The organism is Burkholderia cepacia (genome assembly GCF_029962485.1).
Taxonomy (GTDB): Bacteria; Pseudomonadota; Gammaproteobacteria; order Burkholderiales; family Burkholderiaceae; genus Burkholderia.
On sequence record NZ_CP073637.1, the window covers coordinates 2,273,981 to 2,329,282 of the forward strand.

Here is a 55,302-nt window from a genome sequence, read left to right on the forward strand (position 1 = left end):
TACCAGCCCGGCTTCCTGCACCAGAAAGTCGTGCTGATCGACGGCATCGCCGCGGCGATCGGCAGCGCGAATCTCGACAACCGCTCGTTCCGGCTCAATTTCGAGATCATGGTACTGACCGTGGACCGCGCGTTCGCCAGCGAAGTCGAGACGATGCTCGATGCCGACTTCGCGCAGGCGTACGAGGTCGATGCGAACGAATACCGCCAATCGCCCGCGTGGCGGCGCATCGCGATGCACGTCGCGCGGCTGTTCGCGCCGATTCTGTAACGGCCAGGGCGGCTTGTGCGCCGCCCACCGCCCTCACAGCAGCTTGTCGATATCGGCGGCGATTTCGTCGGGCTTGGTCGACGGCGCGTAGCGCTTGACGATGCGGCCGTCGCGATCGACCAGGAATTTCGTGAAATTCCACTTGATCGCCTTGAGGCCGAGAATGCCGGGCGCCTCGTCGGTCAGGTAGCGGTACAGCGGATGCGCATGATCGCCCTTCACGTCGATCTTCGCGAACATCGGGAACGTGACGCCGTAGTTGCGCTCGCAGAACGCGCCGATCTGCGCGGCGTCGCCGGGCTCCTGCTTGCCGAACTGGTTGCACGGGAAACCGAGCACGAAGAAGCCGCGCGCCGCGTACTGGTCGTACAGCTTCTGCAGGCCCGCGTACTGCGGCGTGAAGCCACACTCGCTCGCGGTGTTGACGATCAGCAGCACCTTGCCGCGATACGCGTCGAGCGGGGCCGGCGCGCCGGCGAGCGTCTCTGCGCTGAACGAATACAGGGTGGACATCGGGCACTCCTTTTACGAAACCGGATCGACGTGGAGTCTAGGCGAAATTGCGCCGTTGCGGCATCCGTCGAGCGGCCAATGCCCGGCGCAACCTGCTCGCAGTCTAGAATAGCGGTTTTGGCCAGTCATTTCCGCCGTGATCCGCTTCAATCAGTTCAGCCTTGCGCGCGGCACCAAGCCGCTGTTCGAGTCGACCTCGTTCGTACTCAATCCCGCCGAGAAAGCCGGCCTGATCGGCGCGAACGGCGCCGGCAAGTCGACGCTGTTCTCGGTCCTGCGTGGCGAGCTGCACTCGGACGCCGGCGATTTCTCGATGCCGCCGTCGTGGCGGATCGCCCATGTGTCGCAGGAAACGCCCGCCGTCGACCGCTCGGCGCTCGACTACACGCTCGACGGCGACGCCGCGCTGCGCGAGATCGAGGCGCGCATCGCCGCCGCTTCCGCCACGCATGACGGCGCCGCCGAAGCAGACGCGCACGCCGCGTTCGCCGACGCCGACGGCTACACCGCGCCGGCCCGCGCCGAAGCGCTGCTGCTCGGCCTCGGCTTCACGCTTGCGCAGACGCGCGAATCCGTCTCGAGCTTCTCCGGCGGCTGGCGCATGCGCCTGAACCTCGCGCAGGCGCTGATGTGCCGTTCCGACCTGCTGCTGCTCGACGAACCGACGAACCACCTCGACCTCGACGCGATCGTCTGGCTCGAGGATTGGCTGCACCGCTACCCCGGCACCCTCGTCGTGATTTCGCACGACCGCGAATTCCTCGATTCGATCTGTAACGTCACGCTGCACCTGGAAAACCGCCAGGTGAAGCGCTACGGCGGCAACTACTCGCAGTTCGAAGTGCTGCGCGCGCAGCAACTGGCGCTGCAGCAAAACGCATACGAAAAGCAGCAGAAGACGATCGAGCACCTGCAGAGCTTCGTCGACCGCTTCAAGGCCAAGGCGACCAAGGCCAAGCAGGCGCAGAGCCGGATGAAGGCGCTCGAGAAGATGGAGCTGATCGCGCCCGCGCACATCGCGTCGCCGTTCACGTTCGAATTCCGCACGCCCGACGCCGCGCCGAACCCGATGATGGTGATGGAAGACGTCCGCTGCGGCTACCACGCCGACGGCGGCGCGGAAATCCCGATCGTCGAGCGCGTCGCGCTGTCGATCCAGAACGGCCAGCGCATCGGCCTGCTCGGCGCGAACGGCCAGGGCAAGTCGACGCTGATCAAGACGCTGGCCGGCACGCTCGCGCCGCTGTCGGGCCACGTCCGCGACGGCAAGGGTTTGACGATCGGCTATTTCGCGCAGCACCAGCTCGAAACGCTGCGTGAAGACGATTCGCCGCTCGCGCATCTGGCGCGGCTCGCACCCGATACACGCGAGCAGGAACTGCGCGACTTCCTCGGCGGCTTCAATTTCTCGGGCGACATGGCGACGAGCCCGGTCGGCCCGTTCTCGGGCGGCGAAAAAGCGCGCCTCGCGCTTGCGCTGATCATCTGGCAGAAGCCGAACCTGCTCCTGCTCGACGAACCGACGAACCACCTCGACCTCGAAACGCGCCACGCGCTGACGATGGCGCTCGCGCAGTTCGAAGGCACGCTGATCCTCGTGTCGCACGACCGCCACCTGCTGCGTGCGACGACCGATCAGTTCATGCTGGTCGCGAAGCACCGGCTGCAACCGTTCGACGGCGACCTCGACGACTACCGCGACTGGCTGCTGCAGCACGCGGCCGAGCAGCGCGCGGCCGCGAAGGCCGACAGCGCGGCTTCGCCGGGCGCCGGCGCCGCGGCCAACCGCAAGGATCAGAAGCGGCAGGCCGCCGAGGAACGGCAACGTCTGTCGGTGCTGAAAAAGCCGCTGCAGACGCGCATCACGAAGCTCGAAAAGGAAATGGAGACGCTGCACACGGAGAAGGCGCGTCTCGACGCGTTCGTCGCCGATCCGGCGAGCTACGAAGCCGAGCGCAAGACCGAGCTGACCGACGCGATCCGCAAGCTCGGCGACATCAACACGCGCCTCGAGACGGTCGAGGCCGACTGGCTCGCCGCGCAGGAAGAACTCGAGCAGATCGGCTGAGGCTGAACGCGGCGGCCGATACGCGCGCACGGCGCGCCGGCTGCCGCGGGTGATCGACACCCCACCGGGCCTTGTCCGGGCCCGGATACGACAAGGCCGGGCACACTGGCCCGGCCTGTTGATTGAATTGCCGCTGCTCGGCCAATCGCCGCACCACCGGCTCAGCGCCGCGGCAGCGTATCGCGCGGCATCTGCTCGTCGTCGCCCATCAGGTGCCGGCGCCCTTCGGTCGGCTGCCGGATCGCGTCAGCGACTTCCGCTTCCGTCACGTCCTCGGACACGACCTTGCGCGCGAGGCGCCCGTCGTCGTCGATCCATTCGACGATCCGGCATCCGCCGCCCCACGGCTGGCGAATCGGCTCCGACACGCGGCAGCCGCGCAGGTTGTAAAGGCGTCCGCCCGGCGCTTCCCCATACGATTTCAACATAGGTTCCCTTCGCATTGCGCGGTTCGACAATCCGGCAAAGGATAGGGAAAAGCAATGTCCGGCGGGTTACAGAAGCCTACATATTCTTTACAGGGAATTACGCGCCAGATCGCCGGCAGGCCCGGCCCGCGTGCCTGTACGGCCGATCACTCGAGATCGCGCACACGGTCGATCGCCTGCTCGAGCCGATCGACGGCCATCACGTTCAGTCCTTCGATCGGCTGCTTCGGCGCATTCGCCTTCGGAATCAGCGCGGACGTGAAACCGAGCTTCGCGGCCTCGCGCAGCCGCTCCTGCCCGCGCGGCGACGGCCGGATCTCGCCTGCCAGCCCCACTTCGCCGAACACGATCAGCCCCTTCGGCAGCGCCTTGTTGCGCATCGACGAATGGATCGCGAGCAGCACCGCGAGGTCGGCGGCCGGCTCGGTGATCTTCACGCCGCCCACGGCGTTGAGGAACACGTCCTGGTCGAAGCACGCGATGCCCGCATGACGGTGCAGCACCGCGAGCAGCATCGCGAGCCGGTTCTGTTCGAGGCCGACTGCGAGCCGGCGCGGGTTCGGCACGTGCGCGGTGTCGACGAGCGCCTGGACTTCGACGAGCAGCGGCCGCGTGCCCTCCTGTGTAACGAGCACGCATGAGCCGGGCACGACCTGCTCGTGCTGCGACAGGAACAGTGCGGACGGATTCGCGACGCCGCGCAGCCCGCGCTCCGTCATTGCGAACACGCCGAGTTCGTTGACCGCGCCGAAGCGGTTCTTGAACGCGCGCACGAGCCGGAACGACGAATGCGTGTCGCCTTCGAAGTACAGCACGGTGTCGACGATGTGCTCGAGCACGCGCGGGCCGGCCAGATTGCCTTCCTTCGTCACGTGCCCGACCATGATGATCGCGGTGCCCGACTGTTTCGCGATCCGCGTGAGCTGCGCCGCGCATTCGCGCACCTGCGCGACCGAGCCCGGCGCCGATGTGAGCGCTTCCGAATAGACGGTCTGGATCGAGTCGATCACGGCCACATCCGGCCGTTCCGTATCGATCGCGGCCTGGATCTTCTCGAGCTGGATCTCGGCGAGCAGCTTCAGTTCGTCCGCCGGCGCACCGCTGTCGAGCAGCGCAAGCCGTTGCGCGCGCAACGCGATCTGCGCGGCCGATTCCTCGCCGCTGATATAGAGCGCGCGCCGCTCGCTCGCGATGTCTGCAAGCGACTGCAGCAGCAGCGTCGACTTGCCGATGCCCGGATCGCCGCCGATCAGCACGACGCCGCCCGGGACCAGCCCGCCGCCCAGCACGCGGTCGAATTCACCGATGCCGGTCGAGAAGCGCGGCACGTCGGCCGCCTCGATGTCGACGAGACGCTGCACGGGCGCACGCTTCGCGAGCGACTGGAAACGATGGGCAGCCGGCGCTTCGGCGACCGATTCGACCAGCGTGTTCCACGCCTGGCACGACGGGCACTGGCCCTGCCACTTCGGGGTCTGTCCGCCGCACTCGCTGCAGACATAAACGGTTTTCTGTTTGGCCACGCGCGACGCCCTTATTCCGCTCGCACGGGCACGCGGCCGGCGACCGCGCACATCAGCTCGTAACCGATCGTCCCGCAATGGCGCGCGACGTCGTCGATCGGCAGCGCGTTGCCCCACAGCTCGACGCGCGCACCGACACCGGCCTGCGGGCACGGGGTCAGGTCGACGGTAATCATGTCCATCGACACGCGGCCGACAATCCGCGTACGGATGCCGTCGACGATCACCGGCGTGCCTTCGGGCGCGACGCGCGGATAGCCGTCCGCGTAGCCGCACGCGACGACGCCGATCCGCATCTGCGCCTGCGCGGAGAACGTCGAGCCATAGCCGATCGCCTGGCCCTTCGCGATCGTCTGCACGGCGATCAGCTCGGACGCAAGCGTCATCGCGGGCTTCAGCCCGGTGTCGGCGATATCGGCCGACAGCCCGGACGGCGACGCGCCGTACAGCACGATGCCCGGCCGCACCCAGTCGAAGTGCGTATCCGGATGCCACAGTACGGCCGCCGAATTCGCAAGGCTGCGCGCGCCGGCGATGCTTTCCGCGCCGCGCTCGAAGGTCGCGAGCTGCTCGGCGACGCCACGCTCGTTGTCTGCATCCGAAAAATGGGTCATCAACGTGATCTGGCCGATGCCGGGGCACGCGCGGGCGCGCTCCCACGCCGCACGGTATTTTTCCGGCACGTAGCCGAGCCGGTTCATCCCGCTGTTCATCTTGAGCTGCACGTTGACGGGCTTCGACAGCCGCGCCGTTTCCAGCATCCGCATCTGCTCGTCGTTGTGGACCGTCGTCGTCAGGCTGTAACGGTCGATGACGTCGATGTCGGTCGAACGGAAGAAGCCTTCGAGCAGCAGGATCGGGCCGGCCCAGCCGAGCTCGCGCAGCTTCACGGCCTCGTCGAGGTCGAGCAGGCCGAAGCCGTCGGTGCCGCGCAGGCCCGGAAACGCCCGGGCGAGACCGTGGCCGTACGCGTTGGCCTTGACGACCGCCCAGACCTTGGACGGGCCGGCAAATCGGCGGACGACGGAGAGATTGTTCGCGAGAGCGGCGGTGTGGATGGTGGCGGAGATCGGGCGCGGCATGGGAAATTTTCGTAAAGACGCTTGCGAATCATCAGCTTACCGCGCCTTTTGAGCACCGAAGCCGACAATTTGCGGAACGATCGGGGAATCTTGCTAGTCCGAATTGGCGTATTTTCATGTTATAAAGCCGTGCGCACAACCCATTTCGAACGGAATAAGCCGATCGCATACCAGGCGGCCTACGCGGCCCTGCCGCAGCGACGAAAGCATCGCATCAGATGAAAAAAGGTTTTTACACCATCATGGCCGCGCAGTTTTTCTCGTCGCTGGCCGACAATGCGCTCCTCATCGCCGCCATCGCCCTGCTGAAAGATCTCCACGCCCCCAACTGGATGACACCGCTGCTGAAGCTGTTCTTCGTGTTGTCGTACGTGGTGCTGGCGGCGTATGTCGGTGCGTTCGCGGATTCGCGCCCGAAGGGCCGCGTGATGTTCATCACCAACTCGATCAAGGTGGTCGGTTGCATGATCATGCTGTTCGGCGCCCATCCGCTGATCGCGTACGGGATCGTCGGCTTCGGTGCCGCGGCCTACTCGCCCGCCAAATACGGAATTCTCACCGAGCTGCTGCCGGCTGACCGGCTGGTCGCCGCGAACGGCTGGATCGAAGGCACGACCGTCAGCTCGATCATCCTCGGCACCGTGCTCGGCGGCGCGCTGATCAGCCCGCACATCGCATCGCACGTGATCGCGCACACGCCCAGCTGGATCAGCACGCCCGCCGAAGCGGCGATGGCGATCATCATGGCGATCTACGTAATTGCCGCGCTGTTCAACCTGCGCATTCCCGATACGGGCGCCCGCTACCCGAAGCAGGAGCGCGGCCCGGTCAAGCTCCTCACGGATTTCGCCGACTGCTTCATGGTGCTGTGGCGTGACAAGCTCGGCCAGATCTCGCTGGCCGTCACGACGCTGTTCTGGGGCGCCGGCGCGACGCTGCAGTTCATCGTGCTGAAGTGGGCCGAGGTGTCGCTCGGCATGTCGCTGTCGGAAGGCGCGATCCTGCAGGCCGTGGTCGCGGTCGGCGTCGCGGCCGGTGCGATCGCCGCCGCCGCACGCATCCCGCTGAAGAAGTCGCTGTCCGTGCTGCCCGTCGGCATCATCATGGGTATCGCGGTGATGCTGATGGCGTTCTACACGCGCGACCTGTTCCCGCCGCACTGGGCCGTGCACTTCGGCCACCTGCGCATGCCTGTCTACCTGATCATCGCGTACATCTTCCTGATGTGCGTCGGCGCGCTGTCAGGCTACTTCGTCGTGCCGATGAACGCGCTGCTGCAGCATCGCGGCCACGTGCTGCTGTCGGCCGGCCACTCGATCGCGGTGCAGAACTTCAACGAGAACCTGTCGGTGCTCGTGATGCTGTGCCTGTACGCGGTGCTCGTGTGGCTCGACGTGCCGGTCGGCGTCGTGATCGTGCTGTTCGGCACGTTCGTCTGCCTGACGATGTGGCTCGTGATGCGCCGCCACCAGGCGAACCAGCGTAAGTTCGACTCGGTCGCACTGATCGGCGAATCGCGGCACTGACGCTACACTCTCCGTTTCCGTCCGCCGGCGCCGGTCTTCGAACCGGCGCGTTGCCCTCATGACGCACCCGATACCCAACATCCTGACGATCGCCGGCTCCGATTCGGGCGGCGGCGCAGGCATCCAGGCCGACCTGAAGACCTTTTCCGCGCTCGGCGCGTACGGCGCCAGCGTGATCACCGCGCTGACCGCGCAGAACACGCGCGGCGTGACGGGCGTGCATGCGCCGGACGCCGCGTTCGTTACCGCGCAGCTCGACGCGGTGTTCGACGACATCCGCATCGATGCGGTCAAGATCGGCATGCTCGCGAACGCGGCGATCGTCCACGCGGTGGCCGACGCGCTGCGGCGTTACACGCCGCGCTTCGTCGTGCTCGACACGGTGATGATCTCGAAGAGCTCGCACGCACTGCTCGCGCCCGACGCGGTCGAGGCGCTGCGCGACGCGCTGCTGCCGCTCGCGACGGTCGTCACGCCGAACCTGCCCGAAGCGGCCGCGCTGCTGGACGATGCACCCGCCAACACCGAGGACGACATGGTCCGGCAAGGCCAGGCGTTGCTACGGACGGGCGCGCGCGCGGTGCTGATGAAAGGCGGCCACTTGCCCGACGCGTCCGCCAGCCCCGACTGGCTCGTCGAAGCGGCACGCACCGTGCGGCTCGACGGTGCGCGCGTGCCGGTCAGCAACACGCACGGCACCGGCTGCACGCTGTCGTCGGCGATCGCCGCCCTGCTGCCGCAGCAGCCCGACCTCGAAAGCGCAGTGCGCGAAGCCAAGACCTACCTGACCGGCGCGATCGCCGCGAGCGGCCACCTCGACGTCGGACACGGCGTCGGCCCCGTCCATCACTTCCATCGCTGGTGGTAAGCACCCACCCGCTGACGCGGCGTCAGTGATCCTGCGCGGCGAACGCCTGCGCGCGCGCCGGCCAATCGTCGGGCACGACGAAGCCGCGCGCCCTTTCGCGCCACGTGCCGTCGCTGCCCTGTTCATGGATGCCGATCAGCGCAGGCGCCTCGCGCGTCGTCAACACGGGCGGCAGTTCCAGCGCAGCCGCCAGCGGTTCGGGTTCGAAGCCTGCGTCGGCGGCAACCCGCCGCGGCGCGAGCCACGCCAGCCGCGGCAACACGCTCCACGCAACACCGGCACGCTGCGCGGCCGCCCACGCCGGCCACTGCGCGTGCGTCAGCCAGAATCCATGGGGATGATCCGACGTGATTTCGACTGACACCGGCGGCAACGGCGCGCCGTGCGGATAGAACAGCCAGCCCTTGATGAACATCTGCGCGTCGGCAGGCGCGCCATAGCCGAGCCGCGCAAAGCCGTCGTGTTCACCGAGCCGCAACTGGTGATCGAGCAGCCGGCTGCGCTTGCGGTCGAACCGGTCGACGAGATTGGGGCCGACGAAGTCGGCAAGCGTCGCGCCGTCGTGCACCGGTGCGCATAGATAGCACTTCACCGCGAGCTCCCAGTGCAGGCGCTGCCCGTCCGGCGCATCGACGAGGAAATCGACTTCGCCGAGCGTCCTGCCGTTGCTGCGCAGCGGGAGATTGGCCGCGACGAGCCGCAGCGACGGGCCGTGCGTGAGGAAATATTCGAGCAGGCATTCCGCGTAACGGCCAAGCCGGGTCGGCCGGAACCCGTCGAGCGCGCGATGCAGCGGCTCGGGCTGCGCATCGAGCGCGGCGAGCCACGCCTCGACGGCCGACCGTCCGGCCGCATCCGGCCACGGTCGCGCAAGCGGCGCGCCCGGCACCGCGGTCAGCAGGCTCGGGCTGGCCAGCAGCCAGCCCAGATCGCGCACCGCGGTGTCGCGCAGCGTATCGACGAATGCGTACGCCGCGCCGGTCGTCATTGCCCGGCCGGCCCGCTCGTGTCGGCGCCCTCTGCGCGCTGGAACGTGTCGCGCGCCAGGCACAGGTCGGCCCACGCCTTCGACTTGTCCTGCAGGCTGCGCAACAGGTACGCCGGATGATAGGTGACGATCACCGGCACGCCTTCGTACGCATGCACGCGCCCGCGCAGCGACGCGATGCTCGCGTCCGTCTTCAGCAGCGTCTGCGCGGCGAAACGGCCGAGCGCGACGATCAGCTTCGGCTTCACGAGCGCGACCTGGCGCTGCAGATAAGGCTCACAGCTCGCGACCTCGTCCGGCTCCGGGTTGCGGTTACCGGGCGGGCGGCACTTGATCACGTTCGCGATGTACACGTTGTCGCCGCGCTTGAGCGACAGCGACTGCAGCATGTTGTCGAGCAGCTTGCCGGCCTGGCCGACGAACGGCTCGCCCTGCTTGTCCTCGTTTTCGCCCGGCGCTTCACCGATCAGCATCCAGTCGGCTTCGCGGTCGCCGACGCCGAACACGGTGTTGGTCCGCTTCTCGCACAGCCGGCACAACGTGCAGTCGGACACGCGCGCGGCCAGCGCATCCCAGTCGAGCGCGGCAACCGGTGTGCCGGCGGGGCGCGATTCGGCGGCCGGCACGGGCACGGGATCGCCCGGCGGCGCCGCGTCGAACCACGCGAAATCGTCGGCGCCGGCAGGCGGCGCATCGTCCATCGGCGGCATCGTGTCGGCCGAGGCAACCGGCGCGGGCGCGCGATCGCTCTCGACAACCCGGCGCGCCGGCGCAGCATCGGCGGCACGCACATCCGCCGCCGGCCTGTCGTCCTGCACCGGCTTACGTGCCGGGCGCACCTGTCGATCGTCCACGCCGGCAGCGGCGCTGTCCGCCGCGCCGGCTTGCGCCACGACGGGCGCTTCGGCTGCCGCGCCTTCATCCGCGCGCTGCCCGCGCCGTACCCAGATCTGCGCGAGGCCCAGTTCCTCGAGCGCCGCTTCAGCCCACGCCATGCGCGTCCCCCTCGTCCTTGTTCAGCGTCAGACGCATCACGATCGCGTCCTCCCGGCTGCGATGCTTCGCCGGATAGTAGTTCTTGCGGCGGCCAATCGTCACGAAGCCGAACCGCTCATACAGCTGGATCGCGCGCGGATTGGACGGCCGTACCTCGAGCAGCATGCCGTCGAGCCGCTCCGCGCGCGAAATGCGCACGGCCTCGCGCAGCAGCGCAAGGCCCGCGCCAGCATGCTGCGCAGGCGGCGCGACGCACAGGTTCAGCAGGTGCATCTCGTCGACCACGGGCATCAGCACGCAATAGCCGACGAGCGACCCCGTCACGTGCCGCAGGCACACGCCCAGGTAGCCGTTGCGCAACGAATCCTCGAAGTTGCCGCGGCTCCACGGAAATTCGTACGCGACGTGCTCGATCGCGACGACCTCGTCGAGATCGGCGTCCGTCATCGGCGCCAGATAGCGGTCGCTCAGCAAGACACCCGTCATCCCTTCGCTCCGCCCGTCTGCGCAGCCCGTGCAGCGACGCGCTCGGCGGTCGTTTGCGCGACCTTGTCGCGCACGTATTCAGGCGCGGCCTGATCGGCCGGCACCGTCCGCCCGGCGCGGAACGCGCGCAGCGCGGCATGCGCGACGGCCAGCGCATGCGGCATTGCGTCGCTGTCGATCACGGCCGCACGCGACGCGGCCGGCAACTGCGCGCCGAACGCGGCGGCCGCATTGCCCGCGAGTGTGAACGGCACATCGGGCACGCCGACGGCGCCCGGCGCATCGAGCGAAGCCGGATGCAGCGTGCGCCAGTCGCCGGCATCGACGTCCCATTCGAAATCGGCCCAGTAGGCTTCGTCCATCCGCGCGTCCAGCGCGGCCAGCACGCGGGTCGTGCCGGGCGCGCGCAGCCGCGCGTGCTCGGCGCAGGCGAGCAGCGTGCCGATCGGCACGACCGGCAACCCGCCGCCGAATGCGAGGCCCTGCGTAATGCCCGTCGCGGTGCGCAGGCCCGTGAACGAGCCAGGGCCCGCGCCGAACGCGATCGCGTCGCAATCGGCGAGCGTCAGCCCGGATTCGGCGAAGAGTTCCTGGATCGCCGGCAGCACGCGCGTGCTCGACACGGCGCCCGTCGGTTCGTGGCGGACCCAGGTTTGGGGGGAGGAAACGGCGTCATCGGCATGGGCCGAGCGCAGCAGCGCGACCGAGCAGTATTCGGTCGACGTATCGATGGCGAGGAGCACTGTTTGCGTCATGGCCGACATTGTAATGCGGCGCCCCGCTCCCACGGGCGATCGGGACCGATCCGTGCGCTTGCGCGGCACCGACGGCGGTTTGGAAGGATCGCTCGACCCCGCGCGGCGGTCCGCTTGTTAAGATCGCCCGACCTGAAACCCTTACGGAGACACCCGATGAGCGAACTCACCGCCCAATTCGACCAGGCCCAGATCGACGTCAAGCAACTGACCGAACGCCCGGGCAACCTGACCCTGCTGCGCCTGTACGCGCTCTTCAAGCAGGCAACCGACGGCGATGCACACGGCGACAAGCCGGGCTTTACCGACATCGTCGGCAAATACAAGTACGACGCGTGGGACGCGCTGAAGGGCACGTCCTCGGATGCGGCAAAGCAACAGTACGTCGAACTCGTCGAATCGTTGAAAAACGGCACGGCTTCCTGACCGGATCGACCGCCGCCGCAATAGGCAATCAAATCAGTGGCGCAGCGCAGCAAATTTCTTTATAATGCTGCCTGCGTCACCTCCCGCGCTCGGCTCGCATGCCGTTCCGGCCAGACGCCTCGTAGCGTTAAGCTCCAATCCGGTTTAGAACCTGTCCCCTCCTGCTTCGACCCTCGCGGTCGTCACTTATCAGGCTGGCGGCCCCGCTCCTGAAGCGCGCCGCACCCAAAACAGCTTCTAATGCCTCATCCGCCGACGGTTCGGCGGATTGCACCCGTTTCCCGATTTGCTCGCTGAATCCGACGACTTGGGTATGCGCGATTGGCGCCGACGTTTCACCCACTGTGTTTCAAGGATTGTTATGACTTCGAGCATCAACTCCAGCCCGCTCAACGCGATCGCCGACCAGGCGCTCGGTCTCGACGACGCCGCCGTACCGGCCGCGGTCGAACCGGCGTCGGACGAGCCGAGCTTCGCGTCGCTCGGGTTGTCGCCGGAGATCGTCTCCGCGCTGGAGGCCGCCGGCTATGTGAAGCCGACGCCGGTCCAGCAGCGCGCGATTCCGGCCGGCATCGCCGGCCGCGACCTGCTGGTGTCGAGCCCGACCGGTTCGGGCAAGACCGCCGCATTCATGCTGCCCGCGATCGAACGTTTCGCGCAGCTCCAGAAGACGCTGGCGCAGCAACCGCGCGCGCCGCGTGAACCGAACCAGGGCGACCGCCGTGCGCGCCGCCCGCAACCCGTCGCGCGCCCGGGCCTGCTCGTGCTGACGCCGACCCGTGAACTCGCGATGCAGGTCACCACGGCCGCATCGACGTACGGCAAGCACCTGAAGCGCCTGCGCACGGTCAGCATCCTCGGCGGCGTCGCCTACGGACAGCAGCTGATGCTGCTCGCGAAGAACCCGGAAATCCTGGTCGCCACGCCGGGCCGTCTGCTCGATCACCTCGAGCGCGGCCGTATCGACCTGTCCGAACTGAAGATGCTCGTGCTCGACGAAGCCGACCGCATGCTGGACATGGGCTTCATCGAAGACATCGAAACGATCGTCGCCGCCACGCCCGAGTCGCGCCAGACGATGCTGTTCTCGGCCACGCTCGACGGCAAGATCGGTTCGCTGACGGGCCGCCTGCTGAAGGATCCGGAACGCATCGAGATCCAGCAGCGCCTCGAGTCGCGCGCCAACATCGCGCAGACCGTGCACTACGTCGACGACCGCGACCACAAGGATCGCCTGCTCGATCACCTGCTGCGCGACGACGCGCTCGACCAGGCGATCATCTTCACGGCGACCAAGATCGACGCCGACCAGCTCGCCGGCCGTCTCGCCGACGCAGGCTTCGAATCGGCTGCGCTGCACGGCGACCTGCCGCAAGGCGCGCGTAACCGCACGATCCGTGCGCTGCGCGAGCGCCGCGTGCGCGTGCTGGTGGCCACCGACGTCGCGGCACGCGGCATCGACATCCCGGGCATCACGCACGTGTTCAACTACGACCTGCCGAAGTTCGCGGAAGACTACGTCCACCGTATCGGCCGTACCGGCCGTGCAGGCCGTTCGGGCACGGCGGTGAGCCTCGTGCACCACGCCGAGCAAGGCGCGCTCAAGCGCATCGAGCGCTTCGTGCGCTCGCCGCTGCCGGTCAACGTGGTCGAAGGTTTCGAGCCGCGCAAGGCGCCCCCGCGTAACGGCGGCAACGGCGGCCGCGGCCGTCCGGGCGGCGGTAACGGCGGTGGTCGACGTTTCGGCGGCAAGCCGGGCGGCGGTTATGGCGGCAACGGCAACGGTAACGGCCGCAGCTACGGCGGCGGCAATGGCGGCGGCTGGAGCGGCAAGCCGAGTGGCAGCCGTGACGGCGGCCCGCGTCGCGACGGTCAGCGCAGCGGCGGCCCGCGTCGCAGCAACTCCGCGTCGTAAGCACGCACGGGCGGCGCTTCGCCGCCGCCCCACGGATGGGCCCACCCATCCAGCCAACCGGCGCACCTGCGCCGGTTTTTTTTCGCCCCGCCCCACATTTCACGATGCGGAAAATTTTTTTGCGTCGTAAAAAATCATGTTGCACGGCACAACCCGTGTGATTGCGGGATGGGAAAATGCATTTCTTATCCCGAAATCAAAAATACAAGCACTTGATTTAAAACACTTAAAAATTTACCCGATCCCCGGAAAAGCCCCCTGTTTCGTGCCTGTCGATTTGCCTAGACTCTTATACAAGACTTCGCGAAACGGAATGCCCCGCACCCCGCTTCGCGAACGGCATCACACCCGTCAGATTCGGCACATTCGGCAACACACCGCATCAAGGAGCTCATCATGTCGCGTCAGCAACAGGCACAGGAACTGCAAAAGCAATGGGAAACCGACCCGCGCTGGAAAGGCATCAAACGCGGCTATTCGGCTGAGGACGTGGTCCGCCTGCGCGGCTCGGTCCCGATCGAGCACACGCTGGCCAAGCGCGGCGCGGAAAAGCTGTGGAGCCTCATCAACCACGAGCCGTTCGTCAACGCACTCGGCGCGCTGACCGGCAACCAGGCGATGCAGCAGGTGAAGGCCGGCCTGAAGGCCATCTACCTGTCCGGCTGGCAAGTGGCCGGCGACGCGAACGTCGCGGGCGAAATGTACCCGGACCAGTCGCTGTACCCGGCGAACTCGGTGCCGCTCGTCGTGAAGCGCATCAACAACACGCTGACGCGCGCCGACCAGATCCAGTGGTCGGAAGGCAAGAACCCGGGCGACGAAGGCTATGTCGACTTCTTCGCACCGATCGTCGCCGACGCGGAAGCCGGTTTCGGCGGCGTGCTGAACGCGTTCGAACTGATGAAGGCGATGATCGAGGCCGGCGCATCGGGCGTCCACTTCGAGGACCAGCTCGCGTCGGTGAAGAAGTGCGGCCACATGGGCGGCAAGGTGCTCGTGCCGACGCGCGAAGCCGTCGCGAAGCTGTCGGCCGCACGCCTCGCGGCCGACGTGATGGGCACGCCGACCGTGCTGGTCGCGCGGACCGACGCGGAAGCGGCCGACCTGATCACGTCCGACGTCGACGACAACGACAAGCCGTTCCTGACGGGCGAGCGCACGGTGGAAGGCTTCTTCCGCACGAAGCCGGGCCTCGGGCAGGCGATCTCGCGCGGCCTCGCGTATGCGCCGTACGCCGACCTGATCTGGTGCGAAACGGGCAAGCCCGATCTCGAGTACGCGAAGAAGTTCGCGGAAGCGATCCACAAGCAGTTCCCGGGCAAGCTGCTGTCGTACAACTGCTCGCCGTCGTTCAACTGGAAGAAGAACCTCGACGACGCGACGATCGCGAAGTTCCAGAAGGAACTCGGCGCGATGGGCTACAAGTTCCAGTTCATCACGCTGGCCGGCTTCCATGCGCTGAACTACTCGATGTTCAACCTTGCGCACGGCTATGCCCGCACGCAGATGAGCGCGTTCGTCGAACTGCAGCAGGCGGAGTTCGCGGCAGCCGACAAGGGCTTCACGGCCGTCAAGCACCAGCGTGAAGTCGGCACCGGCTACTTCGACGCGGTGACGCAGACGGTCGAGCGCGAAGCGTCGACGACCGCACTGCACGGCTCGACCGAAGACGAACAGTTCTTCGACGGCAAGAAAGTCGCGTAACACGCGCAAGCGTCACGCCGGTGCTCGCCTCGTCACGGCGCGGCACCGGCCACCGGACAACAATCAGGGAGGAGACGGCAGGCGCGCGATGCTGATCGCGCGACCGGCCGCGCGGCCTGCGGGCCGCCTGCAACGATGCGCGCCGGCTTCGTCCGGCGCGCCCTTTTTTGCGACGCTGCCCGAGCAGCCCGCCCTACCGATAAACGATCACCGGAATTTTCGTATGGGTCAGCACGCGCTGCGTCTCGCTGCCGATCAGCAGGCTGCCGAGCCCGCGGCGTCCGTGGGACGCCATGAAGATCACGTCGCAGCCGCCGCGTTCGGCCGCCTCGATGATGCCGAGATACGGCGACGGATGGACGCTCGTCCACGTGTCGCAGACGACGCCGGCCGCCCTCGCGGCCGCCTCGACCTCGTCGAGATGCGCGCGCGCCTCGCGTTCGCTGCGCGCGCGGAAATCGGCGGGCGGCTCGATGATCACTTCGGAAAACGGCGAGTACGGGTACTGCGGCAGGCACGCATAGGCCGTCACGCGCGCGCTGACCGCGCGTGCCAGGTCGATCGCGCCGTCGATCGCCTTCTGCGACAGTTCGGAACCGTCGGTTGGAACGAGGATGTGCCGGAACATCGCGCCCTCCTTCGTCAATCGCACGCCGCGTGCCGCGATCCCGTCCGGACCGTTCGCGACGCATCGGAGATGCCTCCTACGATTGTAGTGCGCGAAATCGCCCGACCGGCACCGGCAGCGGGTTCGCCCTCATATCGGAAACGCGCGGGCGTGCGTGGCCTACTCGCCCCAATAGCCGGGCTGCTCGTACGTGTGCTTCAGGTAATCGAGAAACAGGCGCACGCGCAACGGCAGGTGCCGGCGCTGCGGAAACACCGCGTGAATGCCGATCGGCGGCGCGGCGAACGCGTCGAGCACGCTGACGAGCCGGCCGGCCGCGATGTCGTCGCCGACCTCCCACCACGAGCGCCATGCAAGACCATGGCCTTCGAGGCACCACTCGTGCAACACCGCACCGTCCGAGCATTCCATCGTGCCGTTCACGCGGATCGACACGACCTTGTCGTCCTCCTGGAATGCCCAGCCGCGCTGCTGGTTCGCGTTCGCCGCAAGCGCGAGGCAGTTGTGCCGCGCCAGCTCCGCGAGCGTGACCGGCGTGCCGCGCCGCGCCAGATACGCGGGCGACGCAACACATACGCGGCGATTCTCGCCGAGCTTCAGCGACACGAGCGACGAATCGGGCAACTCGCCGAGCCGCACCGCGCAATCGAACCCCTCGTTGACGAGGTCGACCATCCGGTCGGACAGGTCGAGCGTGACCGACACGTCCGGATGCCCGACGCTGAATTCGGGCACGAGCGGCGCGACGTGCCGCCGGCCAAAGCCGGCCGGCGCGGAAATCCGCAGGTGGCCGCTCGCCTTGACGCCACCGGCGGACACGCTCGCCTCCGCGTTCTGCATGTCGTTGATGATCCGCTGGCAATCCTCGAGGAACGCCGAGCCCTCGAACGTCAGCGTGAGCTTGCGCGTCGTGCGCACCAGCAGCTTCACGCCGAGCCGCTCCTCGAGCGCGTCGAGGCGGCGGCCGATGATCGCCGGCGCGACGCCTTCCGCGTGCGCGGCCGCCGACAGGCTGCCTTTTGCCGCGACCGCGGCGAACGTTTCGATCTGTTTGAACCGGTCCATGAGTCGCAAGGACGGCACGGCCGCCCTTCAAATCGCTTAAGCCGTCAAGATTAGGTATATGAAAGTAAAAGATCAAGTGATGAATAGCGTCTTTTTTAGACCATACGATCACGAATAGAATCGATCCGACCTCTGAAACTGGAGTGCAAGGCTATGTCGGCCACAACGACACTCTCCTCTCCCGACGCAATCCTCTTCGACGCATTCGGCACGTTGTTCGACGTGCGTGCGGTCCTGGCCGCGGCGGAGCAAATGTTTCCCGGACACGGGGAACGGTTGTCGCAGCTGTGGCGACGCAAGCAAATCGAATACTCGCAGTTGCGCACGCTCGCCGATCCGGCCGGCGCGCGCTATCGCCCGTTCCGGGACATCACGCTCGACGCGCTGCGGTTCGCCGCGCGCCGGCTCGGGCTCGCGCTGAACAGCGCGGCCGAGAAGCGGCTGATGGACGAATACGCGTGCCTGTCCACCTATCCCGACACCGTGCCCGCGCTGCGCAAGCTGCGCGCGCTCGAGCCGCGCCCGCCACTCGGGATCCTGTCGAACGGCACCCCGCAGATGCTCGACATCGCGATCAAGAGCGCCGGCATGTCCGGGCTGTTCGATCGCGTGCTGTCGGCCGACACCGTGCGTGCGTACAAGCCGAGTCCGGCCGCCTACGCACTCGGCACCGCCGCGTTCGCGTCGAACCCGCGCAGCATCGTGTTCGTGTCGTCGAACGCCTGGGACGTCGCCGGCGCCGTCTGGTTCGGCTACACGACGTTCTGGCTCAACCGCACGGGCGCGCCCGCCGAGGAACTCGGCGCGCCGCCCGACGGCACGGGCACCGGCATGGCCGACCTGCTCGCATTCCTCGCCACCCCGGCTCCGTCCGGCAAGCCCGCAAACCGCACGCGCCCCAGCCCGGGTGCATGACGTTCGCAGCGCTGCCGCCTTCCCCCTTCACCGAAACCGCAACTGACCGACCAAGGAGATGAGACTCATGAGCACCCCGATCACGCTGCCGCAAGGCATGACGATCACCGGCGAAATCAAGCCGGGTTACGAAGCGATCCTGACGCCCGAAGCACTGGAACTCGTCGCGGCGCTGCATCGCACGTTCGAACCGCGCCGCCAGACGCTGCTGCAGGCGCGTGTCGAGCGCACGAAGCGCCTCGACGCGGGCGAGCGCCCCGACTTCCTGGCCGAGACGAAGTCGATCCGCGAAGGCGACTGGAAGGTCGCGTCGCTGCCGGCCGACCTGCAATGCCGCCGTGTCGAGATCACGGGCCCCGTCGAGCGCAAGATGATCATCAACGCGCTGAACTCGGGCGCCGATTCGTACATGACGGACTTCGAGGATTCGAATGCACCGAGCTGGACGAACCAGATCGATGGCCAGATCAACCTGAAGGACGCGGTGCGCCGCACGATCTCGCTCGAGCAGAACGGCAAGTCGTACAAGTTGAACGACAAGGTCGCGACGCTGATCGTGCGTCCGCGCGGCTGGCACCTCGACGAGAAGCACGTGACGGTCGACGGCCAGCGCGTGTCCGGCGGCATCTTCGATTTCGCGCTGTTCCTGTTCCACAACGCGAAGGAGCTGATCGCGCGCGGTTCGGGCCCGTACTTCTACCTGCCGAAGATGGAAAGCCATCTCGAGGCGCGCCTGTGGAACGACATCTTCGTCGCCGCGCAGGAAGCGGTTGGCGTACCGCGCGGCACGATCCGCGCGACGGTGCTGATCGAGACGATCCTTGCCGCGTTCGAGATGGACGAGATCCTGTATGAGCTGCGCGAACACAGCTCGGGACTGAACGCCGGCCGCTGGGACTACATCTTCTCGGCGATCAAGAAGTTCAAGAACGACCGCGACTTCTGTCTCGCCGACCGTTCGAAGATCACGATGACGGTGCCGTTCATGCGCGCGTACGCGCTGCTGCTGCTGAAGACCTGCCACAAGCGCAACGCGCCGGCGATCGGCGGGATGGCTGCGCTGATTCCGATCAAGAACGATCCGGAAGCGAACGAAAAGGCGATGGGCGGCGTGCGCTCGGACAAGGCCCGTGACGCGACCGACGGCTACGACGGCGGCTGGGTCGCGCACCCGGGCCTCGTGCCGATCGCGATGGAAGAGTTCGTCAAGGTGCTCGGCGACAAGCCGAACCAGATCGCGAAGCAGCGCGACGACGTGCAGGTCGAAGGCAAGAACCTGCTCGACTTCCAGCCGGAAGCGCCGATTACCGAAGCGGGCCTGCGCAACAACATCAACGTCGGCATCCACTACCTCGGTGCGTGGCTCGACGGCAACGGCTGCGTGCCGATCCACAACCTGATGGAAGACGCGGCCACGGCCGAGATCTCCCGCTCGCAGGTGTGGCAGTGGATCCGCTCGCCGAAGGGCGTGCTCGACGACGGCCGCAAGGTCACGGCGGAACTCGTTCGCGAGTACACGAAGGCCGAGCTCGACAACGTGAAGCGTTCCGTCGGCGGCAACACGCAGCCGTACGAGCGCGCCGCGGCCATCTTCGAACAGATGTCGACGTCGGAAGGCTTCACCGAATTCCTGACGCTGCCGCTGTACGAGGAAATCTGACGACGCGGCACGCAGCGACGGGCGGCTGCCTCACGCGCCGCCGCCCGTCGCATGCGATGACCGCATGAAAAAAGCGTCCCGCGGGGCGCTTTTTCTTTTGCAGCGAAGCCGGCTGCCGCCGGCCCGCTCAGGCGGCTTCCTGCTCGCGCCGGTGCTGAACCCAGTCGCCCGACGCGATGCGCGGACGCCCGGCGACCGCATGCGCGGCGATCGGATAATACAGGCACACGTATTGCCGGCCACCGAGCTCGACCGTCACCTCTTCCGGCTTGAAGAGCGAGTCGACGCCCGGATAGACGCGCTCGATCTCGTCGAGCACCGGGACGAGCTGCTCGTCGACCTCGTAGACGTCGCCCCAGACCAGCGACTTGTCGGTCGCCGGCCCGGCGATCATCCCCGGGTACGTGCCGAAATCGTACAGCTCGCCCGGCAGCGCGGCAGCGCCCAGCAGCGTCGGTGCCGCGATGCCGTGCCGTGCGGCCGCATGGCCGATGTCGTTGGCCTGTCCGGCTCGCAAGGTGCCATAGACGAATACGTAGCGCATCGTGGTTCTCCTCTTCGATTCGTGATTGCCGTGTTCTCGCGCGATTCACATGAAAATGCGCCTGCATCGATAGACCACGCTACCGGCCCGATGGTTCGAACCCGCCGGCACACTCGGCCGCGGGCCGCCGCCCGGGAATCGCCGGCGCCCATACAAAGTTCATTTGAACACGGCATGATCGCCCGAAAAACCGCCGCATGCGCACGCGCTGCGCCTTCTAAAATAACGGCATCGCCGCCGCGCTGCCCGAACCGTCCATGAATCCGCCCGTCCAAGCCGACGCATCGAACCCGTACGACGTCATCGACATCCCGCCCGAATTCGCGCCGACCGCTGTCCATCCGATGCGCGTTCGCGCACGGCAGGTCGATGCCGGCCGCCGCATCCCGCTGCACACGCATGCGTGGGCGCAGCTCGCGTACGCGTCGCGCGGCGTGCTGCGCGTCGCGACGACCGGCACGACGTGGATGGTGCCGCCGTCCCGCGCGATCTGGGTGCCGCCGCACGTGACGCACGAGGTCGTGATCGTCGAAGAGGCGTATTTGCGCACACTGTATATCGACGAGTCGATCGTGCCGGACGGGCTCGACGCGTGCCGCGTCGTCGAAGTGACGGGACTGCTGCGCGAACTGATCGTCGCGCTCGACGCACGCGACCTGAGCGCCGCACGCGAGCGCCTGCTGTGCGGGCTCGTGCTCGACGAGCTGAGTCACGCCGAACCGTTGCCGCTCGCGGTGCCGATGCCCGACGAGAAGCGGCTGCGCATGCTGTGCGAATCGGTGCTCGCGCACCCGGCGCATGCGGAGTCGCTCGAACACTGGGCGAGCGAGGTCGGCGCGAGCACGCGCACGATTTCGCGGCTCTTCAAGCAGGAACTGGGCGTGAGCTTTTCGCAGTGGCGCCAACAGGCGCTGCTGGCGCGCGCGATCCCGCTGTTGAACCAGGGGCGCCCGCTGTCACATATCGCACGCGAACTCGGCTACCAGAGCCAGAGCGCGTTCTCGGCGATGTTCCGCCGCGCATTCGGTCAAAGCCCGCGCGCGTTCATGCTGCGCGGCTACGAGCATCGCGGCGCCGAAGGCGGCCTCACGGAAAACGAAACGTCTGACGACAACGCGATCGACGCTGCTCGTTGATCGCGCGCGGCGGATCGTCAGCCCTTCAGACCGACCGCACCATGTGACGAATCGAGCCAAGTTGCGCGAGCCGCGGCCCGGCGACCTGGTAGCCCATGCGCTGGTAAAGACGCGCGGCGGGATTGTCGACGAACACGCGCAACTGCAGTTCGTGCAGCCCGCGCGCACGCGCCCAGCGGTGGGACATGTCGAGCATGTAGGTGCCGGCGCCCTGCCCGCGATGGCCGGCCGCGATTTGCACGTCGCGGATGTGCAGCGAATCGCCTTCTTCGGTCACGCGCAGCACGCCGATGCGCTCGCCGTCCGCCTCGAGGATGAAGTTTTCGGATTCGCGCCAGCTCGCGTAGAACAGGTCGCTGCGCCACACGAGTCCATGGCGCTTGTAGTAGCCGCCCATGTTGCCGTGCGTCAGCGCTTCGGCGAACGGGAAATCGCCGGGCTCCGCGGGCCGGAGCTGATACAGGAGTCGCAGGTCGGTCGGATCGAGCATCACGCAGGGGTCAAGAACGCATCCCGCCACGATAGCGCAGTCGCGCGGGGATGCAATCGCGAATTTCTCGTAGCGACGAGGTACATGATGCGGGATGGGCGCAACCGACGACACAAATGAAAAAGCCCGCACAAGGCGGGCTTTCTCATTTTTTGGCGGAGCGGACGGGACTCGCCTACATCCCGCAGGCCGCGGATGCGCGTGCACGCGCATCCCTTCGAGTCCCGCCGGAAGCCGCGCAGGCGACTTCCTCCACTCCGCAGTCACGCTGCCCGCCAGCGGGCGCAATCGACGACACAAATGAAAAAGCCCGCACAAGGCGGGCTTTCTCATTTTTTGGCGGAGCGGACGGGACTCGCCTACATCCCGCAGGCCGCGGATGCGCGTGCACGCGCATCCCTTCGAGTCCCGCCGGAAGCCGCGCAGGCGGCTTCCTCCGCTCCGCAGTCACGCGCCCGCCAGCGGGCGCAATCGACGACACAAATGAAAAAGCCCGCACAAGGCGGGCTTTCTCATTTTTTGGCGGAGCGGACGGGACTCGAACCCGCGACCCCCGGCGTGACAGGCCGGTATTCTAACCGACTGAACTACCGCTCCAGTCTTGCTGCTTGCCTGGCAGGCGTCGGTTACTTCCTGCCGGCGCGTCGTTTGTTCGAACGACGCCGAAATCTGGCGTCCCCTAGGGGATTCGAACCCCTGTACTCACCGTGAAAGGGTGATGTCCTAGGCCTCTAGACGAAGGGGACAACGTACTGCTTACATCTTTAACAATAAAGCCCGTTCAAAAAACGTTGTTTGAACGGGCTTCGTTCTGGCGGAGCGGACGGGGCTCGAACCCGCGACCCCCGGCGTGACAGGCCGGTATTCTAACCAACTGAACTACCGCTCCAGCTTTCTGCACCACCGCCTGCAGGACATCGTCACGGTCCTGCCTGCGTTGCGACACTTCTACGAAACGCCGCTGAATCTGGCGTCCCCTAGGGGATTCGAACCCCTGTACTCACCGTGAAAGGGTGATGTCCTAGGCCTCTAGACGAAGGGGACAACGTACTGCTTACATCTTTAATACAAAAGCCCGCTCAAAAACGTCTTGAACGGGCTTCGTTCTGGCGGAGCGGACGGGACTCGAACCCGCGACCCCCGGCGTGACAGGCCGGTATTCTAACCGACTGAACTACCGCTCCAACTTTCTGCACCGTTACCTGCAGGACGTCGGTTACGTTCCTGCAAGCCTCGCGACACTTCTACGAAACGCCGCTGAATCTGGCGTCCCCTAGGGGATTCGAACCCCTGTACTCACCGTGAAAGGGTGATGTCCTAGGCCTCTAGACGAAGGGGACATGATCTTTTCAGACCTGTCTGACTTTCGCTATTCACTTCTGGTCAACAGCGAAGGCCGAAATTCTAACTGCTTTGAATCATTTTGTGAAGCATTTATTACTACCGCTGCTTCGCAAATCAATCCAGCTTGTTCTGTTGGTGGAGGTAAGCGGGATCGAACCGCTGACCTCTTGCATGCCATGCAAGCGCTCTCCCAGCTGAGCTATACCCCCTTGCAGAACAGAAATGAGATTATATGGACCTACTTTGATCTTGTAAATACCCTTTTTGCGATTCGCGCGAAATATTTTGCGAAGCTGCCGCGCGCTCACGCGCAGACAGCTTCACTGACGCACGAACCTCAGGCGAGCACGCCCTCGATGCGCGACACCACGACGTCACGACCGAACAGCACGAGCACCGCGTCGATCGACGGCGTATGCGTGGTGCCCGCCACCAGCAGGCGCACCGGCATCGCGAGTTGCGGCATCTTCAGCTTGTGCGTGGCGAGCGTCGCCTTCAGCGCCGCGGACACCGCTTCCTTCGTCCAGTCGGCCGCCTTCAGCGCGGCGGCGAGATCAGCCAGCGCCGGCCGCACCGCATCGGTCACGTGCTGCGCGATCGCGTCGGCTTCCGGTGCCGGCACACGGTAGAACATCGCCGCACCTTCCGCGATCTCCTTCACCGTCGTCGCGCGATCCTTCATCAGGCCGACCACCGCATCGAGCGACGGGCCCGTCGCGAGCGCCGCTTCGTCGATGCCGAGCGCGCCGAGGAACGGCTTCGCGAGTTCGGCGAGGCGTGCGTTGTCGGCTTCCTTGATGTAGTGCGCGTTCAGCCAGCTCAGCTTGCTGTGGTCGTACTGCGCGGGCGACTTGCCGAGATGCTCGAGATCGAACCATTCGACGAACTGCTCGCGCGAGAAGATCTCGGCGTCACCGTGCGACCAGCCGAGGCGCGCGAGATAGTTGACGACCGCTTCGGGCAGGAAACCCGCGTCGCGGTACGCCATCACGCTCATCGCGCCATGCCGCTTGCTCATCTTCTCGCCCTGCTCGTTCAGCACGGTCGGCAGGTGCGCATAGACGGGCGCCTCGCCGCCGAGTGCATTCAGGATGTTGATCTGGCGCGGCGTGTTGTTTACGTGATCGTCGCCGCGGATCACGTGCGTGATGCCCATGTCCATGTCGTCCACCACCACGCAGAAGTTGTAGATCGGCGTGCCGTCCGGGCGCGCGATCACGAGGTCGTCGAGCTCCTCGTTCGAGATCTCGACACGCCCCTTCACCGCGTCTTCCCACACGACCGTGCCCGTCAGCGGATTGCGGAAGCGCAGCACCGGCTTCACGCCGGCCGGCGGCTCCGGCAGCACCTTGCCGGGCTCCGGACGCCACGTGCCGTCATAGCGCGGCTTCAGGCCGGCCTCGCGCTGGCGTTCGCGCAGCGCGTCGAGCTCCTCGGCGGACATGTAGCACGGGTACGCGAGGCCCTTCTCGAGCATCTGCGCGAGCACTTCGCGATAGCGGTCCATCCGCTGCATCTGGTAGATCGGGCCTTCGTCGAAATCCAGGCCGAGCCATTGCATCCCTTCGAGGATCGCATCGACCGCTTCCTGCGACGAACGCTCGACGTCGGTATCCTCGATGCGCAGCACGAACGTGCCTTCCATTTTGCGGGCGAATGCCCACGGATAGAGTGCGGAGCGGATGTTGCCGAGGTGAATGAAGCCGGTGGGACTCGGCGCGAAGCGGGTACGGACAGGACGGGTCATAAACGGTAACTCGAACGCCTGGGGCGCATGAATGATTCGACGCGGGACGACGGCGGCAGCCCGGACAGCAACGGAGCCGGCGACGCCCGGAACGGGAAAGAAGCCGGAATTATACTCGCGCCGCACATCGCGCCAAGCGCGCCGCGTGCTTTATGATGTGCGCGCCGCGGCCGCCAGCCGGCGCGGCGCCGGCCGCACGGAACCCGCCGTGCGGCCGCTCGGAACCTATCGCCGCCGCGGGCCGTGTAACCCGCCGCCAAGCCGCCGGAGAACCATTCGATGTCGTCCCCTCGCCTGTCGCGCCGTCACTTCACGATCGCATGCGCGTCCGCCAGCCTCGCCGCCTGCACGTCATTCGGCGACAAGTCCCGCCCCGGCAACACGTCCGGCACCGCACCGTCGCAGGAGAAGCCCGTGAAGATCGGCATCGCGCTCGGCGGCGGCGCCGCGCGCGGCTTCTCGCACATCGGCGTGCTGAAGGCGCTCGAGGCGCGCGGCATCCCGGTCGAGATCGTCGCCGGCACGAGCGCCGGCTCGGTGGTCGGCGCGCTCTATGCGTCGGGCATGAGCGCGCTGCAGATCAACAAGATCGCGCTCGACATGGACCAGGCGGCAATCAGCGACTGGGCGCTGCCGTTCCGCTCGCGCGGCCTCCTGCAAGGCGTCGCACTGCAGAACTTCCTGAACAAGACGTTGAACAACCGGCCGATCGAGAAGATGGCGAAGCCGCTCGGCATCGTCGCGACGGATCTGCAGAGCGGCCAGCCGATCCTGTTCCAGCAGGGCAACACGGGCCTCGCGGTGCGCGCGTCGTGCAGCGTGCCGTCGGTGTTCGAACCGGTGAAGATCGGTAATCGCGAATACGTCGACGGCGGCCTCGTGAGCCCGGTGCCCGCGTCGTATGCGCGCAAGATGGGCGCGAGCTTCGTGATCGCGGTCGACATCTCGGCCCGGCCGGATGGCGCCGCGACCAACAACCCGATCGAGATGCTGCTGCAGACCTTCACGATCATGGGCCAGACGATCAAGACCTACGAGCTCGACAAGTACGCGGACGTCGTGATCCGACCGAACCTCGCGGCGATGGGCGGCAGCGACTTCAACCAGCGCAACGCAGCGATCCTCGCGGGCGAGGAAGCGGTCGCGCGCATCATGCCGGAGCTGCAGCGCAAGCTCGCGGCCGCGCGCGGCGTGGCTGCGGCGTAATCGCGCCCGTCAGCGAGGGGGCGGCCGAGGTCGCCGCCTCGCTGCGGCCTGCCGTGCGATAGCCACGCCGTCGCCCGCGCCCCCCCCCAAAACAAAAAACCCTGCCGCCTTTCGGTGACAGGGTTTTTTTCGGTCTGACCGACCGCGAACGTCAGTTGTTGCCGTTCGCCGAATCGTCGCCGATCGTCGCGCGCACGCGCTGACGGAGGTCTTCGGGCTTCATCGGGAATTCCGATTCGAGCCGGCGCGCGCCGGTGAACCGCTTTTCCCAGTAGCCGCTGTCGAGATCGTCGACGCGAACGGTGCTGCCCGTCGACGGCGAGTGCACGAACTTGTTGTCGCCGATATAGATGCCGACGTGCGAGAACGTACGGCGCATCGTGTTGAAGAACACGAGATCGCCCGGCTTCAGGTTGCTCATGCTCACCTTCTCGCCGACGCGGCTCATCTCTTCCGCGCGACGCGGCAGCGACATGCCGAGCGTGTCCTGGAACACGTAGCGGACGAAGCCGCTGCAGTCGAGACCCGAATCCGGCGAGTTGCCGCCCCAGCGATAACGCACGCCGATCATGTTCAGCGCGCCGACGACCACGTCGCCTGCCTTGCCGGCCATGCCAGCGAGGAACGACTTCGCGCCGCCGCTCGACGGCTGCGCGCTGGTCTGCTGGAGGGAGGAACCCGACCCGATCTGAGTCGAATTGGTGACATTCTGGTTAAAACTGCTGACTTCGTCGGCGAACGCGCCGGGAGCTGCTGCGAACAGGGCGCCGATGAACAGCCCGGCGATGGTGCGCGCGCATGCCTGGGTCAGGGATCGATGCTGCATTGGTCGATGGAATGTGCTTAAAAATCAGCTGATTGGCGGAAAATTTCGGTCGATACTAGCCAGCGCGTAATCGTTTGTCAAAACAAATTAATAAATACAATCGAGATGGTCAGACCATTGGCGGCCTATCACGCTTTCCAGACCGCTTTCAACAGCTTTTGTGTGTAAGGATGTGTCGGTCTCGTGAAGATGTCGGACACCTCCCCCGACTCGACGACGGCGCCGTCCTGCATCACCGCGACGCGGTGCGCCATCGCGCCGATCACCTCCAGGTCGTGGCTGATGAACACATAGCCGAGGTTGTATTTCTGTTGCAAATTCGCGAGCAGTTTCAGCACCTGCTGCTGGATCGACACGTCGAGCGCCGACGTCGGCTCGTCGAGGATCAGGATCCGCGGTTCCAGCACCAGCGCCCGCGCGATTGCAATCCGCTGGCGCTGCCCGCCCGAGAATTCGTGCGGATAACGGTGCAGCACCGTGCGATCGAGGCCCACTTCGCGCAGCACCGCGAGCGACTTCGTGCGGCGCGCGTCGGGCGTCATGTCCGGGCGATGCAGCTCGAGCCCCTCGCCGACGATCCGCTCGATCGTATGACGCGGCGAAAGCGAACTGAATGGATCCTGAAAGACCACCTGCATGTTCGAGCGCAGCGCGGTCTGCTCGCGGCCGCGATAGGTCGACAACGCGCGCCCCTGGAATTCGATCTCGCCGCCGGTCGTCTTCTGCAGCCCGAGCAGCGCCATCGCGAGCGTCGACTTCCCCGACCCCGATTCGCCGACGATGCCGAGCGTCTCGCCCTGCCGCACCGACACCGACACGTCGGCGACGGCCGTCACCGGCACCGTGCCGAACCAGCCCGCGATGCCCGGCCGCTTGCGCGCGAACTGCACGCTCACGTGGCGCGCATCGAGCACGACGGGCGCGATCGGCATCACCGGCATGACCGCGCGCTGCGGCCGGCTGTTCAGCAGTCGCTGTGTATACGGATGTTCGGGTTCCGCGAAGATCCGCTCGACCGGCCCGCTCTCGACGAGCCGGCCGCGCTCCATCACGGCGATGCGTTCGGCGAAATGTCTGACGAGATTCAGGTCGTGCGTGATCAGCAGGATCGCCATCCCGCGCTTTTCCGCTTCCTCGCGCTGCAGCTCCAGCAGCAGGTCGACGATCTGCGCGCGAATCGTCACGTCGAGCGCGGTGGTCGGTTCGTCGGCGAGCAGCAGCCGCGGCCGGCACGCCAGCGCCATCGCGATCATCGCGCGCTGCCGCTGGCCGCCCGACAGCTGGTGCGGGTAACTGTCGACCCGCTTGTCCGGCTCCGCGATGCCCGTGCGCGCGAGCAACGCGATCGCGCGCTTGCGCGCCTCGACGGCCGATACGCCGTCGTGCAGCACGATCGTCTCGCCGATCTGCACGCCGATCGTATACAGCGGGTTGAGCGCCGTCATCGGCTCCTGGAAGATCATCGCGATGTCCGAGCCGCGCAGCCCGCGCATCTCGCGCTCGCTCTTGCCCGAAAGGTCCTGCCCCGCGAAGCGGATCGCGCCACTGACTTCGGCGTCGCGCAGTAACCGCAGGATCGACAGCGCGGTCACGCTCTTGCCGGAACCCGACTCGCCGACGAGCGCGACGCGCTCGCCGCGCCCGATCGCGAGCGTCACGTCGTCCACCGCGACCGTGTCGCCGAAGCGCACGTGCAGATGCTCGAGCGACAGCAGCGGTTCGTGCTGCGTCGATACGGTCGGCTCGCTCATCGCTGGCCTCCCGCTGCGCGCACCGAATCGGCGATCCGCGTGTCGAGCGCGTTGCGCAGCGCGTCGCCCATGAAGGTCAGCAGCAGCAGCGTCGCGACCAGCACGCCGAACGTCGACAGCGAGATCCACCACGCGTCGAGGTTGCCCTTGCCCTGCGCGAGCAACTCGCCGAGGCTCGGCGTCGGCGGCGGCACGCCGAGCCCGAGGAAATCGAGGCTCGTGAGCGCGAGGATCGAGCCGCTCATCCGGAACGGCAGGAACGTGATCACCGGCGTGAGACTGTTCGGCAGCACGTGGCGCCAGATGATCTGCCAGTTCGTGAGGCCCATCGCGCGCGCCGCGCGCACGTAGTCCTGCGTGCGGTTGCGCAGGAATTCCGCGCGCACGTAGTCGGCGAGCCCGATCCAGCCGAACAGCGACAGCAGCACGATCAGCAACAGGAAGCTCGGCTCGAAGATCGATGCGAAGATGATCAGCAGGTACAGCTCGGGCAGCGAACTCCAGATCTCGATCAGCCGCTGCCCGACGATGTCGATGCGCCCGCCGAAGAAGCCCTGTACGGCGCCCGCGGCGATCCCGAGCAGCGTGCCGATCACGGTCAGGATCAGCCCGAACTCGACCGAGATGCGAAACCCGTACACGAGCCGCGCGAGCAGGTCGCGCCCCTGCGCGTCGGTGCCGAGCCAGTTCTCGCGCGACGGCGGCGCCGGGTTCGGCACGTTCGAGAAGTAGTTCAGCGTGTCGTAGTAATAGTGGTTCGGCGGATAGACGACAAAGTTGCCGGGCGCCTCGAGCCGCTTGCGCACATACGGATCGAGATAGTCGGCCGGCGTCGGGAAATCGCCGCCAAAGGTCGTTTCCGGATACGCATGGAACATCGGGAAATAGGTCTGGCCGTCGTAGCGCACGACGAGCGGCTTGTCGTTCGACCACAGCGGCGCCGCGAGGCTCGCGGCGAACGCGACGACGAAGATCACGAAGCTCCAGTAGCCGAGGCGCTGCTGCCTGAAGCGTTGCCACACGCGGCGCGCGGGTGACGGCGACACGCGCGCACGGGCGGCATCGATGCGGGATGATGCGACGGCCCGGTTCATCGCGCTCCTCGCCCCACGGCGCCGGGCATGCGGATGGATCGTTTCATGTCAGCGCTCCAGGTTGTCGAATTGAATGCGCGGATCGACCCACACATAGCAGAGATCGGAGATCAGCTTGGTCGCGAGCCCGATCAGCGTGAACAGGTACAGCGTGCCGAGCACGACCGGATAGTCGCGCCGCACGACCGACTCGTACGACAACAGCCCGAGGCCGTCGAGCGAGAACAGCGTCTCGATCAGCAGGCTGCCCGTGAAGAACGCGCCGATGAACGCGGCCGGGAAGCCGACGATCAGCGGCAACATCGCATTGCGGAACACGTGCTTCCACAGCACGCTGCGCTCGGAGAGCCCCTTCGCGCGCGCGGTCAGCACGTATTGCCGGCGGATCTGGTCGAGGAACGCATTCTTCGTGAGCATCGTGACGACCGCGAAGCTGCCGACGACCGACGCCGTGATCGGCAGCGCGATGTGCCACAGGTAGTCGAGCACCTTGCCGACGAGCGACAGCTGCGCGAAGTTGTCCGACGTGAGGCCGCGCAGCGGAAAGAGCTGCCAGAACGAGCCGCCGCCGAACAGCACGAGCAACAGCACGCCGAGCACGAAACCCGGGATCGCATAGCCGACGAGCACGACGAGGCTCGTCGCGATGTCGAACGGCGAACCGTTACGCACGGCCTTCGCGATGCCGAGCGGCACCGAAATCAGGTACGTGAGGAAAAACGTCCACAGCCCGATGCTGATCGACACCGGCAGCTTCTGCACGACCAGCGACCACACGCTCTGGTGGCGGAAATAGCTGTCGCCGAGATCGAAGCGCGCGAAGCGCTTCAGCATCAGCCAGTAGCGTTCGAGCGGCGGCTTGTCGAAGCCGTACAGCGCCTTGAGCTGCGCGAGCTGCTGCGCGTCGACGCCGGTGTGCGCGCGCATCCCGAACGGCACCGCGCCCTGCTCCGTCGCGCCCTTGCGCAACTCCTGCACGGCCTGCTCGACGGGCCCGCCCGGCACGAACTGGATCACCGCGAACGTGAGGGTCAGCACGCCGATGAGCGTCGGGATCATCAGCAGCAGGCGTTTGAGGATGTAGCTCCACATAGGGCGTCGACTCGTGATCGGTGGCGGGTTGAACGAAGGGCCGGTGCGGGTCAGTGATCGGGCTTCGCCCACCAGGTCGACACGACCCAGCCCTCGGCCGAATAGTACAGCGGCAGCGTCTGCGGATAGGCCAGCGTGTGCCGGTACGCGATCCGGTGCGTCGTGCTGTACCACTGCGGCACCGCGTAGTAGCCATGCATCAGCACGCGGTCGAGCGCGTGCGTCGCGTCGAGCAGGTCCTCGCGCGTCTGTGCGGTGCCGAGCGCGTGCAGCAATGTGTCGACCGCCGGCGACTTCAACCCGATGAAGTTGTCGGAGCCCGGCTCGTCGGCGAACTTGCTCGCGTAACGCGAGTACTGCTCGGCGCCCGGCACCTGCACGCCCGGCAAGCGGATCGTCGTCATGTCGTAGTCGAACGCGTCGAGGCGCTTCTGCAGCAGTGCGAAATCCGCCGTGCGAAAGCGCGCGTCGATGCCGAGCTTCGCGAGATTGCGCTGGTACGCCGTCACGACACCTTCCATCGCGGCGCCCGAATCGTCGAGGATCTCGAACGTGAACGGCTCGCCCTTCGCGTTGCGCAGCGCGCCGTCGCGATAGGTCCAGCCGGCTTGCGCGAGCAATGTGCGCGCCTTCAGCAGGTTCGCGCGCAGCGAGCCCGGCGGGTTCGTGTCCGGCTGCGTGACCATCGGGCCGAACACGGCCGGATCGAGCTGCGCACGCAGCGGCTCGAGCAGCTTCAGCTCACCCTCGCCCGGCGTACCGGTCGCCTGCAGGTCGGTGTCGGCGAAATAGCTGTCGAGGCGCGTGTACGCGCTGTAGAACAGCTGGCGGTTCAGCCATTCGAAGTCGAACGCGAGGTCGAGCGCCTGGCGCACCCGCACGTCGCGAAACAGCGGCCGGCGCAGGTTCATGAAGAAGCCCTGCATGCCGGCGCCGTTATGCTGGCGGAATTCGCGCTTGACGAGCTCGCCGCTGTCGAAACGCTTGCCGACGTCGCGCCGGGTCCAGTTGCGCGCGATGTACTCGACCAGCACGTCGTATTCGCCGGCCTTGAACGCCTCGAGCCGCGCGACGCCGTCGCCGTACAGCTTGTAGACGATCCGCGCGAAGTTGTTGGTGCCGACCCGCACCGGCAGGTCGGCGCCCCAGTAAGCGGGGTTGCGCCGGTACGTGATCGTGCGGCCGTTGTCGTAATGCTCGATCAGGTACGGGCCGCTGCCGATCGGCTGCTCGAACGCGAGCTGGTCGAACGGGATGCGCGAGCCGTCCGCGCGCAATCCCCACTTGCGCGAGAACACGGGCACGCCGCCGGCGATCAGCGGCAGCTCGCGATTCGCGCTGCGGAACTCGAAGCGTACGGTGGCCGGGTCGACCACCACGGCCTTCGTGATCTCCGCGAAATACGCGCCGAACTGCGGCGCGGCCTGCTTGCTCTTCAGCGTGTCGAACGAGAACTTGACGTCGTCGGCCGTGACCGGGTCGCCATTGGAAAAGCGCGCGCGCGGATTCAGGTGGAACGTGACCGAACAGCGATCGGGCGCGACGTCGATGTCGTCGGCCAGCAGCCCGTAAGCGGATGCCGGTTCGTCCGAACTCCCCGTCGCGAGGCTCTCGAACAGATTGTCGATGCCCGGCGCCGGGTTGCCGCGCATCGTGAACGGATTGAACTTGTCGAACGACGTCAGCCGGTTCGGGTTCGCGAGCACGAGCGTGCCGCCCTTCGGCGCATCGGGGTTGACGTAGTCGAAATGCTTGAAGCCCGGCGGATATTTCGGCTCGCCGTACTGCGCGATCGCATAGACCGCGTGGGCGGCCGGCGCGGCCAGCGTCGCGTACAGCGCAAACGCCGCGGCAACGCGGCCGGCGGCCCGTACGGCACGCTGCGCGCCGAAGCAGGCCCGTGAGGCGGCGGCCCGGGGCGAACCCTTCGTCATAGAGGCCCTGTCGGTCGAATGAGGGTAGTAACGAGGGACGATTCTACCCATTCAAGCCTGCGGGCCAAAAGAAAACCGCCACGCGGGCGGTTTCTTCACGAGCGGATCGAGGGCGCGCATCAAGCGGGCGCGCCGCGCCGATCAGCGCCAGCCGTTGTGGCGGCCGTTATCCCAGTGGCCGCGATCGCGATCGCCGCCCCAGCCGCGACCATGGTGGCGATACCACTCGTCACGGCCCCAGTAGCGACGGCCGTCCCAGTAACGGTCGCCGTGCCAGCCGATGATGATGGCCGGCGCCGGTGCGTAGACGGGTGCCGGCGCGTAGACCGGCGCAGGCTGATAGATGACCGGCGGCGGAGGCGGCGCATACACGGGTGCGGGCGCGACGTAGACCGGTGCCGGAACGCCGAGATTGATCCCGACATTGACTCCCGCCATTGCTGCGCCCGACACGAGCAAGGCCGTCATACCGGTCAAGAGCGAGGCAATACGCAAGGTCTTCATGGATTCCTCTTTGGGGGTTGTTTGATGTGTGATTCGACTATAACGGCAAGCACCGTCTCCGCATATTTCAAGTTTGTAAGAACTGATGCGCGGCATCGCAACGGGAAGCCCGCGCTAACGTCTTGTAACAATCGGCGACCTGAATGCGGCATCCCGGCACCGTTCCGCCCACACCCGTGCCCGCCTCCATGGTCCGCGTCCGCATCGGCAGCCTGCGCCACGCGCGGCATCATACTGCCAGTGCGCCCCCCTCCGCGCCCCTTTCGCTCGTCGGCATCTTCCCCATCCGCGCAAACTGCGTCCCCTGCCCCGGCCGGCCCGCGGACGAAAAAAAAGCGGCACTCGCGTGCCGCTCTTCCGGTTGGCGACTCGCGCCGCGATGCCGCTCAGCGCGACATCATGTTCATGCTGACGTTGTGCATCACCCACAACGTGCCGACGATCAGGATCGCCGCGGTCAGCACCGTATAGCTGAACGCCATCACGTTCCAGCGCTGGCCCGACGAACCGTTCATGTGCAGGAAGTACACGAGGTGCACGACGATCTGCACGAAGGCGAGCACGGCCAGCGCGATCAGCGACGCATGCGGCGACAGCACGCCGCCCATCACGAGGCCGAACGACGCGGCCGTCAGCAGCACCGACAGGATGAAACCGGCGACATAGCCGCCGACACTGCCGTGCCCTTCTTCGAGTTGAGACGAATGCGAATGGGCCATTTAGATCACGCTCGCGAGATAGACAAAGGAAAACACGCAGATCCACACGATGTCGAGGAAGTGCCAGAAGAGGCTCAGGCACGTCAGGCGCCGCAGGTCGCGATCGGTCAGGTCGCCGCCGCGGAACACGATCTGCCCGGCGAGTACGATCATCCACAACAGGCCGGCCGTCACGTGCAGCCCGTGCGTGCCGACCAGCGTGAAGAACGCCGACAGGAACGCGCTGCGCTGCGGGCCCGCGCCTTCCGCGATCAGGTGCGAGAACTCGCGCAGTTCCATCGCGAGAAACGCCGCGCCGAGCACGAACGTCACCGCGAGCCATGCGAGCAGCGCGCCGCGTCGCTGCTTGTACGCCGCGAGCATCGCGAAACCGTACGTGATGCTCGACAGCAGCAGCGCGGCGGTTTCCACCGCGACACCCGGAATGTCGAACAGCTCTTTCGCGGTCTGGCCGCCCGCATACTGGTGGCCGAGCACCGCGAACGTCGCGAACAGCGCCGCGAAGATCACGCAGTCGGTCATCAGGTACAGCCAGAAACCGAACACCGAATGCGACGGCGGATGGTCGTCGTGCTCGAGCAGGGTTGCGCTCAAGGTTTTCTGCAACATCAGTTGGCCTCCAGTTCCACGTCGTCGACGCGCGCGGCCACGCGCTTCGTCGGCTGCTTGTCTTCGATCTTCCGCACCGTCGACGCGGGGATGTAATAGCCGTCGTTATCGCGCGAGCTGTAGATCACGAGCGTCGCGATGATCCCGACGAGCCCGCCGATCGCCATCCACCAGATGTGCCATACCAGCGCGAAGCCGAGCACCAGGCTGAAGATCGCGATCACGAGGCCCGCGCAGGTATTCGACGGCATGTGGATGTCGCGGAACGTTGCCGGGTTCGGCCGGCCTTCGCCGCGCGCCTTCATGTCCGCATAGGCGTCGAGCGCGCGCACCTGCGGGATCGCCGCGAAGTTGTAGTCGGCCGGCGGCGACGACGTCGCCCACTCCAGCGTGCGGCCGCCCCACGGGTCGCCCGTCGTGTCGCGGTACTCGGGCAGGTGGCGGTTGCGGATGCTGACCACCAGTTGCAGCACCTGGCACGCAATGCCGATCGCGATCAGCACGGCGCCGAACGCGGCGACCAGCAGCCACGGATGCCATGCCGGGTTGTCGTAGTGGTTCAGACGGCGCGTCATGCCCATGAAGCCGAGCACGTAGAGCGGCACGAACGCGACGTAGAAGCCGATCTGCCAGAACCAGAACGCGGCCTTGCCGAGCTTCTCGTTCAGCTTGAAGCCGAACGCCTTCGGGAACCAGTAGTTGAAGCCCGCGAGATAGCCGAACAGCACGCCGCCGATGATCACGTTGTGGAAGTGCGCGATCAGGAACAGGCTGTTGTGCAGCACGAAGTCCGCGCCGGGAATCGCCATCATCACGCCGGTCATGCCGCCGAGCGTGAACGTGACCATGAAGCCGATCGTCCACAGCACGGGCGTCGTGAATTCGATCCGGCCGCGATACATCGTGAACAGCCAGTTGAACACCTTCACGCCGGTCGGGATCGCGATGATCATCGTCATGATGCCGAAGAACGCGTTGACGTTCGCACCCGAGCCCATCGTGAAGAAGTGATGCAGCCACACGAGGAACGACAGCACCATGATCGCGCAGGTCGCGTACACCATCGTCTTGTAGCCGAACAGCGGCTTCTTCGCGAACGTCGCGATGACTTCCGAGAAGATCCCGAACGCCGGCAGGATCAGGATGTACACCTCCGGATGGCCCCACGCCCAGATCAGGTTCAGGTACAGCATCGCGTTGCCGCCGGCGTCGTTCGTGAAGAAGTGCATGCCGAGGTAACGGTCGAGGCCGAGCAGCGCGAGCGTCGCGGTCAGGATCGGGAACGACGCCATGATCAGCACGTTCGTGCAGAGCGCCGTCCACGTGAACACCGGCATCTTCATCAGCGTCATGCCCGGCGCGCGCATCTTGATGATCGTCACGAAGAAGTTCACGCCGGTCAGCAGCGTGCCTACGCCCGAGATCTGCAGCGCCCACAGGTAGTAGTCGACCCCTACCCCCGGACTGAACTGCAGCTCCGACAGCGGCGGGTAGGCAAGCCAGCCCGTCTGCGCGAATTCGCCGATCACGAGCGACACGTTGATCAGGATCGCGCTGACGGCCGTCATCCAGAACGACAGCGAGTTGATGAACGGGAACGCGACGTCGCGCGCGCCGATCTGCAGCGGCACGACCAGGTTCATCAGGCCGACCATGAACACCATCGCCATGAAGAAGATCATGATCACGCCGTGTGCCGTGAAGACCTGGTCATAGTGGTGCGGCGGCAGGTAGCCGGGCCCGTTGTACGCGAGCGCGAGCTGCATGCGCATCATGATCGCGTCGGCGAAGCCGCGCAGCAGCATGATCAGCGCGACGATGATGTACATCACGCCGAGTCTCTTGTGGTCGACCGTGGTCAGCCATTCCGTCCACAGCCATTTCCACCGGCCGGTGATCGTCAGCGCGGCGAGAATGCCCAGCACGACCAGACCCATGAAGGCGCCCGCCCCCATGATGATGGGCTGATCGAACGGGATCGCCGAAAGTGTGAGTTTGCCGAACATGCGTTACCCCTTCGTGCCGCAGGCGGCGTCCTTCAGGTCGAGGACGTGGCCATCGTTGTATTTCGCGATGATGTTGTGGAAGAGCCGCGGATCGACCGACGAGAAGTAGCGCACCGGCGCCTTCTCGCTCGGTTGCGCGACGGTGCCGTACACGGTCGCGTCGAGCCGGTCCGGCGACGCCTTCACTTTCTGCACCCATGCATCGAACTGCTCGCGCGGCTCGGCGAGCGTGCGGAACTTCATGTCCGAGAAGCCCCGGCCGCTGAAGTTGGCGGACGTACCCGCGTAGTTGCCGGGTTCGTCGGCGATCAGGTGCAGGCGCGTCTGCATGCCGGCCATGGCGTAGACCTGACCGCCGAGCTGCGGGATGAAGAACGAGTTCATCACCGAATCCGACGTGATGCGGAAATTCACCGGCGTGCCCACCGGAATCGCGAGCTGGTTCACCGACGCGATGCCGAGTTCCGGATAGATGAACAGCCACTTCCAATCGAGCGCAACGACTTCGACGTCGATCGGTTTCACCGACGACTCCAGCGGCTTGTACGGATCGAGTTCGTGCGTGGTCTTCCACGTGAGCACGCCGAGGAACAGGATGATCAGCGTCGGCACCGTCCAGATCACGACCTCGATCGCGGTCGAATGCGACCAGTTCGGCGCGTAGGTCGCGTTGCGGTTCGATGCGCGATAGCGCCACGCGAACCAAAGCGTGAGCAGGATCACCGGCACGACGACGACCAGCATCGCCCAGGTGGACGTCGCGATCAGCGCCTTTTCGGCGGCACCCACACTACCTTTCGGATTTAGTACATCTAAATTACAGCCTGACAGGCTCAGTGCCGCACCGATTGATATCAGCGCCGACCAGCCTCTTGAAGCTTTTCTTTTCATCACACAGCCCGAGGGTCATTGAATCCGTTTGCGTATGCCCGATGCGCATTCGATTCACGAAAGTGGCCGAATCATACGTCGCGCGGGTGCGATGAAAAACTGGTTGATGCGGCAAATCATCATTGCAAAATCTGCCGTGAGTCACATTGTCGCGGGGCAATTTCACGCAGCCGGAAGCGGGCCCGGCGCTCGCCGTGCCGGACCTCGATAGATGCGTGCGCAACGAGCCGTATCGCCGTGCGATGCGGCCCGCTTGCGCGGCTCGATGCGTTGGGGTCAGTCGTGCGTCGACGCCATGTACGACGGCAGCGCCGGAACGGGGCCGTCCCCTGCCGGCACCTTCGACTGGCTTGCTTCCTGGATCAGCTTGCCGACGGTCGGATCGATCGCGTCGGTGAACGGCTTCGGATCGATGCCGATCGCCAGCACGACCAGCGCGAGCGACGCGAATATCACGATCTCGCGACGATTCAGGTCGGCGAGCTTTGCGATCCGCTGGCTCGCGACCTTGCCGAACACGACGCGCTTGAGCATCCACAGCGTGTACGACGCGCTGAGGATCAGCGTCAGTGCCGCGATCGCGCCGATCCAGAAGTTGAAGCGGATCGCGCCCATGATGACCATGAACTCGCCGACGAAGCCCGACGTGCCCGGCAGGCCGACGTTGGCCATCGCGAACAGCACGGTGAAGGTCGCGAAACGCGGCATCACGCCCGCCACGCCGCCGTACGCGGCGATCTCGCGCTGCTTCGTGCGATCGACGAGCACGTTCACGCACAGCAGCATCGCGCCGGCGACGAAGCCGTACGACACGAGCTGCACGATCGCACCCTCGACGCCGATCCGGTTGAACAGGAACAGCCCGAGCGTGACGATGCCCATGTGCGCGACCGTCGAATACGCGAGCAGCTTGCCGAGATCGGTCTGCGCAAGCGCGATCAGGCTCGCATAGACGATCGCGAACAACGACAGCGCGATCACCGCCGGCGCGAAGAAGTGACTCGCATCGGGCGTGATCGGCAGCGCGAAACGCAGGAATCCGTAGCCGCCGAGCTTGAGCATCGCGAGCATCAGCGCGGCACCAGTCGGGCCGTCGGTGTAGACGTCGCTCAACCACGTATGGACCGGCCACATCGGCACCTTCACCGCGAACGCCGCGAAAAAGCCGAGGAACACCAGCAACTGCGGCGCGAAGCCGAGCTGCAGCGTGCGCCACGCCGCCATGTCGAACGTATGCGACTGCGCGTACAGGTACAGCATCGCCATCAACAGCAGCAGCGAGCCCGCGAACGAGATGAAGAAGAACTTCACGGCCGCATACACGCGGCGCTCGCGCCCCCAGGTGCCGATCAGCAGGTACAGCGGGATCAGCGTCGCCTCGAAGAAGATGAAGAACAGCAGCCCGTCCTGCGCGACGAACACGCCGACCATCAATCCCGACAGGATCAGGAACGACGCGTAGTACTGCGCGACGCGCACCGTGACCGACTCCCACGACGCGATCACCACCACGAGCGTCGTGAAGGCGGTCAGCACGACGAGCCACAGCGACGCGCCGTCGATGCCGACGCGCCATCCGGAATTGAATGCCGCCAGCCAGTCACGGCTTTCGACGAACTGCATCGCCGCCGAATGCGCATCGAAGCCGGCAACCAACGGGACGACGGCCGCGAGCCCCACGATCGCGCCCGCGAGCGCGATCAGCCGCGTGCGGCGCGGGTGACGGTCGGAACCGGCGCGCAGCAGGCACGCGCCGAACAGGATCGGAGCCCAGATGGCCAGGCTCAGGAAGGGGAAATCATGCATGTCAACAAGGCCTTGATGAGGTCGCGCACTGCATCGGGGACAGGCGAGACGAAAGGAACGAAATCAAATCGACAGGTAGATTTCGTGAATCGCCAGTGTTGGCAAAATGTAAAGCGACATCACGGGGAAACTTGATGTCGCTCAAACGCGATCGGGTTAACCAGCATAAGGCGATTGATTATTTTCTGCAGCGCAGCAGAGCCTCAATTTTCCATCCCGATGCATGACGCTGATTTTATTAAGTAATTTTTTGTATTGCGTGCCATGGCAAATCGCGAAAAACGATGCAATGCCGCATTTTTGGCGTCAGCACGTCATTTCGCGGGGCCGGAACAGGATTATCGAGGACGCGCCGGGTGGTGATCCGATGCCTCGCATTTCCTTACACCAATCATTACGTTTCAATTACTTTTCACCGACACGATACAGGCCGAGTGATTGGCCACCCTTCCCGCCCGGTGTCGCGGCAGGCATCGCATCTGTCATGTTCCCGGCCGTCAGCGCTGATGACTCAGCCGGTCCCAGACGCGCATCGTCACCGCGCGATAGTGGTTGTGTTGCGCGGGGAAATGGACGAAGCGGCTATCGCGCGTCGCATAGACCGGCGATGACGCGAGCGTCGTCGCGTCGACGATATGGCGCGCATCGACCAGGCCGGACTCCAGCAGCTCCACATAGATCGCCTGCTGGTCGCCGCCGCTCGCGTAGACCGACGATCGATCGCCGAAATGCTCGATGCGCGCGCAGATACGCTCGACGAGTTCACGCATCGGCGCCACGTTGCGCACGCCGATCATGCACGAGTTGATCGCCCAGGCCGTGTGATCGGTACCGATCAGGAAGTCGCGGCCGTCGATCACGCTGTCGATCGCCTGACTCTGGTCGATCGCCAGGATGTCCGCATCGACCCAGAACACGAATTCGTGATGCGGCAGATGTTCGCGAATCAGATGCAGCTTCGCCCAGTTCGCGTCGATGCCGCCCGGCAGGAACGCCGGCGCCTCGCGATACGCGTGGTACGCATAGCCGTGCCGCGTGCAGTAGCGGACGAAGTTCTCCTCGTGCAGATCGCCATAGCCCGCGATATGCGACGTATGCAAGCTCACGAACGCAATACGCGCATGCGGATTCACATGCCGCTCCGCCTCGCGCGTTCGCTGCTGCGCGGCGCGCCAGTCATCCAGCGCGCGCGGTTGATCGCCGTGCTGGTACCGCTCGGCATCGTCGACGAGCGCAACCACGTAGCGGAAATCGTAGTCGGCCGCCGGCGCCCAGACGCCCTCCACCGCCTGCCACTCGGGCGCGTTGTGCGCGACGAGCGGCCGCGCACCGGCGATCGAATCGATCGCGATGCCATCGCTCCAGACCGTCTGCGCCGACGCGAAATGGCCGTTCGCGAGCGGCACATCGAACGGCAGCGGTGGAAAGTGCTCCGCAAGCAGCGTCGCCTCGCAAGCATCGCGGCGTTCCGGAAGGCGCATCGCCCACTTGCCCAGTTCGAATGCGAGCTTGCGCAATCGCTCCCGCACATCGGGCACATTGCGGAAGATCATGCCGCTTGCGGCGGGCAGCGGCGACTTCGACGTCTGCGTGGTGACGATTGCGTCGTAGCCGTGCGCGACGTCCGGCAGCGCGTGCGGATCGAACACGACGGAGAACGGATCGAGCACGAGCAGCAATGCGCCCGGCTCCATCGCGACGAGCTGCGCGATGATCGCGTGATACTTGTGCAGGATCTGCTGGCGCTCGCCGTACACGTGCATGCCGTCGACCGTCGCATGCCGATAGCCGTGCAGCTGCGCGTAACGCGCGTGGTTATCGACGAGTCCGTCGACAGGCCGATGAGAGAGGAAAGTCAGAACGGAATGCGGGCTTGCCAAGTGCATCACCTTGAGTTGCGCCAGGACGATACGCGATATGTAGCGCATGACGGGTGCTCAAGTCGAGCATTCATTGCCTGTGGGGCCGCGACGAAGTTCGCGTGAGGATGCGATCCGGCAGCATCGAACCTTTCTCGCGCGACACGGCACGATGGGCCCGAAAAAGAAAAAGCCCCGTCAGTCCTAGAACTGACGGGGCTTTGTCACCGCTTTTGGCGGAGACGGAGACTGTCTCCGCCTATCACTCCAGTTCACGCGGCATCACGACGCATCATCCATCGCCTTGATTCACTTGCGTTTTCCGTCCTGACACGTCTACCATTGTCCACTCAAATCGCGGGTCAGAACGTATGTACGGACGTATGTAGGAAAGTTAGGCGGAGGGTTTATGGGGCGGGGAATTCACAAGCTGTCGGCGGTCGGCGTCGGCAAGGAAGATCGGCGCGGCTACCACGGTGACGGCGGCGGCCTCTGGCTGCAGGTCAGCCAGTCCGGGACGAAGTCATGGATATTTCGATACGCCAGGCACGGCAAGACGCGCAACCTGGGGCTGGGGCCGTACCCGGACGTGACGCTGAAGGCCGCCAGGGACAAAGCTACGGAGCTGCGCGCCGCCCTTGCACGTGGCGAGGACCCGATGGCCGAGCGCGCCGCCGCCAAGGCCCAGGCTGCCAGCCGGATGACGTTCGACCAGTGCAGCGCGGCGTACATAGCGGCGCATCGGGGCGGCTGGAAGAACCCGAAGCACGCCGAGCAGTGGACGAACACCCTGGCGACCTACGCCAGCCCCGTAATCGGCAGCCTGGACGTGGCGCACGTCGCTACGCAGCACGTCGTTCGCATCCTGGAACCGATATGGCTGACGAAGAACGAAACCGCGTCGCGCGTGCGCGGCCGGATCGAACGAATCCTGGCGTGGGCGAAAACGCGCCACCTGCGTACCGGCGACAACCCGGCAGCCTGGCGGCATCACCTAGACACCCTTCTGCCGAAGCCTAGCCAGGTTCAGGAGGATTCGCACTTCCCGGCGCTACCGTATCGCCAGATGAACGAATTCATGATGGATTTGCGCGAGCGCCCAGGCGTGGCGGCGCGGGCGCTGGAATTCACGATCCTGACGGCCGCCAGAACGAACGAGACAATCGGCGCTACCTGGGATGAATTCAATTTGCAGAACGCCGTCTGGATCGTTCCAGGTCCCAGGATGAAGCGCAGCCGCGCTCACCATATCCCGCTTTGTCTCCGCGCCCTACAAATCCTGGAGGAAATGAAGGCCGAGCGCGTTGCCGATCACGTGTTTCCCAGCGGCGAAGATGGTCTGTCGAACGCAGCAATGGGGAAAGTCATCAAGATCATCAATGGGCGGCGCGAGAAAGCCGAACTGCCGCTATGGGTCGATCCGATGGAGGACAACCGGCCCGTGGTCCCGCATGGCATGCGTAGTTCGTTCCGTGATTGGGCCGGCGAGGTATCGCACCATGAGCGCGAGGTGATCGAACACGCCCTGGCACACAAGCTGGCGGACGACAGCGAAGCGGCCTACCAGCGCGGCGCGATGTTCGAGAAACGGCGTGTCCTGATGGACGACTGGGCGAAATACATCGAGACACCGCAGCCAGCGCAGGAAACTGCCATCGCAGCATGACGAACACCCCGCCCCGCGCGGGGTTTTCTTTATCCATTGCGCTGACTTGTCCAAGAATTTCGTGGCACCGCGTGAAGCGCGATGAACGACACGCATCCTGGATGACTGTTTAAACGCAATGTGCGGGGGTCCGGAAATCCCACGGGAGGAATTGCCGTCCAGCTTCAAGGATTATCGAATCGTCATAACCAAATGGACGGTTCGATACAAAATGGAACAGAAACCCAAGCGCGTTTTGCGCATCGAGGACGTTACGTACAAAGTCGGCATGCCGCGCTCGTCGGTGTACGCGGCTATCGCTCGCGGCGAATTCCCGGCAGCGATCAAACTCGGCGTGAAGGCGTCGGGCTGGCTTGAATCGGAAGTTGATGCCTGGATCGACGCACGCGTGGCAGCATCGCGCGGGCAAAAAGAAACGGGGGTGGCACGATGAACCGCGCGACCCCCAACAAAGAAAAAATCCTGAGTACTTCGAATTATACCAGCATGCTGTCCCGCATTGCGCGCGCGCTCACGAACCCCAGCCATCCAGCGGCCTTCGGCGCAATGCTCGCGCTCAACGTTCTCGTGTGGAGGCTGGCATGAGCAATCGTGAACTCCTAACCGTATCTGCCTTCAAGGAACGTTGCGTCGCCAATGCAGACGAGATGCGACGTAACGAAGATCATGCCCGCGCCCTTATGGTTGACGCACTGCTCAGGCACGTCGAAGTACGCCTTAGCTGGGGGCTGCAGGCAGCTTGCAGGGACGCCTGGAACTGCATCGGGCGCCACGTGCCGTATGCGCATAAATCCCTGGCTGAAAAGACGCTGGCAGATATCGGCTGGGTGCGCAAGCAGCGGGGGCAAGCTGAGTGACCACTTTTGACGAAATCGTAAAGGTGTCGATACCGGATTCGTTCCGCGAAAAGCCGCCGAAGCCGAAGCTTGACCCCGAACTGGAAGCCAGGAAACAGGCGTATCTGGCGGCGGCGCGGAAAGAACGGGACGCGCGGAATGCGGCGCTTGCGAACGACGCTGCGCCGCGCCCAAGGAACGGGATTGAAGCCGTCGAAGCGATGCACCGCCACGGCGTCGCGCTGGCAACCGACATGCGCGGCGAGCCATACGCGAACCTGGATGGAGCCATTGCCGTACTGCAAGGCCACCCGCGCTTCGCTGGCCGCATCTGGTACGACACGTTTCACCAGGACGTTTTCACGACCTGGGATTGCGATGAGCCGCGCCAATGGACAGACGCTGACCGATTGCTGGTCGCCGCCGTGTTCCAGCGCGAATTCGGCTTGGTGAAATTCAGCGATGAGCTGATCGACAAGGCCGCCATCGCCGTCGCGCAAGCCGACCAGCGCGACGAACTGCGCGACTGGCTGCAATCGCTGCGCTGGGACGGAACGCCGCGCCTGGGTGACTGGCTGCAGCGCGCGGTCGGTGCGCCGGACGACGAGTATCACAACGCAGTCGGCCGAAACTTCATCTTGTCGATGGTTGCGCGCGGGCTTGTGCCTGGCTGCAAGGTGGACACCATGCCTGTGTTCGAGGGCTCGCAGGGTGCCGGGAAGTCGAAACTGCTGGGCATGCTTGGCGGAAAGTATTTTTCAGAGTTGTCTGAGGGCATGGACACGAAGGACTTTTTCGTGACCATCCAGGGCACTTGGTTGGTCGAGGTCGCCGAACTGGACGCGTTTCGGAAAACCGAAGTGACCCGCATCAAACAGGCACTGTCGTCACGCCAGGACCGTTGTCGGCTGCCGTATGCGAAACGCGCCGTCAACCTGCCCCGCCGCGTTGTATTCGCTGGAACGACCAACGAACACGAATACCTGCGTGACTCGACAGGGGCGCGCCGCTTCTGGCCGCTGGCCGTGACGAGCATCGACCACGCATGGCTTGAATCAAATCGCGAACAGCTTTTCGCTGAAGCAGTAGAGGCGTTCAACACTAGGGCGACCTGGTGGGAAGTGCCGACCGAAGCCGCCAAGGCGCAGACCGATGAACGGCGCGAAACCGACGCCTGGGAAGAAACCATCGATCAGTGGTGTATCGGCCGCAGTGAAGTGCTGGTTTCCGAAGTGCTGGCCGGCATCGGTGTTGAAACGGCCCGCCAAGGTAAGGGCGAGCAGATGCGCGCCTGCAGAATCCTGGGATTACTTGGCTATAAGCGCCGGCTGTTGCGACGGTCTGGAAAACCTACCAGGGTATGGGTTCGCAACGTTGATGACGACGAACGCCCGATTTAATTGACGTGCCCCGCAGCCCCGCCATCGAGCGGGGCATTTTTGTAACCACCGTCAGCCGAGCCGTCACCACCACATGACGCCAGGTGGTGACGGCCGAAACCAGCGCCTGATAACGCTCTCATCCTTTAGCAACCACCGTAACCACCGTAACCACTAGGTTTAATAAATGTAATTGGTACACCGGGGGATATATAGGAAGTCTGGGGTTTCACGGTTTCAATGGTTACACGGTTACGTGGTTACGCCCACTGCGCCCCACTCCATCGCAGCCTGGATGATGTGCGACCTAGTGGCGTGGTGTGACGCGGCGCGTACGTGCATCGTGGTCGGTGGCTGCCACGGGGCTGGATGGTGGCGGCGCAGCGATATTCGTAACACAAAAGGTACTTCCGGAGGGGGCCAGGGTGCGGAGGTAATGGCTCCGCACCGCTCAATCTCTGGCTGGCTATTTTTAGCCCATTTCCGTTTCTCATTGTGAAATGCAGTGAACGAACGTTCGCAAACAGCGGAAATCCCACGGGAGGAACAGCACATCGAAACGCGGAACAATGCCGGAAAACTCACCGAAAGGATTCCCGAACCATGCCGCAACTGAATGCGCTTCACGAAATTTTCGACAACAGTACGCGCGCCCTTGGCTATGCCGACGTTGGCGCGGCCGACACCCCGCACCGCATCGCCGTGCCTGCCGTCGCGTCTGGCGGCATCGACCTGACCCGAGCGTTTGCGATGCGCGAGGGCTTCGAAAGCTACTACCGCCTGAACCTGGTGGAAGCCGGCAAGACGAACGAGCTGGACCCGTCCGCGCTCATGCGTGACAACAGCCGCGTGGTTTCCGCTGGCGCGCGGCTGATCGTTGCGCCGGAAAAGCCCGCGCCGCAGTTCGGCCCGCAGTCTGGCGCGAACCATCCGGGCTTCTACACCAACCCGTCGAAGGTCCGCCACGTCGAGCCGGCGGCGTTCGCCAGTGTGACCGATGGCCAGGAAGCCGCGCTGTCCGCTATCCCATTCGAGGATGCTGACTTCAGCTGGGGCGACGCGCCGAACTTCGCGTTCCGCAGCAAGATCACGCGCGCCCAGCGTCGCGACGTTGCCGGCGATCAACTCAGCGACGATTTCATGATCGCGATTGCGCTGGGCCTGGGCGAGCTGATGGACCGCCTGTTCCTTGCCGCCGTCCTGGCGGCGACGCCTGCCGCGTTCACCATCGGCGCACTGGCGGCGCGTCACGCGAAGCTGGACGAAGCCCGCGCCCTGGTGGGCACCGCAGGCGCTGGCGCATCGTTCCGTGGTGACGGCGTGTTCGTCGCGGCTGGCGGCATTCCGGCCGAACTGACCGCCGCTACCGACAAGACCGTGGTGGGCCTGTTCAATCGCGCCGCTGTCGCCGTGCGTCCCGAACTGAGCGTTCACGTGAAGCGCCTCAATGTGAGCGGCGACCAGGAACTGATCGTGTTCGGCAACCTGCAACCGGTTATCCCGAATCCGTCCACCGACTTCTGGACGGCCGCGTAATGCTTGCCCGCCTTCGCGCCCTGGTGGGCGGGCGCAAGCCCACCGCAGCGCCTGCAGTCATCGCCACCGACGCACTGCCGCCCGAAGTGCAAGTAGCCCTTGCTGGCGCAACGATCGCCGACCGTGGCGAGGACGATGAGGGAAACCGGCACATCCTTGTCATCCTCGCTGGCGGCGGCGCCTTCCGATACTCGCGTGAGAGCGCCAGCGCCTGGCTGCGCAGCCAGTACAGCCTGAACGACGCGCAGGTGTCACGTGCGCTGAAGATGCTGCACGCGCTTGTGATTGAAGCGCAGCGAGGTGTCAGAGCTGCACCAGCGCAGCGCAGTGACTGGGCCAGCTGGAAGCCACTGGAGCTTTGAATATGGAACAGCAAAAAGTCTCATTGACTCTCCCGCGTGACGTGCGCGAACGCATCGATGCCGAGCGACGCACCATGTCGCAACGCGTCGGCGCAGAACTGAGCTTCAACCAGGCCGCAACGGCTCTGCTGCGGCGCGCGCTGGACAGTCAGTCAGCACCGGCAAACTGATTTTCACCCCGTGCCCGCCGGGAATTAACGCGGGATGCTGTAGCTCACGACGCGGCATCATGGAAAGAACGTGGGCGCACTGACCAGGCGTGCGGTTGATGATCTGGCTCGTGGTATGGGCACCGCCGACAATCTCAAAAGGGCCCGTTTCTTCGCCAGCCTGGGGCCGGAAATTCCAGGCACAACACACACGACACTATGAGCACTCCTCAATTTGTAATTCAATCTGCGTCGAGCGCATGCGCGACGATTGCCCGCGCGCTGCTGGCGCATGGCGAAATGCTCGCCTGCGCACGACCCGACAGCGCGATTGTCCAGCAAGCGCAGGTAAGCCTGCGACGCCTGGCGGTCGAAATCGACAACGCTGCAATCGGTCTGCAGCAGGCGCGACTGACCGGGGGCGACGAATGAAAGCGCTACTCGCCCGCATCTTCGGACACCGTGCCGAACCGTCGCCCATTCAGGCGGCCACACCCGAGCCGCAACCCGCACCTGCAGCGCCGCGCAAGTCTGGTGGCAAGCGCCAGTACGGCAAAGGCCCCGCCAAGCGCAAGCATCCCGCGCCGCATGGCGCCTATAAGGCGGACTGGAACGAGCCGATTTTGCGGGGTGACCGCCGATGAACGCTATCGACCAGAGCAACCTGTTCGCGATGCTCGCAGGCACCATCGCAACGGCCGACGCAATCAGCCAGGACACGCGACAAACGCTCGATAGTCGCGCCGCCGCCGGCCGGCTGCGTGATGCGCTGCGTTCCTGGCGGCCGCTGGCCTGGAACTATCGCGACTGGACGCCCGCAGCGTCGAGCGCACCCACAACGACCGGAGCAAACGCAGCATGAATACCCACCTGATGACCGCACCCGAGCTGGCAGCACTCTTCGAAATCACCCCGCGCCGCGTCGGCCAGTATCGCGACGACCGGCTGCTGCCGGCTATCGAGCGGGGCAAGTTTGACGTTTCGTTTTTCCTGTGGCTCCGCAAAGGGGAAGAACGCGCCGAAGGACTGCGCAACCGCCCGAGCCGCGACACGCTGGTGGCGCTGGGCTGGCTGAGTGGCAGCAATGACAAGCCGTCCGACGACGACGTGGCCGCGTTCGGCAATCTGTTCGAACGCAACGGCCTGGCGCGCGACGCCGCCCTGGTGGCAATCGGCCGCGCCCAGCAGCTGGTGGCGCGATGAAAATCAGCGAGCCGCGTGGGCGCGCCGTATGGGAGCGCGATGACACCGACCCGTGGGACCGGGCTGTCGAATTGCTGCTGGGGCCTGCCGTCACCGAATCGGACCGCGCGCGACGACGCGCTGATGCACTGGCGTTGTCGGCAGCCGCCATGAAAGCTGCCGAAAAACTCAACCACCCGTAAATCACAATGAGCAACCACATCGAAACACTCACACTCAACCTCGCGCGCGCACTTGCGCACGACGCAGCCGACGCGCTCGAACCGTTTGCCGCCATGCCGATTGACGACGCAGCGCGCGAACGCCTGGCGGTGGCGCTGCGGGCCGCCATGATGGCGAACATTCCGCCGCTGCCGAACCTGGTGCAAGCATGAGCAAACCGACGAAGCGCGCCAAGCGCGCAATGAAGCGAGCCGCCAAGCTGCAGCAGCACGTCGCCGGAATCATCGATTTGCTGCAGCAAGAGGCCGAAGATGAAGTTGCGGCAGCCGAACAGATGATGGCCGCCCTGGAAGCCGAAGTGGCGATGTTCGAAATGCAGCACACTGACAGGGTGATTCACTGATGGCAAAGAACCAGCGTTTAAACGCAACCATCCAGATCGGCGGGGCCGTCGCGCCCACGCTGAAAAACGCATTCGGCACCGTCAACAAAAGCATTTCCGGCGTCGGCAAATCGGTGCAGGACATGGAGCGCCGCCAGAAGCTTTTGGGCCGCACAATTCGTGAATTCGGGCGTGCCGGCCGCGATGTGGACGGCCTGCGCAATTCGTATGCGAAGCTGACCGCCGAACTGGATCGCACGCGCCGCGCCCAGGATCGCCTGGCAGCAGCACGCAAGCGCGCCGAAACCATCGTCGGTGTCGGCGGGACTGCCCTACGCGCAGTCGGCGCAGGGGTCGCCGCATCCGGTCTGGTCGCGCGCCCGATGCTTCACGCCGCCATCGAGCGCGAAAACGCCGTCACCATCATCCGAAATTCCGGCGTATCCAAAGCGGACGGCGATGCGATGGTGAAGGCCGCCCAGGACTCGAAGCAGTTTGGTGTGTCCGTCACGCGCGCAACCGAGACCGTCAGTGAACTGCGCACGGCACTGGGCGACGCGCATCACGCAATTGAGGCGCTGCCATTCACATTGAAGGCGCTTTCCGGACTGCAGCTCTACAACCGTGGGCACAAAGCGCAAATCAGCGAAGATGCAGCCTACAGCCTGGCGAAGATCGCCGAAGAACGCGGCGGCGCGCAGTCTCCCGAAGCGCTGCGCGAAAAGCAAAACTGGGCGTTCAAGGCGCTGACGGGTTCGAACGGTGTTGTTTCTGCGGACGACCAGCTGACCGCGATCCGGCGTGGCAAGAGCGCCGTTGCGGCGATGGATGACCGCGCGTTTTTCGGCGACACGTTCCTGATGCAGGCGATGAGCGCGAACGGATACGGCACGGCATCCAGCACGCTGATGAACGCCTGGATTGGCGGCCATCAGACGCACGGCGCGTTCGATGAAATGATGAAGCTTGGGCTGCTGAATCGCGGCCAGGTTCAGTTCGACAAGACGGGCAAGGTGAAAAAGGTTTCGTCTAGCGCCCTGGTCGGAAACGAATTGTTCCTGCGCGACCCGCAGAAGTGGACCGACACGTACCTGGCGCCGATCCTGAAAAAGCGCGGCATCGACCCGACCGACCTGGATAATGTCGCGGCGGTGGCGAAGTTCGCGAACAGCATCGCGTCGAACCCGAACGCTGCCAACATCATCACGCAGCGCCTGCGATTCTCCAAGAGCATCTGGAAGGACCGGCACAACGTCGATATCGGCAACGGGATTGACGAGTCCGACGCAGCGAATCGTGCATCCACGCAGGGCAAGATGGACAACGCCCGCGCTCGCCTGAATGACGCTGAAGCGCGCATGGGGAATGTCTTGCTTCCGGTGTTCGCCAGCGCAATGGAGAAAGCTGCCAGCGCCCTGGAAGCGCTGAACAAGTTCGCCGACGAGTCGCCCCGCGCGTTCAAAGCGGTGACGTTTGGCCTGGTGGGATTGACCGGCGCTGTCGGCGGCCTGGCGGCTGCAGGGCTGGCGAAAACGGCCGTCACTGGTCTGGTCGGAGCGCTTGGCAGCGGGGCTGGTGGCCTTGGTTCGGCCGTCGCTGCACTCGCCAATCCGATTGGCATCGCCGTTTTGGCGCTCGGTACGCTGGCTGCTGCGGCGTATGCGTTCCGGCCGATCAGCCAAAAGGAAGTCGATGAGGTCAAGGACCAGGGCGGCGCAAAGCTGACGGCATCCGCGAAGGCGCGTGTGGATGCAGGCGAGCTGGACAGGCCCGATGCGTCACCGTCCGCGCCGCGCCCCACCCTGTCGTCCATGCCCAGCATGCGAGGGACGACACAGAACATCATGAACGATTCGCGGCAGTACACCGTGAACGTGACGGCGGCGCCTGGGATGGATCACCGCCAGGTCGCGGACGAAGTGGTGCGGAAACTGGATCAGCGGGACGGCGTGCGGCGGCGAAGCTCAATGTTCGACGGATCGACCCAGTAGACGAAGGGCTGCCAGATGGCGGCCCTTTTTGCTTTTCGGTGGCATCATCAACAATGCGCGATATACGTGCGGGGCAACGACCAATGGAGGCAGGATGGCGAAACGGAAAGGCAGCGCCGACAGCATCGGCGCATGGATTTCGGACGTGAATGACATTGCGTCCAGGCTGGATCGACTGCAGTCGGAAGTTGCCGCATACGCCGATCTGGCGGCAATGGACGCGCGGTCTACGCGCCAAGAGTTAGGCGATATCGCGAATGCCGTGGGCAAGTTCCAGTCGAGATTCGAGGCACTGAAGCGCGAGGCGAATGGCGCGCCAAGAAAAAAGTGGCGCCCCAGTCAAAAAGCCGCCAGCGAGGAAGAGGCTCAGCAATTCTCTGGCCGGCTCTGAAGGCCACGCCAGAAAGGCAAAACCCCCGGTGCACCGCAATGCGCCGGGGGTTTTTGCTTTACTACACCGTACTTCGTCACGTATGTAGCGACGTATGTACAGCCTGTTCCGCCTTCGAAAACGCTTATAAATCAAACGCTTACGATACAATCTGGCGGAGACGGAGGGATTCGAACCCTCGATCCAGGTTTTGGCCCAGATGCTCCCTTAGCAGGGGAGTGCCTTCGACCTCTCGGCCACGTCTCCCAAACCTTCGCTCGCACCAGGGAGTCAGTGCGACGAGAACAAGATCATATAGGGTTTGGAGCCGTTGGTCAATTTCCTTGATGCATTTTCTTCAATGCATCACGAAAAATTCACGATGCCTGATCGAGTTCGAATGCCTTGTGCAACGCGCGGACAGCCAGCTCCATGTATTTCTCGTCGATCAGCACCGAAATCTTGATTTCGGACGTCGAGATCATCTGGATGTTGATGCCCTCTTCCGACAGCGTGCGGAACATCTTGCTCGCGACGCCCACGTGCGAACGCATGCCGACGCCGACGACCGACACCTTCGACACCTTCGGGTCGCCCTGCACGCGCTCGGCGCTGACATGGCCCTTCACCTGGTTGGTGAGAATGTCCATCGCCTTCTGGTAATCGCCGCGACCGACCGTGAACGTGAAGTCGGTTTTGCCTTCGACGCTCTGGTTCTGGATGATCATGTCGACGTCGACGTTCGCGTCAGCGACCGGGCCGAGGATCTGATATGCGATGCCCGGCTTGTCGGGCACGCCCATCACAGCAATGCGTGCTTCGTCGCGCTGGAACGCGATGCCGGAAATGACTGCCTTTTCCATGGTCTCGTCTTCTTCAAAAGTAATCAGGGTGCCAGAGCGCATTTCTTCGTCGAGCGCAATCAGCGGATCGGTCAGGCTCGACAGCACACGCGTCTTCACCTGGTATTTGCCGGCGAATTCGACCGAGCGGATCTGCAGGACCTTCGAGCCGAGGCTGGCCATTTCCAGCATCTCTTCGAACGTCACGCGTTCGAGGCGGCGCGCCTCTTCGACGACACGCGGGTCGGTCGTGTAGACGCCGTCGACGTCCGTGTAGATCAGGCACTCTGCCGCATCGAGCGCAGCCGCGACCGCCACCGCCGACGTATCGGAGCCGCCACGGCCCAGCGTCGTGATGTGACCGTCGGGATCGACGCCCTGGAAGCCCGTGATGATCACGACCTTGCCTGCGTTCAGATCGGCCTTCACGCGCTCGTCGTCGATCGAGTGGATGCGCGCTTTCGTGAACGCGCTGTCGGTCTTGATCGGCACTTGCCAGCCGGCGTAGCTCACGGCCTCGACGCCGATTTCCTGGAGCGCGATCGACAGCAGGCCGACGCTGACCTGCTCGCCGGTCGACGCGATCATGTCGAGCTCACGCGGGCTCGGCTGGCTCGAAATCTCTTTCGCAAGACCGAGCAGACGGTTGGTTTCGCCGGACATCGCCGAAGGCACGACCACCATCTGGTGCCCGGCCTGATGCCATTTTGCGACGCGTTTCGCGACGTTCTTGATGCGCTCGACCGAGCCCATCGAGGTGCCGCCGTATTTGTGTACGATGAGTGCCATTGTCGTTCTGAACTGGAGGAGAAACCGCACGGGCGCGCTGGGCAGGCCGCGTAGCCGTTCGGTCACGCGGCTTGTGGCTGTGGACGGACGACGAGAGGGACGGCTGGGACGCAACACGCAAGCGTGACGGATTTTGCCCGGAAGGCCGATCAGGCCGCGCAAACCGGGTACGTCACGCGGAAAACCTGCACAAAACGCTCAAAAATCGAGCCGAGCAAACGACCGAGCGTACCCGATAGAAGCCCGCTTGACAAGCCGCCCGCCGTGTTGGCGGCCGTTCCGGCGCTGTTTACCAAATGGTGAAAATGGGCGCGCCATCGCGACGCCGGAAGCCTGCCCACCGTTACGCGATCAGCAGGTCGGGACGCCATTCGATCCGGCGCCAGGCGCCGTCGCCGGCCGCCTCGCGGTCGAACAGGTCAGCATCGCGATTGATGCCGAGCCGCGGCACGTAGATCAGCCGCTCGTCCGCGAACAAGAGCGGCACGTCGCGCTGCCAGGCCGGTACGCCGCGCTCCTGGAACAGGTTCTTCAGCGTGCGGCCCGGCCCGCCCGGCGACGTGCGCATCCGCTCGCCGCCCGCGCGGGCGCGTACCGCAAGCCGCACGCTGCGCAGCAGCGCCTCCGGCACGGCATCGGCACTCCCCGCCTCGGCTTGCGCGAACACGTATGTGCCGCGCCAGCCCGGCAGGTGCCACACCTCCTGCCCATCCCACGCGAGCGCCGCTTCGGGGTGCGGCGAGCCCGTGCCGTCGTCGGCTGGTTCGCTGCTGTCGCCCGCTTCCCAGTAGACGACATCGCGATAGAGCCGCAGGCACTGCCCCGCATGATCGACACGCAGCGCGTGGGCGTCATGCGCGGCGCGCAGTTGCCGCATCATGTTGGCGAGCCGCGCGGCCGACGCGCCCGGCAAGCCGAGCCGGCGCATCCAGAAGCGCAGCAGGTTCGCGCCGCGCGTGTCGTCGAACGCGACCAGCGCGTCGCGCGACAGCGCATGCCCGTCGTCGCGCGCGGCGGCGGCGAAATCCAGTTCAGCCAGATCGTCGAGCAGCCGCTGCGCGGCGGCCGCATGCTGGGCCGCGCGGCCGAGTGCGTCACGAAACCCGGGGAAATGCACGGCCAGCGCCGGCAGCACGTCGATGCGCAGCGCATTGCGCGCATAGCGCGTGTCGCCGTTCGATTCGTCGTCGATCCACGCGAGCGCGTGCTGCTCCGCATAGCGCTCAAGTTGCACACGCAACAATCGCAGCAACGGCCGCACACGCTCGACGCTCACACCGTCCGGGCGATAGCGCGGCGCCATCGCGGCGAGCCCGGCGATGCCCGCGCCGCGCAGCAATTGCAGCAGCACGGTCTCGGCCTGGTCGTCCGCATGCTGCGCGAGCCATAGCGTGGCTGCGCCGTGGCGTTCGCACATCGCGTCGAGCGCCGCATAGCGACGCTCGCGCGCCGTCGCCTCGATGCCGAGGCCGCTGTCGCGCGGCACGTCGACACGCATCGATTCGAATGCGACACCGAGTCGCGCGGCTTGCGCTTCGGCATGCGCGACCCACGCATCGGCGTTCGCACTCAGGCCGTGATGCACGTGCAGCGCGACGCAACGGGACGCGCCCGCGACACGCACGGCCGCATCGAGCAGCACGGTCGAGTCGAGGCCGCCGCTGTAGGCGATCGCGATGCACGCATCGGCCGGCATGCCGGAAAGCGCAACGCCGACCGCGTCGAGGACGACACGGTCGGCGGAGAATTCGGTCGGCGGGATCACGAGCGGGACGCGCGCGCAGCGGCGCGCGAATTGAATACGCAGCCGGTCATGCGCCGGGCGTGGTTTCCTTGAACTTGCCGTAGGCCATCAGGCGTTCGAAGCGGCGCTCGCGCACTGCATCGATGCTCATGCCCTGGAACTGGCGCAGCGAATCGGCGAGCGCGCGGCGCAGCAGTGCAGCCATGCCCTTCGGATCGCGATGCGCGCCGCCGAGTGGCTCGTTGATGATCTTGTCGATCAGGCCGAGCGCCTTCAGGCGGTGCGCGGTCAGGCCCAGCGCTTCCGCGGCTTCCGGCGCCTTCGCGGCACTCTTCCACAGGATCGACGCGCAGCCTTCCGGCGAGATCACCGAGTAGGTCGAGAACTGCAGCATCATCACGGTGTCGGCCACGGCGATCGCCAGCGCGCCGCCCGAACCGCCCTCGCCGATCACGGTCGTGATGATCGGCGTCTTCAGCTCGGCCATCACGTACAGGTTGTGGCCGATCGCTTCCGA

55 protein-coding genes, 8 tRNA genes and 1 pseudogene (2 of these 64 only partly in view) are annotated in these 55,302 nt (G+C 65.4%); 28 read left to right on the plus strand and 36 right to left on the minus strand.

The features are described from left to right. Positions 1-270, plus strand: partial view of a cardiolipin synthase gene (gene cls, locus KEC55_RS10550; RefSeq protein WP_282505424.1) — the end only. The gene continues 1,170 nt to the left of window position 1, outside the view; 270 of the gene's 1,440 nt are visible here — the last part of the coding sequence; its start codon lies off the left edge, out of view; its stop codon occupies positions 268-270. Positions 271-303: 33 nt separating this feature from the next. On the opposite strand, the gene KEC55_RS10555 is transcribed toward cls, so the two are convergent. Continuing rightward, the gene (locus tag KEC55_RS10555) at positions 304-783 is read right to left on the minus strand and encodes a glutathione peroxidase (RefSeq protein WP_175845253.1); all 480 of its coding nucleotides are present in this window, start codon (positions 781-783) and stop codon (positions 304-306) included. A gap of 136 nt (positions 784-919) precedes the next feature. Between KEC55_RS10555 and KEC55_RS10560 the strand changes: the two genes are divergently transcribed. Next, the gene (locus KEC55_RS10560) at positions 920-2,851 is read left to right on the plus strand and encodes an ATP-binding cassette domain-containing protein (protein ID WP_282505426.1); all 1,932 of its coding nucleotides are present in this window, start codon (positions 920-922) and stop codon (positions 2,849-2,851) included. A 161-nt stretch (positions 2,852-3,012) separates the two neighbouring features. On the opposite strand, the gene KEC55_RS10565 is transcribed toward KEC55_RS10560, so the two are convergent. The 3 genes from KEC55_RS10565 to alr all read right to left on the minus strand — a co-directional run bounded on the left by KEC55_RS10565 (position 3,013) and on the right by alr (position 5,884). After that, entirely contained in the window at positions 3,013-3,279 is a 267-nt protein-coding gene (locus KEC55_RS10565; RefSeq protein ID WP_282505428.1) for a DUF2866 domain-containing protein, read from the minus strand. A gap of 146 nt (positions 3,280-3,425) precedes the next feature. After that, positions 3,426-4,802, minus strand: coding sequence for a DNA repair protein RadA (radA, locus tag KEC55_RS10570; protein ID WP_282505430.1), 1,377 nt, complete (start codon positions 4,800-4,802; stop codon positions 3,426-3,428). Between the two features lie 11 nt (positions 4,803-4,813). Next, the gene (gene alr / locus KEC55_RS10575) at positions 4,814-5,884 is read right to left on the minus strand and encodes an alanine racemase (RefSeq protein ID WP_282505431.1); all 1,071 of its coding nucleotides are present in this window, start codon (positions 5,882-5,884) and stop codon (positions 4,814-4,816) included. 218 nt (positions 5,885-6,102) lie between these two features. On the opposite strand from alr, the gene lplT reads away from it, so the two are divergent. Both lplT and thiD read left to right on the plus strand, forming a co-directional pair. Continuing rightward, positions 6,103-7,410 carry a lysophospholipid transporter LplT gene (gene lplT / locus KEC55_RS10580; protein WP_282505432.1) on the plus strand — a complete coding sequence of 436 codons (1,308 nt, stop codon included), beginning with the start codon at positions 6,103-6,105 and terminating at the stop codon, positions 7,408-7,410. 58 nt (positions 7,411-7,468) lie between these two features. Continuing rightward, on the plus strand, positions 7,469-8,278 hold the full coding sequence (gene thiD / locus KEC55_RS10585) for a bifunctional hydroxymethylpyrimidine kinase/phosphomethylpyrimidine kinase (protein WP_282505434.1): 810 nt from the start codon (positions 7,469-7,471) through the stop codon (positions 8,276-8,278). Between the two features lie 22 nt (positions 8,279-8,300). On the opposite strand, the gene KEC55_RS10590 is transcribed toward thiD, so the two are convergent. The 4 genes from KEC55_RS10590 to tsaB are packed head-to-tail and all read right to left on the minus strand — an operon-like array spanning position 8,301 to position 11,512. Further along, positions 8,301-9,266: a DUF1853 family protein gene (locus KEC55_RS10590; RefSeq protein WP_282505435.1), complete on the minus strand. Its 966-nt coding sequence runs from the start codon at positions 9,264-9,266 to the stop codon at positions 8,301-8,303. After that, entirely contained in the window at positions 9,263-10,261 is a 999-nt protein-coding gene (locus KEC55_RS10595; protein ID WP_282505437.1) for a uracil-DNA glycosylase, read from the minus strand. The genes KEC55_RS10590 and KEC55_RS10595 overlap by 4 nt, the downstream gene beginning before the upstream one ends. Beyond that, entirely contained in the window at positions 10,248-10,748 is a 501-nt protein-coding gene (gene rimI, locus KEC55_RS10600) for a ribosomal protein S18-alanine N-acetyltransferase (RefSeq protein ID WP_282505438.1), read from the minus strand. Before rimI ends, KEC55_RS10595 begins: the two co-directional genes overlap by 14 nt. Beyond that, on the minus strand, positions 10,745-11,512 hold the full coding sequence (gene tsaB / locus KEC55_RS10605; RefSeq protein WP_282505439.1) for a tRNA (adenosine(37)-N6)-threonylcarbamoyltransferase complex dimerization subunit type 1 TsaB: 768 nt from the start codon (positions 11,510-11,512) through the stop codon (positions 10,745-10,747). Before tsaB ends, rimI begins: the two co-directional genes overlap by 4 nt. A 147-nt stretch (positions 11,513-11,659) precedes the next feature. Here tsaB and KEC55_RS10610 point away from each other — a divergent pair, with 147 nt between their 5' ends. From KEC55_RS10610 to aceA, 3 genes are all read left to right on the plus strand, one after another. Then, the gene (locus tag KEC55_RS10610) at positions 11,660-11,929 is read left to right on the plus strand and encodes an acyl-CoA-binding protein (protein ID WP_176047359.1); all 270 of its coding nucleotides are present in this window, start codon (positions 11,660-11,662) and stop codon (positions 11,927-11,929) included. Between the two features lie 361 nt (positions 11,930-12,290). Further along, positions 12,291-13,844, plus strand: a complete 1,554-nt coding sequence (locus KEC55_RS10615) for a DEAD/DEAH box helicase (protein ID WP_282505441.1) — start codon at positions 12,291-12,293, stop codon at positions 13,842-13,844. 396 nt (positions 13,845-14,240) lie between these two features. Continuing rightward, complete coding sequence (gene aceA, locus KEC55_RS10620; RefSeq protein ID WP_124450638.1) at positions 14,241-15,548, plus strand: isocitrate lyase; 1,308 nt, start codon at positions 14,241-14,243, stop codon at positions 15,546-15,548. A gap of 193 nt (positions 15,549-15,741) precedes the next feature. Here the strand turns inward: aceA and KEC55_RS10625 are convergent, their stop codons facing one another. Both KEC55_RS10625 and KEC55_RS10630 read right to left on the minus strand, forming a co-directional pair. Beyond that, positions 15,742-16,176 carry a universal stress protein gene (locus KEC55_RS10625; protein WP_176047362.1) on the minus strand — a complete coding sequence of 145 codons (435 nt, stop codon included), beginning with the start codon at positions 16,174-16,176 and terminating at the stop codon, positions 15,742-15,744. 159 nt (positions 16,177-16,335) lie between these two features. Next, positions 16,336-17,241 carry a LysR family transcriptional regulator gene (locus tag KEC55_RS10630; RefSeq protein ID WP_176047363.1) on the minus strand — a complete coding sequence of 302 codons (906 nt, stop codon included), beginning with the start codon at positions 17,239-17,241 and terminating at the stop codon, positions 16,336-16,338. A gap of 153 nt (positions 17,242-17,394) precedes the next feature. Between KEC55_RS10630 and KEC55_RS10635 the strand changes: the two genes are divergently transcribed. After that, positions 17,395-18,156, plus strand: a complete 762-nt coding sequence (locus KEC55_RS10635; protein ID WP_282505446.1) for a haloacid dehalogenase type II — start codon at positions 17,395-17,397, stop codon at positions 18,154-18,156. A gap of 67 nt (positions 18,157-18,223) precedes the next feature. Beyond that, a complete protein-coding gene (aceB, locus tag KEC55_RS10640) occupies positions 18,224-19,816 on the plus strand; it encodes a malate synthase A (RefSeq protein ID WP_282505448.1) in 1,593 nt (530 codons plus the stop codon). Positions 19,817-19,943: 127 nt separating this feature from the next. On the opposite strand, the gene KEC55_RS10645 is transcribed toward aceB, so the two are convergent. Beyond that, positions 19,944-20,360, minus strand: coding sequence for a gamma-glutamylcyclotransferase family protein (locus KEC55_RS10645; RefSeq protein WP_282505449.1), 417 nt, complete (start codon positions 20,358-20,360; stop codon positions 19,944-19,946). Between the two features lie 257 nt (positions 20,361-20,617). Between KEC55_RS10645 and KEC55_RS10650 the strand changes: the two genes are divergently transcribed. After that, positions 20,618-21,496 carry an AraC family transcriptional regulator gene (locus KEC55_RS10650; protein WP_282505450.1) on the plus strand — a complete coding sequence of 293 codons (879 nt, stop codon included), beginning with the start codon at positions 20,618-20,620 and terminating at the stop codon, positions 21,494-21,496. A gap of 25 nt (positions 21,497-21,521) precedes the next feature. Here KEC55_RS10650 and KEC55_RS10655 read toward each other — a convergent pair whose 3' ends face one another. From KEC55_RS10655 to gltX, 9 genes are all read right to left on the minus strand, one after another. Continuing rightward, on the minus strand, positions 21,522-21,986 hold the full coding sequence (locus KEC55_RS10655; RefSeq protein ID WP_282505452.1) for a GNAT family N-acetyltransferase: 465 nt from the start codon (positions 21,984-21,986) through the stop codon (positions 21,522-21,524). 520 nt (positions 21,987-22,506) lie between these two features. Continuing rightward, positions 22,507-22,583, minus strand: a tRNA-Asp gene (locus KEC55_RS10660). A 73-nt stretch (positions 22,584-22,656) separates the two neighbouring features. Further along, positions 22,657-22,732: transfer RNA gene (locus tag KEC55_RS10665), tRNA-Glu, on the minus strand. Positions 22,733-22,798: 66 nt separating this feature from the next. Continuing rightward, a tRNA-Asp gene (locus KEC55_RS10670) sits at positions 22,799-22,875 on the minus strand. A gap of 79 nt (positions 22,876-22,954) precedes the next feature. Next, positions 22,955-23,030: transfer RNA gene (locus tag KEC55_RS10675), tRNA-Glu, on the minus strand. A gap of 63 nt (positions 23,031-23,093) precedes the next feature. After that, positions 23,094-23,170, minus strand: a tRNA-Asp gene (locus tag KEC55_RS10680). A gap of 80 nt (positions 23,171-23,250) precedes the next feature. Beyond that, positions 23,251-23,326: transfer RNA gene (locus KEC55_RS10685), tRNA-Glu, on the minus strand. A gap of 137 nt (positions 23,327-23,463) precedes the next feature. Next, a tRNA-Ala gene (locus KEC55_RS10690) sits at positions 23,464-23,539 on the minus strand. A gap of 128 nt (positions 23,540-23,667) precedes the next feature. Then, a complete protein-coding gene (gene gltX, locus KEC55_RS10695) occupies positions 23,668-25,077 on the minus strand; it encodes a glutamate--tRNA ligase (RefSeq protein ID WP_282505453.1) in 1,410 nt (469 codons plus the stop codon). A gap of 279 nt (positions 25,078-25,356) precedes the next feature. Between gltX and KEC55_RS10700 the strand changes: the two genes are divergently transcribed. Next, positions 25,357-26,283, plus strand: coding sequence for a patatin-like phospholipase family protein (locus KEC55_RS10700; protein WP_282505455.1), 927 nt, complete (start codon positions 25,357-25,359; stop codon positions 26,281-26,283). A gap of 151 nt (positions 26,284-26,434) precedes the next feature. On the opposite strand, the gene KEC55_RS10705 is transcribed toward KEC55_RS10700, so the two are convergent. The 12 genes from KEC55_RS10705 to KEC55_RS10760 all read right to left on the minus strand — a co-directional run bounded on the left by KEC55_RS10705 (position 26,435) and on the right by KEC55_RS10760 (position 41,401). Further along, positions 26,435-27,109 (minus strand): C40 family peptidase, encoded by a 675-nt coding sequence (locus KEC55_RS10705; RefSeq protein ID WP_282505457.1) that lies wholly within the window; start codon positions 27,107-27,109, stop codon positions 26,435-26,437. 128 nt (positions 27,110-27,237) lie between these two features. Next, a complete protein-coding gene (locus KEC55_RS10710; protein ID WP_282505458.1) occupies positions 27,238-28,860 on the minus strand; it encodes an ABC transporter ATP-binding protein in 1,623 nt (540 codons plus the stop codon). Then, positions 28,857-29,954 carry an ABC transporter permease gene (locus tag KEC55_RS10715; protein WP_282505459.1) on the minus strand — a complete coding sequence of 366 codons (1,098 nt, stop codon included), beginning with the start codon at positions 29,952-29,954 and terminating at the stop codon, positions 28,857-28,859. Before KEC55_RS10715 ends, KEC55_RS10710 begins: the two co-directional genes overlap by 4 nt. Before the next feature lie 48 nt (positions 29,955-30,002). Beyond that, positions 30,003-31,046 (minus strand): microcin C ABC transporter permease YejB, encoded by a 1,044-nt coding sequence (locus KEC55_RS10720; protein WP_176047373.1) that lies wholly within the window; start codon positions 31,044-31,046, stop codon positions 30,003-30,005. A 50-nt stretch (positions 31,047-31,096) separates the two neighbouring features. Next, entirely contained in the window at positions 31,097-32,980 is a 1,884-nt protein-coding gene (locus tag KEC55_RS10725) for an extracellular solute-binding protein (protein ID WP_282505461.1), read from the minus strand. Between the two features lie 141 nt (positions 32,981-33,121). Next, positions 33,122-33,484 carry a hypothetical protein gene (locus tag KEC55_RS10730; RefSeq protein ID WP_282505462.1) on the minus strand — a complete coding sequence of 121 codons (363 nt, stop codon included), beginning with the start codon at positions 33,482-33,484 and terminating at the stop codon, positions 33,122-33,124. Between the two features lie 386 nt (positions 33,485-33,870). After that, complete coding sequence (gene cyoD / locus KEC55_RS10735) at positions 33,871-34,203, minus strand: cytochrome o ubiquinol oxidase subunit IV (protein WP_011352504.1); 333 nt, start codon at positions 34,201-34,203, stop codon at positions 33,871-33,873. Continuing rightward, a complete protein-coding gene (cyoC, locus tag KEC55_RS10740; protein WP_034188894.1) occupies positions 34,204-34,812 on the minus strand; it encodes a cytochrome o ubiquinol oxidase subunit III in 609 nt (202 codons plus the stop codon). After that, a complete protein-coding gene (gene cyoB, locus KEC55_RS10745; RefSeq protein WP_282505464.1) occupies positions 34,812-36,818 on the minus strand; it encodes a cytochrome o ubiquinol oxidase subunit I in 2,007 nt (668 codons plus the stop codon). The genes cyoC and cyoB overlap by 1 nt, the downstream gene beginning before the upstream one ends. Before the next feature lie 3 nt (positions 36,819-36,821). Further along, positions 36,822-37,709, minus strand: a complete 888-nt coding sequence (cyoA, locus tag KEC55_RS10750) for a ubiquinol oxidase subunit II (RefSeq protein ID WP_176047385.1) — start codon at positions 37,707-37,709, stop codon at positions 36,822-36,824. A gap of 276 nt (positions 37,710-37,985) precedes the next feature. After that, entirely contained in the window at positions 37,986-39,515 is a 1,530-nt protein-coding gene (locus tag KEC55_RS10755; RefSeq protein WP_282505465.1) for a complex I subunit 4 family protein, read from the minus strand. 497 nt (positions 39,516-40,012) lie between these two features. Then, on the minus strand, positions 40,013-41,401 hold the full coding sequence (locus tag KEC55_RS10760; protein WP_282507513.1) for a hypothetical protein: 1,389 nt from the start codon (positions 41,399-41,401) through the stop codon (positions 40,013-40,015). A 382-nt stretch (positions 41,402-41,783) separates the two neighbouring features. On the opposite strand from KEC55_RS10760, the gene KEC55_RS10765 reads away from it, so the two are divergent. The 16 genes from KEC55_RS10765 (at position 41,784) to KEC55_RS10840 (ending at position 51,431) form a co-directional block, all read left to right on the plus strand. Then, positions 41,784-43,040, plus strand: a complete 1,257-nt coding sequence (locus KEC55_RS10765; protein ID WP_282505467.1) for a tyrosine-type recombinase/integrase — start codon at positions 41,784-41,786, stop codon at positions 43,038-43,040. A 211-nt stretch (positions 43,041-43,251) separates the two neighbouring features. Further along, a complete protein-coding gene (locus tag KEC55_RS10770) occupies positions 43,252-43,473 on the plus strand; it encodes a helix-turn-helix transcriptional regulator (protein ID WP_282505468.1) in 222 nt (73 codons plus the stop codon). Between the two features lie 148 nt (positions 43,474-43,621). Further along, the gene (locus KEC55_RS10775) at positions 43,622-43,897 is read left to right on the plus strand and encodes a hypothetical protein (protein ID WP_282505469.1); all 276 of its coding nucleotides are present in this window, start codon (positions 43,622-43,624) and stop codon (positions 43,895-43,897) included. Continuing rightward, positions 43,894-45,276, plus strand: a complete 1,383-nt coding sequence (locus tag KEC55_RS10780; RefSeq protein ID WP_282505470.1) for a virulence-associated E family protein — start codon at positions 43,894-43,896, stop codon at positions 45,274-45,276. The genes KEC55_RS10775 and KEC55_RS10780 overlap by 4 nt, the downstream gene beginning before the upstream one ends. A 582-nt stretch (positions 45,277-45,858) precedes the next feature. Continuing rightward, positions 45,859-46,791, plus strand: coding sequence for a hypothetical protein (locus KEC55_RS10785; RefSeq protein ID WP_282505471.1), 933 nt, complete (start codon positions 45,859-45,861; stop codon positions 46,789-46,791). Beyond that, positions 46,791-47,153, plus strand: a complete 363-nt coding sequence (locus KEC55_RS10790) for a hypothetical protein (RefSeq protein WP_282505473.1) — start codon at positions 46,791-46,793, stop codon at positions 47,151-47,153. Before KEC55_RS10785 ends, KEC55_RS10790 begins: the two co-directional genes overlap by 1 nt. Before the next feature lie 2 nt (positions 47,154-47,155). Then, entirely contained in the window at positions 47,156-47,323 is a 168-nt protein-coding gene (locus tag KEC55_RS10795; RefSeq protein ID WP_175427649.1) for a hypothetical protein, read from the plus strand. Positions 47,324-47,521: 198 nt separating this feature from the next. Next, the gene (locus KEC55_RS10800) at positions 47,522-47,734 is read left to right on the plus strand and encodes a hypothetical protein (RefSeq protein ID WP_282505475.1); all 213 of its coding nucleotides are present in this window, start codon (positions 47,522-47,524) and stop codon (positions 47,732-47,734) included. Next, positions 47,731-47,946 (plus strand): hypothetical protein, encoded by a 216-nt coding sequence (locus KEC55_RS10805; protein WP_282505477.1) that lies wholly within the window; start codon positions 47,731-47,733, stop codon positions 47,944-47,946. The genes KEC55_RS10800 and KEC55_RS10805 overlap by 4 nt, the downstream gene beginning before the upstream one ends. After that, on the plus strand, positions 47,943-48,164 hold the full coding sequence (locus KEC55_RS10810; protein WP_282505478.1) for a hypothetical protein: 222 nt from the start codon (positions 47,943-47,945) through the stop codon (positions 48,162-48,164). Before KEC55_RS10805 ends, KEC55_RS10810 begins: the two co-directional genes overlap by 4 nt. Beyond that, positions 48,161-48,505, plus strand: coding sequence for a hypothetical protein (locus KEC55_RS10815; protein WP_282505479.1), 345 nt, complete (start codon positions 48,161-48,163; stop codon positions 48,503-48,505). Before KEC55_RS10810 ends, KEC55_RS10815 begins: the two co-directional genes overlap by 4 nt. Beyond that, positions 48,502-48,687, plus strand: coding sequence for a hypothetical protein (locus KEC55_RS10820; protein ID WP_282505481.1), 186 nt, complete (start codon positions 48,502-48,504; stop codon positions 48,685-48,687). The genes KEC55_RS10815 and KEC55_RS10820 overlap by 4 nt, the downstream gene beginning before the upstream one ends. A gap of 6 nt (positions 48,688-48,693) precedes the next feature. Beyond that, positions 48,694-48,879, plus strand: a complete 186-nt coding sequence (locus KEC55_RS10825) for a hypothetical protein (protein WP_282505482.1) — start codon at positions 48,694-48,696, stop codon at positions 48,877-48,879. Then, positions 48,876-49,070, plus strand: coding sequence for a hypothetical protein (locus KEC55_RS10830; protein ID WP_282505483.1), 195 nt, complete (start codon positions 48,876-48,878; stop codon positions 49,068-49,070). The genes KEC55_RS10825 and KEC55_RS10830 overlap by 4 nt, the downstream gene beginning before the upstream one ends. Further along, positions 49,070-51,040, plus strand: a complete 1,971-nt coding sequence (locus KEC55_RS10835) for a hypothetical protein (RefSeq protein WP_282505484.1) — start codon at positions 49,070-49,072, stop codon at positions 51,038-51,040. Before KEC55_RS10830 ends, KEC55_RS10835 begins: the two co-directional genes overlap by 1 nt. A gap of 94 nt (positions 51,041-51,134) precedes the next feature. Further along, a complete protein-coding gene (locus KEC55_RS10840; RefSeq protein ID WP_282505485.1) occupies positions 51,135-51,431 on the plus strand; it encodes a hypothetical protein in 297 nt (98 codons plus the stop codon). 152 nt (positions 51,432-51,583) lie between these two features. Here KEC55_RS10840 and KEC55_RS10845 read toward each other — a convergent pair. Both KEC55_RS10845 and KEC55_RS10850 read right to left on the minus strand, forming a co-directional pair. Further along, positions 51,584-51,677: transfer RNA gene (locus tag KEC55_RS10845), tRNA-Ser, on the minus strand. A gap of 110 nt (positions 51,678-51,787) precedes the next feature. Then, positions 51,788-53,041, minus strand: coding sequence for an aspartate kinase (locus KEC55_RS10850; protein WP_282505486.1), 1,254 nt, complete (start codon positions 53,039-53,041; stop codon positions 51,788-51,790). Between KEC55_RS10850 and KEC55_RS35115 the strand changes: the two are divergent. Further along, a pseudogene (locus KEC55_RS35115) lies at positions 53,024-53,261 on the plus strand (hypothetical protein); the annotation flags it as partial. The gene KEC55_RS10850 and the pseudogene KEC55_RS35115 overlap by 18 nt on opposite strands. 123 nt (positions 53,262-53,384) lie before the next feature. Here KEC55_RS35115 and tilS read toward each other — a convergent pair. Beyond that, positions 53,385-54,806, minus strand: coding sequence for a tRNA lysidine(34) synthetase TilS (gene tilS / locus KEC55_RS10855; protein ID WP_282505487.1), 1,422 nt, complete (start codon positions 54,804-54,806; stop codon positions 53,385-53,387). Positions 54,807-54,852: 46 nt separating this feature from the next. After that, on the minus strand, positions 54,853-55,302 hold the 3' end of the coding sequence (locus tag KEC55_RS10860) for an acetyl-CoA carboxylase carboxyltransferase subunit alpha (protein ID WP_176047389.1). Its footprint extends 522 nt past the window's final position; the window shows 450 of its 972 coding nt (coding positions 523-972); its start codon lies beyond the right edge, outside the window; its stop codon occupies positions 54,853-54,855.

What these genes read in the sequence shown, in the direction of transcription:
- KEC55_RS10555 (WP_175845253.1), bottom strand. Translation starts at nt 783, where the DNA reads ATGTCCACCCTGTATTCGTTCAGCGCAGAGACGCTCGCCGGCGCGCCG.
- KEC55_RS10565 (WP_282505428.1), bottom strand. Translation starts at nt 3,279, where the DNA reads ATGTTGAAATCGTATGGGGAAGCGCCGGGCGGACGCCTTTACAACCTG.
- alr (WP_282505431.1), bottom strand. Translation starts at nt 5,884, where the DNA reads ATGCCGCGCCCGATCTCCGCCACCATCCACACCGCCGCTCTCGCGAAC.
- lplT (WP_282505432.1), top strand. Translation starts at nt 6,103, where the DNA reads ATGAAAAAAGGTTTTTACACCATCATGGCCGCGCAGTTTTTCTCGTCG.
- thiD (WP_282505434.1), top strand. Translation starts at nt 7,469, where the DNA reads ATGACGCACCCGATACCCAACATCCTGACGATCGCCGGCTCCGATTCG.
- KEC55_RS10590 (WP_282505435.1), bottom strand. Translation starts at nt 9,266, where the DNA reads ATGACGACCGGCGCGGCGTACGCATTCGTCGATACGCTGCGCGACACC.
- KEC55_RS10595 (WP_282505437.1), bottom strand. Translation starts at nt 10,261, where the DNA reads ATGGCGTGGGCTGAAGCGGCGCTCGAGGAACTGGGCCTCGCGCAGATC.
- rimI (WP_282505438.1), bottom strand. Translation starts at nt 10,748, where the DNA reads ATGACGGGTGTCTTGCTGAGCGACCGCTATCTGGCGCCGATGACGGAC.
- tsaB (WP_282505439.1), bottom strand. Translation starts at nt 11,512, where the DNA reads ATGTCGGCCATGACGCAAACAGTGCTCCTCGCCATCGATACGTCGACC.
- KEC55_RS10610 (WP_176047359.1), top strand. Translation starts at nt 11,660, where the DNA reads ATGAGCGAACTCACCGCCCAATTCGACCAGGCCCAGATCGACGTCAAG.
- KEC55_RS10615 (WP_282505441.1), top strand. Translation starts at nt 12,291, where the DNA reads ATGACTTCGAGCATCAACTCCAGCCCGCTCAACGCGATCGCCGACCAG.
- aceA (WP_124450638.1), top strand. Translation starts at nt 14,241, where the DNA reads ATGTCGCGTCAGCAACAGGCACAGGAACTGCAAAAGCAATGGGAAACC.
- KEC55_RS10625 (WP_176047362.1), bottom strand. Translation starts at nt 16,176, where the DNA reads ATGTTCCGGCACATCCTCGTTCCAACCGACGGTTCCGAACTGTCGCAG.
- KEC55_RS10630 (WP_176047363.1), bottom strand. Translation starts at nt 17,241, where the DNA reads ATGGACCGGTTCAAACAGATCGAAACGTTCGCCGCGGTCGCGGCAAAA.
- KEC55_RS10635 (WP_282505446.1), top strand. Translation starts at nt 17,395, where the DNA reads ATGTCGGCCACAACGACACTCTCCTCTCCCGACGCAATCCTCTTCGAC.
- aceB (WP_282505448.1), top strand. Translation starts at nt 18,224, where the DNA reads ATGAGCACCCCGATCACGCTGCCGCAAGGCATGACGATCACCGGCGAA.
- KEC55_RS10645 (WP_282505449.1), bottom strand. Translation starts at nt 20,360, where the DNA reads ATGCGCTACGTATTCGTCTATGGCACCTTGCGAGCCGGACAGGCCAAC.
- KEC55_RS10650 (WP_282505450.1), top strand. Translation starts at nt 20,618, where the DNA reads ATGAATCCGCCCGTCCAAGCCGACGCATCGAACCCGTACGACGTCATC.
- KEC55_RS10655 (WP_282505452.1), bottom strand. Translation starts at nt 21,986, where the DNA reads ATGCTCGATCCGACCGACCTGCGACTCCTGTATCAGCTCCGGCCCGCG.
- gltX (WP_282505453.1), bottom strand. Translation starts at nt 25,077, where the DNA reads ATGACCCGTCCTGTCCGTACCCGCTTCGCGCCGAGTCCCACCGGCTTC.
- KEC55_RS10700 (WP_282505455.1), top strand. Translation starts at nt 25,357, where the DNA reads ATGTCGTCCCCTCGCCTGTCGCGCCGTCACTTCACGATCGCATGCGCG.
- KEC55_RS10705 (WP_282505457.1), bottom strand. Translation starts at nt 27,109, where the DNA reads ATGCAGCATCGATCCCTGACCCAGGCATGCGCGCGCACCATCGCCGGG.
- KEC55_RS10710 (WP_282505458.1), bottom strand. Translation starts at nt 28,860, where the DNA reads ATGAGCGAGCCGACCGTATCGACGCAGCACGAACCGCTGCTGTCGCTC.
- KEC55_RS10715 (WP_282505459.1), bottom strand. Translation starts at nt 29,954, where the DNA reads ATGAACCGGGCCGTCGCATCATCCCGCATCGATGCCGCCCGTGCGCGC.
- KEC55_RS10720 (WP_176047373.1), bottom strand. Translation starts at nt 31,046, where the DNA reads ATGTGGAGCTACATCCTCAAACGCCTGCTGCTGATGATCCCGACGCTC.
- KEC55_RS10725 (WP_282505461.1), bottom strand. Translation starts at nt 32,980, where the DNA reads ATGACGAAGGGTTCGCCCCGGGCCGCCGCCTCACGGGCCTGCTTCGGC.
- KEC55_RS10730 (WP_282505462.1), bottom strand. Translation starts at nt 33,484, where the DNA reads ATGAAGACCTTGCGTATTGCCTCGCTCTTGACCGGTATGACGGCCTTG.
- cyoD (WP_011352504.1), bottom strand. Translation starts at nt 34,203, where the DNA reads ATGGCCCATTCGCATTCGTCTCAACTCGAAGAAGGGCACGGCAGTGTC.
- cyoC (WP_034188894.1), bottom strand. Translation starts at nt 34,812, where the DNA reads ATGTTGCAGAAAACCTTGAGCGCAACCCTGCTCGAGCACGACGACCAT.
- cyoB (WP_282505464.1), bottom strand. Translation starts at nt 36,818, where the DNA reads ATGTTCGGCAAACTCACACTTTCGGCGATCCCGTTCGATCAGCCCATC.
- cyoA (WP_176047385.1), bottom strand. Translation starts at nt 37,709, where the DNA reads ATGAAAAGAAAAGCTTCAAGAGGCTGGTCGGCGCTGATATCAATCGGT.
- KEC55_RS10755 (WP_282505465.1), bottom strand. Translation starts at nt 39,515, where the DNA reads ATGCATGATTTCCCCTTCCTGAGCCTGGCCATCTGGGCTCCGATCCTG.
- KEC55_RS10760 (WP_282507513.1), bottom strand. Translation starts at nt 41,401, where the DNA reads ATGCACTTGGCAAGCCCGCATTCCGTTCTGACTTTCCTCTCTCATCGG.
- KEC55_RS10765 (WP_282505467.1), top strand. Translation starts at nt 41,784, where the DNA reads ATGGGGCGGGGAATTCACAAGCTGTCGGCGGTCGGCGTCGGCAAGGAA.
- KEC55_RS10770 (WP_282505468.1), top strand. Translation starts at nt 43,252, where the DNA reads ATGGAACAGAAACCCAAGCGCGTTTTGCGCATCGAGGACGTTACGTAC.
- KEC55_RS10775 (WP_282505469.1), top strand. Translation starts at nt 43,622, where the DNA reads ATGAGCAATCGTGAACTCCTAACCGTATCTGCCTTCAAGGAACGTTGC.
- KEC55_RS10785 (WP_282505471.1), top strand. Translation starts at nt 45,859, where the DNA reads ATGCCGCAACTGAATGCGCTTCACGAAATTTTCGACAACAGTACGCGC.
- KEC55_RS10790 (WP_282505473.1), top strand. Translation starts at nt 46,791, where the DNA reads ATGCTTGCCCGCCTTCGCGCCCTGGTGGGCGGGCGCAAGCCCACCGCA.
- KEC55_RS10795 (WP_175427649.1), top strand. Translation starts at nt 47,156, where the DNA reads ATGGAACAGCAAAAAGTCTCATTGACTCTCCCGCGTGACGTGCGCGAA.
- KEC55_RS10800 (WP_282505475.1), top strand. Translation starts at nt 47,522, where the DNA reads ATGAGCACTCCTCAATTTGTAATTCAATCTGCGTCGAGCGCATGCGCG.
- KEC55_RS10805 (WP_282505477.1), top strand. Translation starts at nt 47,731, where the DNA reads ATGAAAGCGCTACTCGCCCGCATCTTCGGACACCGTGCCGAACCGTCG.
- KEC55_RS10810 (WP_282505478.1), top strand. Translation starts at nt 47,943, where the DNA reads ATGAACGCTATCGACCAGAGCAACCTGTTCGCGATGCTCGCAGGCACC.
- KEC55_RS10815 (WP_282505479.1), top strand. Translation starts at nt 48,161, where the DNA reads ATGAATACCCACCTGATGACCGCACCCGAGCTGGCAGCACTCTTCGAA.
- KEC55_RS10820 (WP_282505481.1), top strand. Translation starts at nt 48,502, where the DNA reads ATGAAAATCAGCGAGCCGCGTGGGCGCGCCGTATGGGAGCGCGATGAC.
- KEC55_RS10825 (WP_282505482.1), top strand. Translation starts at nt 48,694, where the DNA reads ATGAGCAACCACATCGAAACACTCACACTCAACCTCGCGCGCGCACTT.
- KEC55_RS10830 (WP_282505483.1), top strand. Translation starts at nt 48,876, where the DNA reads ATGAGCAAACCGACGAAGCGCGCCAAGCGCGCAATGAAGCGAGCCGCC.
- KEC55_RS10835 (WP_282505484.1), top strand. Translation starts at nt 49,070, where the DNA reads ATGGCAAAGAACCAGCGTTTAAACGCAACCATCCAGATCGGCGGGGCC.
- KEC55_RS10840 (WP_282505485.1), top strand. Translation starts at nt 51,135, where the DNA reads ATGGCGAAACGGAAAGGCAGCGCCGACAGCATCGGCGCATGGATTTCG.
- KEC55_RS10850 (WP_282505486.1), bottom strand. Translation starts at nt 53,041, where the DNA reads ATGGCACTCATCGTACACAAATACGGCGGCACCTCGATGGGCTCGGTC.